Annotated in this window: 56 protein-coding genes and 1 pseudogene (2 of these 57 cut by a window edge); 22 read left to right on the forward strand and 35 right to left on the reverse strand. The window is 68.5% G+C overall.

Annotation, left to right across the window (positions count from 1 at the left end; genetic code table 11):
• Window positions 1–17: the final stretch of a PaaI family thioesterase gene (locus tag LZ009_RS05975; RefSeq protein WP_275696950.1), read on the forward strand. The gene continues 400 nt to the left of window position 1, outside the view; the window shows 17 of its 417 coding nt (coding positions 401–417); the start codon falls outside the window, past its left edge; its stop codon occupies window positions 15–17.
• A 7-nt stretch (window positions 18–24) separates the two neighbouring features.
• On the opposite strand, the gene LZ009_RS05980 is transcribed toward LZ009_RS05975, so the two are convergent.
• Window positions 25–831, reverse strand: coding sequence for a hypothetical protein (locus tag LZ009_RS05980; protein ID WP_275696951.1), 807 nt, complete (start codon window positions 829–831; stop codon window positions 25–27).
• Between the two features lie 148 nt (window positions 832–979).
• On the opposite strand from LZ009_RS05980, the gene LZ009_RS05985 reads away from it, so the two are divergent.
• The 3 genes from LZ009_RS05985 (at window position 980) to LZ009_RS05995 (ending at window position 4,458) form a co-directional block, all read left to right on the forward strand.
• Window positions 980–1,639 carry a response regulator gene (locus tag LZ009_RS05985; protein WP_275696952.1) on the forward strand — a complete coding sequence of 220 codons (660 nt, stop codon included), beginning with the start codon at window positions 980–982 and terminating at the stop codon, window positions 1,637–1,639.
• Complete coding sequence (locus LZ009_RS05990) at window positions 1,636–2,931, forward strand: ATP-binding protein (RefSeq protein WP_275696953.1); 1,296 nt, start codon at window positions 1,636–1,638, stop codon at window positions 2,929–2,931. The genes LZ009_RS05985 and LZ009_RS05990 overlap by 4 nt, the downstream gene beginning before the upstream one ends.
• A gap of 63 nt (window positions 2,932–2,994) precedes the next feature.
• A complete protein-coding gene (locus LZ009_RS05995) occupies window positions 2,995–4,458 on the forward strand; it encodes a DegQ family serine endoprotease (RefSeq protein WP_275696954.1) in 1,464 nt (487 codons plus the stop codon).
• A gap of 34 nt (window positions 4,459–4,492) precedes the next feature.
• Here the strand turns inward: LZ009_RS05995 and treF are convergent, their stop codons facing one another.
• A complete protein-coding gene (gene treF, locus LZ009_RS06000; protein ID WP_275696955.1) occupies window positions 4,493–6,103 on the reverse strand; it encodes an alpha,alpha-trehalase TreF in 1,611 nt (536 codons plus the stop codon).
• Window positions 6,104–6,145: 42 nt separating this feature from the next.
• Between treF and LZ009_RS06005 the strand changes: the two genes are divergently transcribed.
• From LZ009_RS06005 to LZ009_RS06015, 3 genes are read left to right on the forward strand one after another with little or no spacing between them, the layout of a single operon-like run.
• Window positions 6,146–6,631 carry a GNAT family N-acetyltransferase gene (locus LZ009_RS06005; protein WP_275696956.1) on the forward strand — a complete coding sequence of 162 codons (486 nt, stop codon included), beginning with the start codon at window positions 6,146–6,148 and terminating at the stop codon, window positions 6,629–6,631.
• Between the two features lie 55 nt (window positions 6,632–6,686).
• Window positions 6,687–7,202, forward strand: coding sequence for a DUF4142 domain-containing protein (locus LZ009_RS06010; RefSeq protein WP_275696957.1), 516 nt, complete (start codon window positions 6,687–6,689; stop codon window positions 7,200–7,202).
• Window positions 7,199–7,501: a cupredoxin domain-containing protein gene (locus tag LZ009_RS06015; RefSeq protein WP_275696958.1), complete on the forward strand. Its 303-nt coding sequence runs from the start codon at window positions 7,199–7,201 to the stop codon at window positions 7,499–7,501. The genes LZ009_RS06010 and LZ009_RS06015 overlap by 4 nt, the downstream gene beginning before the upstream one ends.
• A 68-nt stretch (window positions 7,502–7,569) precedes the next feature.
• Here the strand turns inward: LZ009_RS06015 and LZ009_RS06020 are convergent, their stop codons facing one another.
• Together LZ009_RS06020 and LZ009_RS06025 are read right to left on the reverse strand one after the other, a co-directional pair.
• Window positions 7,570–8,232, reverse strand: coding sequence for a response regulator (locus tag LZ009_RS06020; RefSeq protein WP_275696959.1), 663 nt, complete (start codon window positions 8,230–8,232; stop codon window positions 7,570–7,572).
• Entirely contained in the window at window positions 8,229–9,773 is a 1,545-nt protein-coding gene (locus LZ009_RS06025; protein ID WP_275696960.1) for an ATP-binding protein, read from the reverse strand. The genes LZ009_RS06020 and LZ009_RS06025 overlap by 4 nt, the downstream gene beginning before the upstream one ends.
• 98 nt (window positions 9,774–9,871) lie before the next feature.
• On the opposite strand from LZ009_RS06025, the gene LZ009_RS06030 reads away from it, so the two are divergent.
• Complete coding sequence (locus tag LZ009_RS06030) at window positions 9,872–10,921, forward strand: hypothetical protein (RefSeq protein ID WP_275696961.1); 1,050 nt, start codon at window positions 9,872–9,874, stop codon at window positions 10,919–10,921.
• Window position 10,922: 1 nt separating this feature from the next.
• Here the strand turns inward: LZ009_RS06030 and LZ009_RS06035 are convergent, their stop codons facing one another.
• The 4 genes from LZ009_RS06035 to LZ009_RS06050 form a co-directional block, all read right to left on the reverse strand.
• Window positions 10,923–12,035, reverse strand: a complete 1,113-nt coding sequence (locus tag LZ009_RS06035) for a phospholipase A (RefSeq protein ID WP_275696962.1) — start codon at window positions 12,033–12,035, stop codon at window positions 10,923–10,925.
• 68 nt (window positions 12,036–12,103) lie between these two features.
• Window positions 12,104–12,985 carry a DMT family transporter gene (locus LZ009_RS06040; RefSeq protein ID WP_275696963.1) on the reverse strand — a complete coding sequence of 294 codons (882 nt, stop codon included), beginning with the start codon at window positions 12,983–12,985 and terminating at the stop codon, window positions 12,104–12,106.
• Window positions 12,986–13,019: 34 nt separating this feature from the next.
• Entirely contained in the window at window positions 13,020–14,582 is a 1,563-nt protein-coding gene (locus tag LZ009_RS06045; protein WP_275696964.1) for a hybrid sensor histidine kinase/response regulator, read from the reverse strand.
• Window positions 14,579–16,072 carry an ATPase domain-containing protein gene (locus LZ009_RS06050; RefSeq protein ID WP_275696965.1) on the reverse strand — a complete coding sequence of 498 codons (1,494 nt, stop codon included), beginning with the start codon at window positions 16,070–16,072 and terminating at the stop codon, window positions 14,579–14,581. The genes LZ009_RS06045 and LZ009_RS06050 overlap by 4 nt, the downstream gene beginning before the upstream one ends.
• 173 nt (window positions 16,073–16,245) lie before the next feature.
• Here LZ009_RS06050 and LZ009_RS06055 point away from each other — a divergent pair, with 173 nt between their 5' ends.
• Window positions 16,246–17,022, forward strand: coding sequence for an enoyl-CoA hydratase/isomerase family protein (locus tag LZ009_RS06055; protein ID WP_275696966.1), 777 nt, complete (start codon window positions 16,246–16,248; stop codon window positions 17,020–17,022).
• Between the two features lie 3 nt (window positions 17,023–17,025).
• Here LZ009_RS06055 and LZ009_RS06060 read toward each other — a convergent pair whose 3' ends face one another.
• From LZ009_RS06060 to LZ009_RS06070, 3 genes are read right to left on the reverse strand one after another with little or no spacing between them, the layout of a single operon-like run.
• Window positions 17,026–17,814 (reverse strand): SDR family oxidoreductase, encoded by a 789-nt coding sequence (locus LZ009_RS06060; protein WP_275696967.1) that lies wholly within the window; start codon window positions 17,812–17,814, stop codon window positions 17,026–17,028.
• Window positions 17,815–17,824: 10 nt separating this feature from the next.
• Complete coding sequence (locus LZ009_RS06065; RefSeq protein ID WP_275696968.1) at window positions 17,825–19,057, reverse strand: MFS transporter; 1,233 nt, start codon at window positions 19,055–19,057, stop codon at window positions 17,825–17,827.
• Window positions 19,054–19,818, reverse strand: coding sequence for an alpha/beta fold hydrolase (locus tag LZ009_RS06070; RefSeq protein ID WP_275696969.1), 765 nt, complete (start codon window positions 19,816–19,818; stop codon window positions 19,054–19,056). Before LZ009_RS06070 ends, LZ009_RS06065 begins: the two co-directional genes overlap by 4 nt.
• Before the next feature lie 30 nt (window positions 19,819–19,848).
• On the opposite strand from LZ009_RS06070, the gene LZ009_RS06075 reads away from it, so the two are divergent.
• On the forward strand, window positions 19,849–20,946 hold the full coding sequence (locus LZ009_RS06075) for a 3-deoxy-7-phosphoheptulonate synthase (protein ID WP_275696970.1): 1,098 nt from the start codon (window positions 19,849–19,851) through the stop codon (window positions 20,944–20,946).
• A 92-nt stretch (window positions 20,947–21,038) separates the two neighbouring features.
• Here LZ009_RS06075 and LZ009_RS06080 read toward each other — a convergent pair whose 3' ends face one another.
• Together LZ009_RS06080 and LZ009_RS06085 are read right to left on the reverse strand one after the other, a co-directional pair.
• Complete coding sequence (locus LZ009_RS06080) at window positions 21,039–21,263, reverse strand: DUF2630 family protein (protein ID WP_275696971.1); 225 nt, start codon at window positions 21,261–21,263, stop codon at window positions 21,039–21,041.
• A gap of 181 nt (window positions 21,264–21,444) precedes the next feature.
• Window positions 21,445–22,002, reverse strand: a complete 558-nt coding sequence (locus LZ009_RS06085) for a cytochrome b (protein ID WP_275696972.1) — start codon at window positions 22,000–22,002, stop codon at window positions 21,445–21,447.
• A 47-nt stretch (window positions 22,003–22,049) separates the two neighbouring features.
• Between LZ009_RS06085 and LZ009_RS06090 the strand changes: the two genes are divergently transcribed.
• Together LZ009_RS06090 and LZ009_RS06095 are read left to right on the forward strand one after the other, a co-directional pair.
• Window positions 22,050–22,859: an aldo/keto reductase gene (locus LZ009_RS06090; protein ID WP_275696973.1), complete on the forward strand. Its 810-nt coding sequence runs from the start codon at window positions 22,050–22,052 to the stop codon at window positions 22,857–22,859.
• 168 nt (window positions 22,860–23,027) lie between these two features.
• Window positions 23,028–23,747 (forward strand): Tim44 domain-containing protein, encoded by a 720-nt coding sequence (locus tag LZ009_RS06095; RefSeq protein WP_275696974.1) that lies wholly within the window; start codon window positions 23,028–23,030, stop codon window positions 23,745–23,747.
• A 31-nt stretch (window positions 23,748–23,778) separates the two neighbouring features.
• Here the strand turns inward: LZ009_RS06095 and LZ009_RS06100 are convergent, their stop codons facing one another.
• From LZ009_RS06100 to LZ009_RS06110, 3 genes are all read right to left on the reverse strand, one after another.
• Window positions 23,779–24,492 (reverse strand): hypothetical protein, encoded by a 714-nt coding sequence (locus LZ009_RS06100; RefSeq protein WP_275696975.1) that lies wholly within the window; start codon window positions 24,490–24,492, stop codon window positions 23,779–23,781.
• Window positions 24,493–24,696: 204 nt separating this feature from the next.
• Window positions 24,697–25,254: a type 1 glutamine amidotransferase domain-containing protein gene (locus tag LZ009_RS06105; RefSeq protein ID WP_275696976.1), complete on the reverse strand. Its 558-nt coding sequence runs from the start codon at window positions 25,252–25,254 to the stop codon at window positions 24,697–24,699.
• A 52-nt stretch (window positions 25,255–25,306) separates the two neighbouring features.
• Window positions 25,307–26,212 carry a helix-turn-helix domain-containing protein gene (locus LZ009_RS06110; RefSeq protein ID WP_275696977.1) on the reverse strand — a complete coding sequence of 302 codons (906 nt, stop codon included), beginning with the start codon at window positions 26,210–26,212 and terminating at the stop codon, window positions 25,307–25,309.
• Between the two features lie 107 nt (window positions 26,213–26,319).
• On the opposite strand from LZ009_RS06110, the gene LZ009_RS06115 reads away from it, so the two are divergent.
• The 5 genes and pseudogenes from LZ009_RS06115 to LZ009_RS06135 all read left to right on the forward strand — a co-directional run bounded on the left by LZ009_RS06115 (window position 26,320) and on the right by LZ009_RS06135 (window position 32,875).
• Window positions 26,320–27,297 (forward strand): Bug family tripartite tricarboxylate transporter substrate binding protein, encoded by a 978-nt coding sequence (locus LZ009_RS06115; RefSeq protein WP_275696978.1) that lies wholly within the window; start codon window positions 26,320–26,322, stop codon window positions 27,295–27,297.
• A gap of 6 nt (window positions 27,298–27,303) precedes the next feature.
• Window positions 27,304–28,923: pseudogene (locus LZ009_RS06120) on the forward strand (thiamine pyrophosphate-binding protein); the annotation flags it as partial.
• A 114-nt stretch (window positions 28,924–29,037) separates the two neighbouring features.
• Window positions 29,038–30,489: an aldehyde dehydrogenase gene (locus LZ009_RS06125; protein WP_275697125.1), complete on the forward strand. Its 1,452-nt coding sequence runs from the start codon at window positions 29,038–29,040 to the stop codon at window positions 30,487–30,489.
• A 2-nt stretch (window positions 30,490–30,491) separates the two neighbouring features.
• Complete coding sequence (locus tag LZ009_RS06130) at window positions 30,492–30,914, forward strand: GlcG/HbpS family heme-binding protein (protein ID WP_275696979.1); 423 nt, start codon at window positions 30,492–30,494, stop codon at window positions 30,912–30,914.
• A 95-nt stretch (window positions 30,915–31,009) separates the two neighbouring features.
• The gene (locus LZ009_RS06135; protein WP_275696980.1) at window positions 31,010–32,875 is read left to right on the forward strand and encodes an AI-2E family transporter; all 1,866 of its coding nucleotides are present in this window, start codon (window positions 31,010–31,012) and stop codon (window positions 32,873–32,875) included.
• 10 nt (window positions 32,876–32,885) lie between these two features.
• Here the strand turns inward: LZ009_RS06135 and LZ009_RS06140 are convergent, their stop codons facing one another.
• Complete coding sequence (locus LZ009_RS06140; protein ID WP_275696981.1) at window positions 32,886–33,089, reverse strand: hypothetical protein; 204 nt, start codon at window positions 33,087–33,089, stop codon at window positions 32,886–32,888.
• A 90-nt stretch (window positions 33,090–33,179) separates the two neighbouring features.
• On the opposite strand from LZ009_RS06140, the gene LZ009_RS06145 reads away from it, so the two are divergent.
• Window positions 33,180–33,905: a haloacid dehalogenase type II gene (locus LZ009_RS06145; RefSeq protein ID WP_275696982.1), complete on the forward strand. Its 726-nt coding sequence runs from the start codon at window positions 33,180–33,182 to the stop codon at window positions 33,903–33,905.
• A gap of 25 nt (window positions 33,906–33,930) precedes the next feature.
• On the opposite strand, the gene LZ009_RS06150 is transcribed toward LZ009_RS06145, so the two are convergent.
• Window positions 33,931–34,773 carry a dienelactone hydrolase family protein gene (locus tag LZ009_RS06150; protein WP_275696983.1) on the reverse strand — a complete coding sequence of 281 codons (843 nt, stop codon included), beginning with the start codon at window positions 34,771–34,773 and terminating at the stop codon, window positions 33,931–33,933.
• A 502-nt stretch (window positions 34,774–35,275) separates the two neighbouring features.
• On the opposite strand from LZ009_RS06150, the gene LZ009_RS06155 reads away from it, so the two are divergent.
• Both LZ009_RS06155 and LZ009_RS06160 read left to right on the forward strand, forming a co-directional pair.
• Complete coding sequence (locus LZ009_RS06155) at window positions 35,276–35,758, forward strand: GreA/GreB family elongation factor (protein ID WP_275696984.1); 483 nt, start codon at window positions 35,276–35,278, stop codon at window positions 35,756–35,758.
• A gap of 331 nt (window positions 35,759–36,089) precedes the next feature.
• Window positions 36,090–36,635, forward strand: a complete 546-nt coding sequence (locus LZ009_RS06160) for a hypothetical protein (RefSeq protein ID WP_275696985.1) — start codon at window positions 36,090–36,092, stop codon at window positions 36,633–36,635.
• A 416-nt stretch (window positions 36,636–37,051) separates the two neighbouring features.
• Here the strand turns inward: LZ009_RS06160 and LZ009_RS06165 are convergent, their stop codons facing one another.
• The 4 genes from LZ009_RS06165 to LZ009_RS06180 form a co-directional block, all read right to left on the reverse strand.
• Window positions 37,052–37,312, reverse strand: coding sequence for a hypothetical protein (locus tag LZ009_RS06165; RefSeq protein ID WP_275696986.1), 261 nt, complete (start codon window positions 37,310–37,312; stop codon window positions 37,052–37,054).
• 5 nt (window positions 37,313–37,317) lie between these two features.
• Entirely contained in the window at window positions 37,318–38,211 is an 894-nt protein-coding gene (locus tag LZ009_RS06170) for an anti-phage nucleotidyltransferase (protein WP_275696987.1), read from the reverse strand.
• 10 nt (window positions 38,212–38,221) lie between these two features.
• Window positions 38,222–39,172 (reverse strand): anti-phage phospholipase, encoded by a 951-nt coding sequence (locus tag LZ009_RS06175; RefSeq protein ID WP_275696988.1) that lies wholly within the window; start codon window positions 39,170–39,172, stop codon window positions 38,222–38,224.
• Between the two features lie 229 nt (window positions 39,173–39,401).
• Window positions 39,402–41,132: an anti-phage protein gene (locus LZ009_RS06180; protein ID WP_275696989.1), complete on the reverse strand. Its 1,731-nt coding sequence runs from the start codon at window positions 41,130–41,132 to the stop codon at window positions 39,402–39,404.
• Between the two features lie 1,220 nt (window positions 41,133–42,352).
• Here LZ009_RS06180 and LZ009_RS06185 point away from each other — a divergent pair.
• Window positions 42,353–43,030, forward strand: a complete 678-nt coding sequence (locus LZ009_RS06185; protein WP_275696990.1) for a type 1 glutamine amidotransferase domain-containing protein — start codon at window positions 42,353–42,355, stop codon at window positions 43,028–43,030.
• A 38-nt stretch (window positions 43,031–43,068) separates the two neighbouring features.
• On the opposite strand, the gene LZ009_RS06190 is transcribed toward LZ009_RS06185, so the two are convergent.
• Window positions 43,069–43,755 carry an NAD(P)H-binding protein gene (locus tag LZ009_RS06190; protein ID WP_275696991.1) on the reverse strand — a complete coding sequence of 229 codons (687 nt, stop codon included), beginning with the start codon at window positions 43,753–43,755 and terminating at the stop codon, window positions 43,069–43,071.
• 56 nt (window positions 43,756–43,811) lie between these two features.
• On the opposite strand from LZ009_RS06190, the gene LZ009_RS06195 reads away from it, so the two are divergent.
• Entirely contained in the window at window positions 43,812–44,621 is an 810-nt protein-coding gene (locus tag LZ009_RS06195; protein WP_275696992.1) for a helix-turn-helix domain-containing protein, read from the forward strand.
• Here the strand turns inward: LZ009_RS06195 and LZ009_RS06200 are convergent.
• The 12 genes from LZ009_RS06200 to LZ009_RS06255 all read right to left on the reverse strand — a co-directional run.
• Window positions 44,609–45,112 (reverse strand): DUF2938 family protein, encoded by a 504-nt coding sequence (locus tag LZ009_RS06200; RefSeq protein ID WP_275697126.1) that lies wholly within the window; start codon window positions 45,110–45,112, stop codon window positions 44,609–44,611. The two genes, LZ009_RS06195 and LZ009_RS06200, sit on opposite strands and share 13 nt — an antisense overlap.
• A gap of 350 nt (window positions 45,113–45,462) precedes the next feature.
• On the reverse strand, window positions 45,463–47,451 hold the full coding sequence (locus LZ009_RS06205; protein ID WP_275696993.1) for an alpha/beta hydrolase family protein: 1,989 nt from the start codon (window positions 47,449–47,451) through the stop codon (window positions 45,463–45,465).
• A gap of 59 nt (window positions 47,452–47,510) precedes the next feature.
• Window positions 47,511–48,398: an amidohydrolase family protein gene (locus LZ009_RS06210; protein ID WP_275696994.1), complete on the reverse strand. Its 888-nt coding sequence runs from the start codon at window positions 48,396–48,398 to the stop codon at window positions 47,511–47,513.
• A gap of 7 nt (window positions 48,399–48,405) precedes the next feature.
• Entirely contained in the window at window positions 48,406–49,206 is an 801-nt protein-coding gene (locus LZ009_RS06215) for a transporter substrate-binding domain-containing protein (protein ID WP_275696995.1), read from the reverse strand.
• A gap of 29 nt (window positions 49,207–49,235) precedes the next feature.
• Window positions 49,236–49,961: an amino acid ABC transporter ATP-binding protein gene (locus LZ009_RS06220; RefSeq protein ID WP_275696996.1), complete on the reverse strand. Its 726-nt coding sequence runs from the start codon at window positions 49,959–49,961 to the stop codon at window positions 49,236–49,238.
• A complete protein-coding gene (locus LZ009_RS06225) occupies window positions 49,958–50,629 on the reverse strand; it encodes an amino acid ABC transporter permease (RefSeq protein ID WP_275696997.1) in 672 nt (223 codons plus the stop codon). Before LZ009_RS06225 ends, LZ009_RS06220 begins: the two co-directional genes overlap by 4 nt.
• On the reverse strand, window positions 50,626–51,309 hold the full coding sequence (locus LZ009_RS06230; protein WP_275696998.1) for an amino acid ABC transporter permease: 684 nt from the start codon (window positions 51,307–51,309) through the stop codon (window positions 50,626–50,628). Before LZ009_RS06230 ends, LZ009_RS06225 begins: the two co-directional genes overlap by 4 nt.
• A complete protein-coding gene (gene rbsK, locus LZ009_RS06235) occupies window positions 51,306–52,193 on the reverse strand; it encodes a ribokinase (RefSeq protein WP_275696999.1) in 888 nt (295 codons plus the stop codon). The genes LZ009_RS06230 and rbsK overlap by 4 nt, the downstream gene beginning before the upstream one ends.
• Window positions 52,190–52,960, reverse strand: a complete 771-nt coding sequence (locus LZ009_RS06240) for a FadR/GntR family transcriptional regulator (RefSeq protein ID WP_275697000.1) — start codon at window positions 52,958–52,960, stop codon at window positions 52,190–52,192. Before LZ009_RS06240 ends, rbsK begins: the two co-directional genes overlap by 4 nt.
• 13 nt (window positions 52,961–52,973) lie before the next feature.
• Window positions 52,974–53,504 (reverse strand): RpiB/LacA/LacB family sugar-phosphate isomerase, encoded by a 531-nt coding sequence (locus LZ009_RS06245; protein ID WP_275697001.1) that lies wholly within the window; start codon window positions 53,502–53,504, stop codon window positions 52,974–52,976.
• Window positions 53,505–53,634: 130 nt separating this feature from the next.
• Window positions 53,635–53,850, reverse strand: a complete 216-nt coding sequence (locus LZ009_RS06250; protein WP_275697002.1) for a hypothetical protein — start codon at window positions 53,848–53,850, stop codon at window positions 53,635–53,637.
• A 118-nt stretch (window positions 53,851–53,968) separates the two neighbouring features.
• A protein-coding gene (locus tag LZ009_RS06255) for a LysR family transcriptional regulator (protein WP_275697003.1) crosses the window boundary here: on the reverse strand, window positions 53,969–54,308 show its final stretch. Its footprint extends 587 nt past the window's final position; only the last 340 of its 927 coding nucleotides appear in the window; the start codon falls outside the window, past its right edge; the stop codon is at window positions 53,969–53,971.

Here is a 54,308-nt window from a genome sequence, read left to right on the forward strand (position 1 = left end):
TGCTCTACACGAAGTGAAGCTGCCTCAGCTGGAGAGGCCGCCTTCCGACGCCAGCTTCTCTTCGAGGTACTCGGCGCGCTGCGCGCCCCAGGCGGTGTTCTTGATGTGGCGCTGCGTGGCTTCCGGCAGGGCCGCAGTGTTGACGCCGTCCCAGACCTTGCGGCCCTTCCACGACAGGTTGTAGTACACCGACACGCCTTCGCGCAGCTTGGTCGCGTAGACCTGCGGCGGCAGCTTCAGCGCTTCCAGCTTGTCGGCGGACCACTCGGCGGCGTGCTTCATGTGCAGCGCGGCGGCGTACACGGCTTCCACCGGGTCGTTGGGGTTCTTCAGGCCCACGCCCTTGGCCGTGCCCGGCTCGAATTGCGCGAGGCCGTAGCTGCGCGTGCCGTTCTTGCCCATGCCGGTGCGCGGAACCCACGACGTTTCCGCCATGATCAGGCCGTACACGTCCTGGTAGTTCAGGCCGACTTCCTGCAGGCCGGCACGCTCGGCGGCAAACTTGGCCAGCAGCAGGCGCGAGGCCGCATCGGGCGTCATCACCTTCTCGCCGGCATGGTTCACCGGGACCCACTTGATCTTCTCGCGCACCGCGTCGGTGTTCGCGAAAGCGACGCGCACGGCGTCCTGGGTGCTCTCGCTGAGCTTGGTGAGCGGGTTGGCGGGAGCCACGGCGGCGGCCACGGCCATCGGCGCGGTTGCCACGGCCGCCGGAGCCGCCACGGTGCGCGACACGGCTTCGCTGACGGTCGTGGGGTTCAACCCCGCGAAGCCGACGACGGCAACAGTGGCAGCCAGGGCGAGCGGGAGGCGGGCGGGCAAGCTCTTCATGTGTCTTTCTCTGTAGGAATGTATTGACAGACCTGTAGGCCGCCACCGAGTTCGGCGTAGGCGCCAACCGGCTCATTCCCAACGGTGGTTCGTGCTTTTTTCCCGCGCTAAGCTCTGCTCCTGACAGTTTCCTGGCCCAGCGATATTCATGCGCATCCTCCTTGTCGAAGACGATGAAATGATCGGCCGCGCCGTTCTCGACCTCTTGCGTGGCGAGAACTACGCCACCGACTGGGTGCGCGATGGCTCTGCAGCAGACACCGCGCTGCAGGCCGGCCAGTACGACCTCGTGCTCCTGGACCTGGGCCTGCCGCGTACCGACGGACTGCAGGTCCTGCGCACGCTGCGGGCGCGCCGCAGCACCGTGCCCGTGCTGGTGGCGACCGCACGCGACGCCGTCGGCGACCGCGTGGCGGGCCTCGATGCCGGCGCGGACGACTACATCGTCAAGCCCTACGACACCGATGAACTGCTGGCCCGCGTGCGCGCGCTGTTGCGCCGCAGTGCGGGCCGCGCCGAGCCCCTGATCAGCCACAAGGGCGTAGACCTGAACCCCGCGACCAAGCAGGCCAACCTCAACGGCCAGCCGCTGGCGCTCTCGGCGCGCGAGTGGGCGCTGCTCGAGCCCATGCTGCAGCGTCCCGGCGTCGTCTTCTCGCGCGCGCAGCTCGAAGAGAAGCTGTACGGCTGGAAGGACGAAGTCAGCAGCAACGCGGTGGAGGTCTATGTGCACGGCCTGCGCAAGAAGCTGGGCTCCGATTTCATCAAGACCGTGCGCGGGCTCGGCTACGTGGTGCCACGCGATTGAATCCCTTCACGAACACCCATTCGCTGCGCGGGCGCCTGCTTGCGCTGGTGCTGGCCGCCATCGGCCTGGTGTCGCTGCTGCAGGCCAGCACGACCTATCGCACGGCCTTGCGCGAGGCCGACAAGATGTTCGACTTCCACCTGGAAGAAGTGGCGCGCTCGGTGCATGGCGGCGTGCCCCTCGTGCCGGGCAGCGAAGCATCCGAATATTCGGTCCAGGTGTGGGGGCCGGACGGCAGCGAGATCTACCGCAGCAATGGCGCGCAGCTGCCGGCGCAGGCGGTGCTGGGCTTTTCCGACACGCGCGTCAACGGCCTGCGGCTGCGCATCTACACCTTGCAGACGCCGGAGAACACGATCCAGATCGCGCAGGACCTCGATGCGCGTGAGGCACGAGCCCGCGTGCTGGCGGCCAATGCGGTGCTGCCGGTACTGCTGCTGACGCCGCTGCTGATGCTGGCCGTAGGCTGGGTCATCAATCGCTCGCTGGCACCGCTCACGCGCATGCGCAAGCAGGTGGCGGGCCGGGCCGCCACCGACCTGTCGCCGCTGCCCGCGCAGGGCGTGCCGCTGGAGGTGCAGCCGCTCGTGGCGGAGCTGAACCTGCTGTTCGGCCGCGTGCGCGAGACCTTGCAGACGCAGCAGAACTTCGTCGCCGATGCGGCGCATGAGCTTCGTTCGCCGCTGACCGCGCTGCGGCTTCAGGTGCAGGCCGCCGAACGGGCCCGGGACGAGACGGCGCGCGCGGGCGCGGTGGCCGACATGGCGGCCGGCATCGAACGCGCGATCGCGCTGGTGGAGCAGCTGCTGGTGCTGGCGCGTGCCGAGGGGGCCGAGGAAGGCGCGGCCGAGCCGGTGGACCTGGAGGCGCTGGCGCGCGAAACGGTGTCGGAACTGTTGCCGCGCGCGCAGGCCAAGGGCCAGGACCTCGGCCTGGCGGACGGCGCGCCGGTGATCGTGCAGGCCCCGCGCGAGGCGCTGCGGCTGGCGCTGCGCAACCTGGTCGACAACGCGATCAAGTACACGCCGGCGGGCGGCCGCATCGACATCGCCCTGGGACCGTCCTGGCTGGCGGTGGAAGACAGCGGGCCGGGGATTCCGGAGGCGGAGCGGCAGCGGGTGCTGGACCGGTTCTACCGCGTGCCGGGGAGCGGGGCGCAGGGGAGCGGGCTGGGCTTGGCGATCGTGAAGGCGGTTGCGGAGCGGATCGGCGCGGATCTCGTCCTGGCCGAATCGGCGCTCGGGGGGCTGCGCGTGGAGCTGCGCTTCGGGCGCCCCACCAGCCCGCCTTAAGCTTCATCTAAGCATCCGCCTGCACATTGGCAGGGTCCCTTTCCATTTCCAAGGACCCATGCCATGACCAGAACGAACCTCAAGGCCGCCCCGCTGGTGCTGGCCCTGCTCGGCGCCGGCGCCCTCGGCGGCGCGGCGGTCGAAGCTTTCCACCTGCAGGCGCCGGCCCGCGCCGCCGTGCTGCCGCCCATGCCCGCAGCGACGGTCACGTCGCCGGCGACCGGCACCGCCGTCGTCATGCCGGACTTCCCGCTGATCACGCAACGCTACGGCCCCGCCGTGGTGAACATCAGCGTGACCGGCAAGGCTTCGAGCGACGAGAACGGCGCCCAGTTCAACGGCGACCCGCTCGAATTCTTCCGCCAGTTCCAGCGCGGCATGCGGCCGCAGAAGCCGCAGCCCACGCACGGCATGGGCTCCGGCTTCATCGTCGGCGCCGACGGCGTGATCCTGACCAACGCGCACGTGGTCAAGGACGCCACCGACGTGATCGTGAAGCTCACCGACCGGCGCGAGTTCAAGGCCAAGGTGCTGGGTTCCGATCCCAAGACTGACGTCGCGGTGCTGAAGATCAACGCGGCCAACCTGCCGGTGGTGACGCTGGGCAGCACCGAGAACCTGCGCGTCGGCGAATGGGTGCTGGCCATCGGCGCGCCCTTCGGCTTCGAGAACACGGTGACGGCCGGCGTCGTCAGCGCCAAGGGCCGCGCGCTGCCGGACGACAGCGCCGTGCCCTTCATCCAGACCGACGTGGCGGTGAACCCCGGCAACTCCGGCGGCCCGCTGTTCAACGCGCGCGGCGAGGTGGTCGGCATCAACTCGCAGATCTACAGCCAGTCGGGCGGCTACCAGGGCGTGTCGTTCGCGATCCCGATCGACGTCGCCAGCCGCATCAAGGACCAGATCGTGGCCCACGGCAAGGTGGAGCACGCGCGGCTGGGCGTGGCGGTGCAGGAGGTGAACCAGAGCCTGGCCGATTCCTTCGGCCTGGATCGCCCCGAAGGCGCGCTGGTCTCCAGCGTGGAGAAGGGCAGCCCCGCCGATCGCGCCGGCCTGCAGGCCGGTGACGTGATCCGCGGCGTGAACGGCCGGCCCATCGTGGCCTCGGGCGACCTGCCGGCAGCCATCAGCCTGTCGACGCCGGGCGAACAGGTGGCGCTGGACGTGTGGCGCCAGGGCAAGAGGGTGGAGGTCACCGCGAAGCTGGCCGCGGCGAGCGACAAGGTCGCGGCGGTGTCGTCGTCGCCCGATGCGTCGGCGGGCGGGAAGCTGGGCCTGGCCCTGCGGCCGCTGCAGCCCGACGAGAAGGCACAGACCGGCATCCGCAACGGCCTGGTCGTGCAGGACGTGGCCGGCGCCGCCGAGCGCGCGGGCGTGGAAGAGGGCGACGTGGTGCTGGCCGTCAACGGCACGCCGGTGGCGACCGTGGAGCAGATGAAGGCCGCGCTCGCGAAGTCCGACAAGTCGGTGGCGCTGCTGATCCAGCGCGGGGACGACAAGATCTTCGTGCCGATCCGCATCGGTTGATGGGCGAACGGGAAGCCGGGGTTGCCACCCCGGCCTACGGTGTCCGGTAGGCTGGGGTGGCAACCCCGGCTCCCTCGTGCAACCACCGCCGCACGACGCCGTTGGTCCAGCCGAAGCCGTCCTGCAGCGGATACTCGCCCCCGGTGCCGCCGCGCGGCGCCGAATCGGGCCGCAGCGCATATTTCTCCACCAGGCGGTGCTCGCGCTCGAACAGGGCCTGCACGGTGCGCATCCAGCGCGTCCGGATCTCCGCCGCCAGCGACGTGTGGCCGTAGCGGCGCAGGCCCTCCACCGCCATCCACTGCAAGGGCGCCCAGCCGTTGGGTCGGTCCCACTGCTCGGTGGTTTCGTATTCGGTCGTGCCCAGGCCGCCGGGCGCGAGCAGGCGCGCCACGATTGCGGCGGCGACGGCTTCGGCCTGGGGCGCCGTGGCCACCCCGCAGAACAGCGGCACGACCGTCGCTGCGGTGAGCGCGCGCCGCTGCCGCCGCAGCTTCCAGTCGTAGTCGACGTAGATTCCTTCGCGCGCATTCCAGAACACCCGCGCGATCGCATGCGAGCGCGCGTCGGCGCGCTGCGCGAACTCGCGCGCCACGGTCTCGTCGCCGGCATGCCGCGCCAGCCGCGCGATGGTGCGCTCCAGTTCGTGCAGGAAGCAGTTCAGGTCCACCGGCAGCAGGTCGGTGGTGTGGATGTTGGCGAGCGAACCCGGAAGGTCTTCCCTGCACCAGCGCGAGCTGAAGTCCCAGCCGGTTTCGGCGGTGGCGCGCAGGTGCCGGTACACCTCGTGCGGGGGGCGCGCGCTCTGCGCCGCCGTCGCCACGTCTTCCGCCCAGGCTTCCTCGCGCGGCGTGTCGCGGTCGTCCCAATGACGATTGAGCACGCTGCCGTCCTCCAGCCGCACCACGCGGCGGTGCGGCGCGCCGGCCTGCACGTGGTGCTCGCCCTCCATCCAGAAGGCATGCTCGCGCCGCAGCTGCGGCAGGTAGCCGTGCGCGCTCGGCCCGCCGCGCTGCTCGCACAGCTGCGTCATCAGCGCGAACAGCGGCGGCTGCGAGCGGCTCAGGTAATAGGTGCGCGTGCCGTCCGGGACGTGGCCGTAGGTGTCGATCAGGTAGGCGAAGTTGTCGGTCATCGCGTGCAGCAGCTCCGCGCAGCCGCTCTCGGCCAGGCCCAGCATCGTGAAGTAGGAATCCCAGTAGTACTGCTCGATGAAGCGCCCGCCCGGCACGACGTAAGGGTGCGGCAGCTGCAGCAGCGAGCCGTGCACGGGATGCTGTTCGGGCTCGCGCGTGAGGCAGGGCCAAAGCGCATCGATGTGCTGGGCCAGCGTCCAGCCGTCCTGCGGCACGAACTGGCTGCGCGCGGGCGCCGGCGGATCGAAGTGCGTTTCGACGAAATGCTTCAAATCGAAGCCGGGTGCCGCGTGCTGCGCGCGGTAGGCGGTGAGGATAGTCTCCGGCGCCTGCCGCGGCGCGCAGTCGACGAAGGTCTTGCTGTCGGGGAACACGCGGCGCGATTGCACGGCGACGAAGAGTTCCCGGTAGCGGTCGGCCGGCGTCAGCGTGTCGGGCGCCGGCTGGCGTTCGGCCGCGGCGCGACGGGCATGGGGCAGGTGCGGCTCTTGGACGACAGGAGTCTTCATGTTGTTTGAAGGCAGGATAGCGCGCCGGGTTAGATTCAGGGGATGGACGCTTCATTCCCGCAGATCCGCCTGGCCCGGCCGGACGATGCCGACGTGCTGGCCGAATTCAACATCGCGATGGCGCACGAAACCGAGGGCAAGCGCCTGCTGCCGGCCGTGGTGGGCGCCGGCGTGCGCCGCATGCTGGCCGAGCCCGCGCTGGGCTTCTACCTGGTGGCCGAGGCGGACGGCGAGGTCGCGGGGTCGCTGATGGTCACCACCGAATGGAGCGATTGGCGCAACGGCCGCTTCTGGTGGATCCAGAGCGTCTACGTGCGGCCGCAGTGGCGCCGCCACGGCGTGTTCCGCGCGCTCTACCGGCACCTCACGGAAACCGCCGAGCGCACGCCGGATGTCTGCGGCTTCCGGCTCTATGTCGAGCACGAGAACACCGCGGCGCAAGCGACCTACCGTGCGCTGGGCATGGACGGTACGGATTACCTGCTGTTCGAGCAGATGAAGCAGGGCGTGGTGTACTTGGAGCCCTGACGGGAACGCGCGGGCCGGTCGGCGCATCCATGCAGCCACCACTCTGGAGAACGCCATGGTCCGCTTCCTGCCCGCCGCAGCGCTGCTGCTTCTTTCCGCCGCCCTGCCGGCGGCCCACGCCCAGGTCACCGATCCGCAGATCGCCGCCATCGTGGTGACCGCCAACGAGGTCGACATCGACGCCGGCAAGCTCGCGCACGGCAAGTCGAAGTCCGCCGAGGTGAAGAAATTTGCCGCGCAGATGGTCACCGACCACACCGGCGTCAACAAGGCGGCCACCGACCTGGTGAAGAAGCTCCAGGTCAAGCCCGAGGGCAATGCCACCGCCGACGGCCTGAAGCAGGGCGGCGACGAGAACATCGCCAGGCTCAAGAAACTCAAGGGCAAAGCCTTCGACAAGGCCTACGTGGACCACGAGGTCGACTACCACCAGGCCGTGCTGGATGCGATGGACAAGACGCTGATCCCGTCGGCACGGAACTCGGAGCTGAAGGCGCTGCTGGTCAAGGTGCGACCCGCGTTCGTCGCCCACCTGGAGCATGCGAAGCACCTGCAGGAGGGGCTGAAGTGAGCGCGCGATTCGCACTGCTGGCGGCGCTCCTGCTGCCGGGGTTCGCCTGCGCAGCCACGCACGAGGTGAAGATCGAGGGAATGCAGTTCTCGCCTGCGGCGCTGGTGGTGAAGAAGGGCGACAAGGTCGTGTGGCGCAACGCCGACCCGGTGCCGCACACCGCCACCGCCGCCGGCAGCTTCGATTCGAAGACGATCGCGGCGGGCAGGAGCTGGAGCCATACCGTGGGCAAGGCGGGCAAGTTCGCGTATGTGTGCAACTTGCATCCGACGATGAAGGGAACGTTGGTCGTCGAATGACGCCGGGCGGTGGTGGGGTCGGTTCGATCGTATAGCCGGCCCAGCATCGCAAGCCAGTTGGGGGGATGCTAGGAGGCCTCGAAGCTGAAGCCGACGCCGTACACCGAGCGGATCCACTCGTGGTCGTCCTGCGCGGCCGAGAGCTTGCGGCGCAGGTTCTTCACGTGGCTGTCCAGGACGCGTTCGCTGGTGTCCAGCGCGTCGGGATAGACCAGCTCCAGCAGCTGTGGCCGCGAGAAGATGCGGCCCGGCCGGCGCGCCAGAACGGCGAGCAGCTGGAACTCCTTGCGGGTCAGCGCCAGCTTCTGGCCGGCCAGCGTCGCCACGCCCTGCGTCTCGTCGAGATGCGGGCCCTTTCCCGGCGGCGCGGGCACCGCCCGCCGCAGCACGGCCTTCACCCGCGCCACTACTTCGCGCGGCGAGAAGGGCTTGCAGATGTAGTCGTCGGCGCCCAGCTCCAGTCCCAGCAGCCGGTCGACTTCCTCGACACGCGCGGTCAGCAGGATCACCGGCAGGCTGCCTTCCTTGCGCAACGCGCGCAGCACCTCCAGGCCGCTGCGCCCCGGCAGCATCACGTCCAGCAGCACCAGGTCCGGCGGGTCGGCCAGCGCGGCCTGCAGCGCCTGCTCGCCGTCGGCGAAGTGGCGTGGCGCCAGGCCGGCGGCGCGCAGGTAGTCCACCAGCACGGGGGCGATGTCCTGTTCGTCCTCGACGACGAAGATGCGGCTCATGCGAGGGGCAGCTCCAGCGTGATGCGCAGCCCGCCCAGGGGCGAAGGCTGGGCGGCGATGCGGCCGCCGTGCGCTTCGACGATGGCGCGGCAGATCGACAGGCCGAGGCCCGAGCCGCCCGTGGCGCGGTCGCGCGAAGCGTCGCCGCGGAAGAAGCGGTCGAACAGGCGCGGCAGGTCGGCGGCGGCGGGCGCGGGCGGCGTGTCGTCGAGCGTGATGACCAGGCGTTTGTCCTCGACGTCCGCATGCAGCACCAGGCGCCCGCCCGCTTGCGTGTAGCGGGCCGTGTTCTCCAGCAGGTTGGCGAAGACCTGCGCCAGCCGCGTCGGGTCGCCCCGGACCACGGGATCGCGCTGGTCGGCCAGCGCGCGCAAGCCCTCCAGGCCTTCGACCGCGATGCGGCCCTGCTGCAGCCGCGGCTCCATCTGGTCCACCGCCTCCAGCAGCGCGGCCAGCGGCCGCACCTCGGCCTGCGCCTGCTCGGCCCCGGCATGCGTCTCGTCCATCACCTGCCGCAGGTCCTCCACCAGCTTGCCCAGGCGCATCACCTGCGCATGCAGGCGGCTCGCGGTGTGCGCATCGAAGCTGCGCACGCCGTCCTGCAGCGCCTCGATCTCGGCACGCATGGCGGCGATGGGCGTGCGCAGTTCATGCGCGATGTCGGCCAGCCAGTGCTGGCGCGATTCCTCGACGGCGCCCAGCCGCGCGGCCATCGTGTTGAAGGTCTCGGTGAGCTGCGCCAGTTCGTCGTCGCCTTCGACCGGCACCCGCACGTTCAGCTTGCCATCGGCCACCGCACGCGCGGCACCGGCCAGCGATTGCAGCGAGGCCAGCCAGCGGCGCGCCAGCGCCAGCGAGATCAGCAGCGCCACCACCAGGCCGATCAGGCCGGTACCGAGCAGGTAGGTCGACTGGCGTGCGACGAAAGCCTCGTCGGCCCGCGTGCCCACGCCTTGCAGCGGCGCCAGGGCCAGGTAGCCGATGGTGCGGCCGTCGTGGGCAAGCGGCTTGCGCACGAGGTCTTCGAGGTCGACGTCGGCCTTGCCCGCCAGCACGGTGCGCCCGTCGGCGGCCAGCAGCGCCAGGCGGTGGTAGACGGTGATGGGGCCCGAGCGCGGGTCGTCGAGCGCGCCCGGCGGCGGGGGCGGCATGTAGCGCTGCGGCAGCACGTCCATCTGCGGCGCCAGCAGGGGCGGGCCGCGGCGCTCGTCGGGGCCGCGCCGCTGCGGCGGGCCGTCGCCGTGCGGGCCGCCGGCGAACTCGCGCCTAGGCCCGAAGCCGTTGCGCGGAAAACCGGGCAGCATCTGCGCGGCATGCCAGGCCTGCGGGTCGTCCTTCAGGAACTGCCAGCTGCCTTGCTTGGCGTAAGCCTGCTGCAGGTTGGCGGCCACCCAATCCAGGCGCGACAGCTCGATCTCCGCCACGTAAGGGCCGATGCCCCGCTGCAGTGCGAGCCGGGAGGTCGCGACGAACAGCGAGAGCAGCAACAGCAGCAGGAGCGTCAGCGCAAGGAAGACCTTGCGCTGCAAGGTGAGGCGCATGGCCGCACTCTACCCGGCGATTGGGGAGGAATCGTGGAGGCGCCTCCCAGATGCCTGCAAGATCGCCGCGCAAGCTGGGCGCGTCGCCAGGAGCCGCCATGCCGCATCGAACCCTCTCTCCCCTTGCCTTCCTGCGCCTGCTGCTGCCGGCCACCCTGGCACTCGCTTGCCTGGTGCGCGCACCCGGCGCGCGCGCCGAGGCCGCACCCGTCTGGTGGTCGGCCTTCAACGACGCGACGCTCAACCTGTTGCTGGCCGAAGCGGCGCCCCCCGCGGCTGCCGCGCCGCCGCTGCAGGCCTTGCTGGCGCTGCAACTGCAGGCCGATGCCACCGCGGCCTATGTGCTGGCGCGCGTGGCCAGCGTGCGCCTCATGAACGGCCGGTTGCTGGTCGACACCCTGCAGCGGCAGCTGGAACTCCTGCGCGCCGGCGGCGGGCCGGACGGCGATGCGGCGCGCAGTGCGCAGCAGGCGCTGGAGTCGGCGCAGGCGCGCCTGCCGCAGTTCGAGGCCCTACGCACTGCGAGCATCGACTTGCTGGCCCAGCGCACCGGCGGCACGCGCAGCGTGGCCATGTTGTCGCGCCAGCTTGCGCCCGCGCTGGGCGATGCGCGGCTGCCGGTGCCCGCCTTCGACGTGCCGCGCGAGCTGCCCGGCATCGTGCTGCGCCGCCGTCCCGACGTCGCGCAGGCGGAGGCGCAGCTCGCGCAAGCGGGCCGCGACACCGCCGCGGGGCAGCTGCGGCTGGCGCGCTACCTGCAGGCCTTGTCGGCGCCCATTGCGCCGGCCGAGGAGTCCATCGCGTCCGCCGTCGGTTCACAGCCCGAGGATGTCCTCGAGGCGGCGCGGCAGGACATCGCGCTGCGCCTGGCCCAGCTCGATGCGGCGGTGCAGGCCGCGAAGCAGCAGGAGGCGGCGCTGCTCGCGCTGCAGCCGCAGTACCTGGCGCTGCGCGAGCGCTTCCTGCGCGGCGAAGTGCCCGAGGCGCAGGCGCTGGGCGGGCTGGCGCGCATGCTGGTCGAAGAGGACCGGCTCGCGGCCAGCGGCGGTCAGCTGGCGATCGCCTGGATCGCGTTCCAGGCAAGCATCGGTGGCGCGGGGGATGCGAGTGCGAACGCCCTTTTGGGCGCGAAGCACGAGGCGGAATGAGCTACCAGTCGAACAGGCTCAGGCCCAGACTCAGTACCGTCCGCCGCCGGTTGTAATCCAGCAGGCTGTCGCCGTACCCGGTGAACAGCTGCGTGTGCCACTGCAGGCTGCCGAAGTGCGAGCCCGTGAAGGGCGACTTGACGGGGATCATCCACTGCAGGCGCGCCGAGCCGCGGTCCATCCGCTTCAAGGTGGTGCGCCAGGTGAAGGAGAGCAGCTGGCCGCCGCCGGTGGTCCAGGTCGCCAGCAGTTCGCCGCGGCCCACGTAGTCGCTGATCTCGGGGTTGTCGTCGGTTGCGGGATCCTCCGACATCCGTTTCCACAGGCGGCCTTGCAGGCTCAGCCCGCCGGCATGCTCCGCGCCCGCCATCAGGTAGACGCGGTTCCAGCTGCGCGACAGCGGCAGGCTCTGGCCGTTGGACTGGTGCACGATGCCGACCCCGCCGTAGCGCAACGCCCAGCCGCCGGCCAGCGGCTGCGCGAAGGGATAGACGTAGAACACTTCCGGCTCGTGGTCGGTCACGCGGAAGGGCCGCGAGAGGTCGCCGGTGAACAGCTGCCAGTACGACTGCTGGGTGTAGCCGAACCAGAGCGAATCCTGCAGCGGACCGGGCCCGCTCAACATGCCTTCGCCCAGCTTGCTGCGCACCGAGAGCTGGATGCGCGTCTCGGTCGTGCGATAAGGGGCGTCGGCCGTCGCGTTGTTGGCCGGGTTGCCCGAAGTCGGCTGGTGGTTCACGCTGTCCGAAGCGATGACCGACAGGCTGATCGGGCGGTAGCTGCGGATGCCGAAGGTGCCGCAACTGGTCGTGCGTTCCAGCTCCCAGAAGCGCGAGAGCTCCGAGGCCTGCGGATCGTGGCAGCCTTGTTCTTCGTCGCGGTTCCCCGGCGCGATGGCCACGGTGGCGGTCGTGGCGGCCGGTGTCGAAGCGGAGGCGGCGGCCGCCGGCGGCGGCGCCTGCCGGCCGGCCCAGGCGTCGAAGCAGGCGAGCCTTTCCTTGTCGCTGCCGATGGCGGCACAGGATTGCCAGCCGGCCGCTTGCTGCGCTTGCGCCGGCACGGTCGCGGCCAGCAGCGCCAGCAGCAGGCCGCCGGCGGTGAATTTCCATTGCATGGGGTCTCCCTCGAGACGTGCGAGCTTAGCGTGCCGGCAGGGCAGGCTTTCACGAACGGGTGTGGCCGTCACCCGCGTTTCGGGAGCAGCGCCAGCGCCACCGCGCCCGCGCTGCAGGCCATCGCCAGCAGTTCGATCGGCCCGAGCGGCTCGCCGCGCACGATCGCGCCGGTGAGCATGGCAACGACCGGCACCATCACCGAACCCAGGCCCGCGATGTGCGCCGGCAGCAGGCCGACGATGGCGAACCAGGTCACGTTGCCGAGGGCCATGGGCATGATGGTGATGTAGGCGACCACCAGGATCGACTGCCACGACGGCATAAACCAGGCGCCGCCGAACCACAGCGCACCCACGCCGATCGGCACCGCGGCGATCAGCAGCTGCCAGCCGGTCAGCACCAGCGGCGGCACCGGCGGCGGGTTGCGCTTCAGGAGGATGGTGCCGCCGGCCCAGCCGATGGCCGCCACGATGCCCGCGGCGAATCCGAGCGGCGCCTCGGCGTACGCATGCAAGCCGCGCCAGGCCAGCAGCGCCACCGCCATGAATCCGAGGAACAGCGCGAGGAGCGAGCGGCGCTCCAGCTTCTGCCGCAGGAACACCGCGCCCAGCAAGGCGGCCCACAACGGCATGGTGAAGCCCAGCACCGCGGCCTGGCCGGACGGAATCAGCACCGCCGAATAGGTGCTGGCGATGTTCCACACCACCAGGTAGGTGAGCGCCGCGGCGACGGTGGTCTTCCAGTAGGCGCGCGGAATGGCGAGGCTCTGCCCCTTGGCCCGGGCCACCGCCAGCAGCAGCGAGCCGGCGCCGACCAGCGACACGAAGCGGAAGGTCCACACCGACAGTTCGCGAACCGCCAGGGGGAAAAGGGTCCAGTTGGTGCCCCAGACGAGGGTGAGGACGGCAATCAGCGGCAGCGCCGCGCGCAGGGGGAGGGCTTGGGGCATGGACGCCCATCGTAGCCGCGCGCGGCGGCTGCACTCAGCCGGGCCGGCCCAATCGCTCCAGTTCGCGGAACACCAGCTCGGGATCCACCGGCTTGGCGAGGTGCAGGTCGAAGCCGGCTTCCAGCGCCGCCGCCTTGTCCTCCGCGGTGCCGTAGCCGGTCAGCGCCATGAACAAGGTGTCCGCCATCCCGGGGTCGGTGCGCAGTTCGCGCGCCACGTCGTAGCCGCTCATGCCGGGCAGGCCGATGTCGCACAGCAGCGCGTCGGGCCGGCGTTCGCGCGCCGCCGCGACGGCCTCCGGCCCCGAATGGGCCACGCGCACTTCGTAGCCCGAAAACTCCAGCAGCATGCGCAGCGTTTCGGCAGCGTCCTCGTTGTCCTCGGCCAGCAGCACGTGCAGCTTCTGGCCGCCGGGGTCGGGCGCGGATCCGTCGCTCGTCGCAGCCTCGTCGGCAGTTTCTTCCTGCGGCGGGTCGCAAGCCGGCAGCGTGACCACGAAGCGGCTGCCGCGGCCCTGGCCGTCGGAGAGCGCCTGCACCTCGCCGTCGTGCAGCTTCACCAGCTCGTTCACCATGGCGAGGCCGAGGCCCAGGCCGCCGCGCGCGCGGTCCAGCGTGCGGTCGGCCTGCACGAAGGGCTGGAAGACGTAGGCCAGGTCCGCAGGCTGGATGCCGTCGCCTTCGTCGGTGACCGCGAGACTGGCCTGGCCGCCGGCGCGCGCCACTTCCAGCAGCACGCGGGTGCCGGGCGGCGAGAACTTGATGGCGTTGTCCAACAGGTTCTCGACCACCTGGCCCAGGCGCGTGGCATCGCCGTCGACCCAGACCGGCTGGGGCGCGTCGACTTCCAGCCGCACTTCGCGCTGCACGGCGCTGCCCTGGTGCGCTTCGGCGCAGCGGCGCGCCAGGTCCGCCAGGTCCAGCGGCGCCCGGTCCAGCTCGATCTTGCCGCGCGTGAGGCGCGACACGTCGAGCAGCTGGGAAATCACGCTGCCCATGTGCGCGACCTGGCGCTCCACCACCTCGGTCAGGTGGCGTTGCCGCGGGGTCGCGGCTTCGGCACCCAGGGCGCGCGCCGCGTAACGCACCGGCGTGAGCGGGTTGCGCAATTCGTGCGCCAGCATGGCGAGGAATTCGTCCTTGCGCCGCGCTTCCTCGCGCTGCTGGTCCAGCAGGCGGCGCACCTGGAACTGGCGGTCGCGCGCGCGCAAGGCGCTGGCCACGGCCGTTGCGAGATCGCCCAGCGCCATGGGCCGCGTCAGCAGCGTGACGTTGCCCAGCGCGGCCAGCCGCGCAGGCGCCGGCGACACCTGCTCGCGCTGGGCGACCACGAGGATCGGCAGGTCGGACCAGGCGGGCTGGTGCTGCAGCCGGGCCTGCAACCAAGCGACCAGCGGCGCCGTCATGACTTCCTCGGCAATCAGCAGTGCGCCCGCCTCGTCGCACAGCTGGTCGCGCAGGTCGTCCGCGTCGCGGCAGCGCCGGCAGCGGTGGCCGTGGTCGTGGAGGACGCGGCAACTGAGTTCGCCGTCGCGGCCGGGCGCGAGCACGAGCACCTCCGCCTGCTCGTCCCGCGGGAGGCCGGCCCGGGCGTTCATCGGGTGGCCAGGTCTTCGTTGCGGCCGCGCCAGTCGGGCTGGCCCGACAGCACGCCGTGGAACTCGTGCAGCGCGTCGCCGATGTGCACGCCCGGCGGCGCGATCGACAGCTCGCGGATCAACACTTCGTGCGGGCCGCAGCGGCGCTTGACCACGGAGGCCGCACGCCGCACCGCGCCGCTGGCCTCGAAGTAGCGCAGCGCGATGGCCGCGTCGGCCAGGTAGCTCACGTCCACCGGCATGCTGGGGCTTTCGCCGATCATGCCCTGCTGGTTCATCGTCAGCAGCGTCACCACGTTGCGCAGCGCCAGGTACGTCAGCAGCTCGTGCATGTGCATGGCCAGGTGCGATTCGTCGGGCATGCCGGCCATGTAGCCGTTGAGCGAGTCGATCACCACCAGCCGCGCGTCCTGCTCCTCGACGTGGGCGCGGACCATGTGCGCGAATTCGCCGGGCGAGAACTCGGCCGGGTTGACCTGCACGATCTCCACCTGCCGCGCTTCGATCCGCTCGCGCAGCGGCATCTGCAGGCCGTCGGTCCGCGCCAGGTAGGCGCGCTTGGTCTCGTCGAACAGGTAGATGACGGCGCGTTCGCCGCGCCCGGCACTCGCCAGTGCGAACTGGCTGCACAAGGTGCTCTTGCCGGCGCCGGACGGGCCCATCACCAGCAGGCTGGAGCCGCGGTCGAGACCGCCGCCCAGCATCTGGTCCAGTGCGGGAATGCCGCTCGCGATTTCCGCGCGGTCCTCGGGCAAGGCGTGCTCGCTGGCGTTCAGGCGCGGATAGACCACGAGGCCGCCGGTCTTGAGTGCCACGTCGTGAAAGCCTTCGCGGTAATCCACCCCGCGCAGCTTGTGCACCCGCAGGCGGCGCCGCGGCTTGCCGTAGTCGGGAGCCGCCTGGTACAGGCCGATGATGCCGTGCACGACGCCTTCCCCGGCCGGGTCGCTCGGCTGCTCCAGGCCGTGCTCCTGGATCAGCAGCACGGTGGCGCCCATGCCGGCGAAGTGCTCGCGCAGCTGCAGCAGCTGGCGGCGGTAGCGCAGCGGGTCGCGAGCCAGCAGCTTGATGTCGGAAAAGGGATCGAACACCACGCGGCGGGGGCGCACCCGGGCGGCGACGTCCATGATGGCGCGCGTCACGTCGTGCAGCTCGATGTCGCCCGGCGCGAAGAAGGAGTACTCGGTGTCCTGCAGCGCGCCGCCTTCGGAGCCGGCTTGCGACACGTTGACGATGTTCACGCCGGCCAGGTCCCAGCCGTGCGCGCGGGCGGTGGAGCGCAGCTGCGACTCGGTTTCGGACAAGGTGCACCACAGCACTGTCTCGCCGCGCCGCACGCCCTCCAGCAGGAACTGCAGGCCCAGCGTGGTCTTGCCGGCGCCGGACGCGCCTTCCAACAGGTACAGCTGGCCGCTGGGCAGCCCACCCTTGAGGATGTCGTCGAGCCCGGCAATGCCGGTCGGGTCGATGGCGGGGCGGTCTGGCTGCATCCTGGGGCCTCTTGTTCGTATCGGGCGATGCTCGCGGAACCGGCCGTGTGCCGGACGGGAAGCAGCGAGCGAGCGGCGGACGGCCGGGAACAATGGCTGGGGTAGGCAGCCGCTGACGCGTGCAAGGGCCAGCCGACAGGCCGTGTGCGGCGATGCGGGAGAATTCAGGCGCCATGACGCACCCGCCTTACGAACCCCCGCGCTACGGCGCCGACGGCGGCATCGCCCGCATCACGCTGGCGCGTCCCGCCTACCGCAACCGCCTGCACAACGAGGACCTGGAACGCCTGCTGGCCCTGTTCGCGCAGGTGGATGCGGACGAGAGCATCCGCGTGGTGGTGCTGACGGCGGAGGTGCTGGCGCAGCGGCCGGTCTTCAGCGCGGGTTACCACACCGGCGAATTCGAAGCGGGCAAGCCGGCCGCGAACTTCGAGCAGGTGGCGCAGGCGCTGGAGCGGCTGCGGCCGCTGACGGTCTGCGCCCTGAACGGCAGCGTCTACGGCGGCGCCACCGACCTGGTGCTGGCGTGCGACTTCGCGCTCGGCGCCGAGGGCATCGAGATGCGCATGCCGGCGGCGGCGCTGGGGCTGCACTACTACGCGAGCGGCCTGGTGCGCTACGTGTCGCGGCTCGGGGTGACGGTGGCGAAGCGGGCCTTCCTGAGCGGCCAGGCGCTCGATGCGCAGACGTTGCTGCGGGTGGGCTACCTGCAGGAGCTGGTCCCGCCCGAGCGGCTGGAGGCGCGCGTGAACGAGTTCGCCGCGCACCTGGCGACACTGGCGCCGCTGGCCGCGCAGTCGATGAAGCAGTCGCTCAACGAAATCGCGCGCGGCGAGTACGACGTGGCGCGGCTGCGCGCGCGCGAGCAGGCGAGCGTCGACAGCGAGGATTTTGCCGAGGGACGCCGGGCGTTCGCGGAGCGGCGCAAGCCGGTGTGGAAAGGGCGCTGAGGCTCAGACCACCATGGGGGTCGATGCGCCATCCATCGACAGGATCGCCCCCGAGATGTAGCCGGCGCGCGGCGAGGCCAGGAACACCACCGCATTGGCGATGTCTTCCGGCTGCGCGAGTCGCCCGAGCGGCAGCTTGCTTTCGGCCTGCTTCAGCACGTCTTCGGCGCTGGTGTTGCGCAGGCGGGCATCCGCTGCGAGGCCCTCGGCCAGCCGGTCGGTGAGGGTCAGCGTCGGATTCACCGCATTCACCCGCACGCCCTTCGGTCCCCAGGCGGCGGCCAGTCCGGCGCTGGCCAGCATCAGCGCCGCGTTCGCCGCGCCGCCCGCGATGTGCGTCGTGGTCGCGATCTTGCCGCCCATGCCCACCACGTTCACGATCGCCCCGCCGCCGCGCGCGCCCATGCGCTTGACCAGCGGGTCCATCACGTGGACGTAGGTGAAGAACTTGGCCTGCATGGCGTCGTGCCAGGCTTGCGGCTCGAGCTCGTGGAAGGGCGTGCGGCGCGCGGCGCCCGCCGAATTGACGAGGATGTCGACCGGGCCGCGTTCCTTCTCGGCCTGGTCGATCATGGCCAGCGCCGCGGTTGCGTCCGTGAGGTCGGCGGCCAAGGCGCCCACCTCGGCCTTGCCGGAGCGCAGGCTGGCGCAGGCCCGGTCGGCGCGCGCCGCGTCGCGGCCGACGATGGTGACCTTGCAGCCTTCCCGCAGGAATTCCGCCGCGCAGGCATAGCCGATGCCGCGCGTGCCGCCGGTGATGAGCACGTGTTTGCCGGTGAGTTCGAGGTTCATGCCCGCATTGTCATCCCCGCGGAGGCGGGGAGCCAGGGTGCCCTGGATTCCCGCCTTCGCGGGAATGACGGAGCCGCAACGCGCGCGCGAACCACCAGCCCGCAATCGCCAGCCCCACCGCCGGCGCCAGCAGCATCGGTCCTGCCCCGAAGCGGTCGAACACCGTTCCGGCCCAGCTCACCCCCACCGCCTGCCCGGTGAACAGGCAGAAGGCGAACAGCGCCACCGAGGTTCCGCGCACGCTGGGCACCATCTGCGTGGCGTTGGTCTGCAAGGTGTTGTGGTACAGGTAGGTGCCGAAGCCGAGCACCAGCGAAACCGGGCCCGCGACCCAGCCCAGCGGCGACACGTAGAGCGCCACGAAGGACGCGCACATCGCGATGCCGCCCCACCACACCATGCGCCGCTCGCCGAAGCGCTGCACGATGCGCCGTGCCGAAACGGCGTACAACAGCCCGCCCACCGCATTGAGGGCCAGCAGCCCGGAAGCGGCCGACAGCGTGAGGCCATGGCGCTGCTGCAGGTAGGCCGGCAGGTAGGCCATGGGCCCGAGCAGCAGCAGGCCTTCCACCGCAACGGCGACCAGCACCTTTCGCGCCCAGGGTTCGCGCAGCACGGTGGTCAGCTGGGCGATGACGGCCACCCTCTTGCCGGAGTTCGAGATCGGTGCCGCGATGTTGCGCAGGTTGAGCGCCAGCAGCACGGCCACGACGACATAGCCCGCGCACAGCGTGAGGAAGGCGCCGCGCCAGCCCCAGCTCGAATCGGCGAACAACCCGCCCGCCAGCTGGCCGGCCATCATCCCGGACAAGGTGCCCAGCAGCATGCGCGCCAGCGTGGCCTGCCTCTGCTCGTACGGCACGGCGTCGCCGATGAAGGCCATCGACAGCGGAATCACGCCGGCCGCGGCGATGCCCCACAGCATGCGCAGGCCGACCAGCGCATCGAAGCCGGGCGCGAAGGCGCAGGCGAGCGAGCCGAGCGCGCAGCCGAAGAGCGCGATGCAGATGAGGCGCGCCTTGCCGTAGCGGTCGCCGAGCGGCCCGAAAGCCAGCTGCGACAGTCCGTAGGCGACGGCGAAGGTCAGCACCACGCGCCCCGCCGTGCCCGCGCTGATGCCGAAGTCGTGCGACAGGCGCGGGATCAGGCTGTCGCAGATGCGCAGCGCTGCGCCGCTGAAGAAGCCGGCCAGCGCCAGCAGCGTGATGGCCGTGCGCAGGCTGCGGTCGGGAGCGGCGTTCACGCGCGGCGCAGGAAAGCGGTCGCCGCGGCGATCACCGTGTCGGGCTGGTCCTTGTGCGGCGAGTGGCCGCAGGCGGGCAGTTCGAGCAGCTCGGCCTGGGGCACCCGGCGCGCGATGCCGCGCACCTGCTCCAGCGTGCCGTATTCGTCGTCCACGCCTTGCACCGCCAGCAGCGGGCAGCGGATGGCCGCGAGTTCTTCCTCGATGGACCAGTCGCGGAACGCGGGGGACAGCCAGATGTCGTTCCAGCCCCAGAAGGCCGAGTCGACGTCGTCGTGGTAGCGCGCGAGCCGCGCCCGCAAGTCCGTGTTGCGATAAGCCTCCCGGGCCTGCGCAATGCTGGTCACGGAGACTTCTTCCACCAGGATGTGCGGCGCCAGCACGATCGCTCCGCGCAAGGCCTGCGGAAACGCGGCGGCGTAGAGCAGGGCGATGGAGCCGCCGTCGCTGTGGCCGAACAGCCAGGGCCGCTCGACCTCCAGCGCGCGCAGCAAGGCGGGCAGAACTTCGCGCGCCTGGCGGTGCATGAAGTCGGGCTGCCACTGCTCGCCGGCGGCGCGCGGCGTCGACTTGCCGTAGCCCGGCCGCGAGTAGACCAGGCCGCGCACGCCGGCCGCGTCGCACAGCCGCGCCGGGAAGTCGCGCCACATCGCCACGGAGCCCAGGCCCTCGTGCAGGAACACGACGACGGGCGCCGCCCGCTCCCTGTTGCCGACCCACTGGTATTCGATGCGGACCCCGTCCAACGCCACGTTCTGCATGGCGGAAAGTGTATGCGGTACGCTTGCCGCATGAAGCCGACCGCCGCCATGCCCGAGGGCCAGGAAGAGATGCCGCAGGCCACGCGGCTGGACGACGTGCGCATCCGCGACGTGCGCCCGCTGATCTCGCCCGCGCTGCTGCAGTACGAGCTGCCCGCCGACGACGGCGTGCAGGCTTTCGTGGAGCGCAGCCGCACCGCGGTGGCGCAGGTGGTGCACGGCAACGATCCGCGGCTCCTGGTGGTGGTGGGGCCGTGCTCCATCCACGACCATGCGCAGGCCATGGAATATGCGCATCGCTTGCACGCGCTCGCCGGCGAGCTCGCGGACGACCTGCTGGTGGTGATGCGGGTCTATTTCGAGAAGCCGCGCACCACCGTGGGCTGGAAGGGTTTCATCAACGACCCGCGCCTGGACGGCAGCTTTCGCATCAACGAGGGGCTGCGCCGCGCGCGCGAGCTGCTGCTGGAGATCGCGCAGCTGGGCCTGCCGGCCGGCACTGAGTTCCTGGACCTGCTCAGCCCGCAGTACATCGCCGACCTGGTGAGCTGGGGCGCGATCGGCGCCCGCACCACGGAAAGCCCGAGCCACCGCCAGCTGGCGTCGGGCATGAGCTGCGCGATCGGCTTCAAGAACGGCACCGATGGCGGCGTGCAGATGGCGGCCGATGCGCTGATCGCGTGCCGCGCGCCGCATGCCTTCATGGGCATGACCAAGATGGGCCAGGTCGCGATCTTCGAGACCTCGGGCAACGACGACTGCCACATCATCCTGCGCGGCGGCAGCAAGGGCCCGAACTACGACGCGCCTTCGATCGAGGCGGCCTGCGGGCTGCTGCGCAAGTCGGGCGTGAGCGAACGCGTGATGGTCGATTGCTCGCATGCCAATTCGGCGAAGGACTGGAAGCGGCAGGTGGAAGTGGCCCACGAAGTGGCGCGCCAAGTGGAGAGCGGGGAGAAGCGCATCCTCGGCCTGATGATCGAAAGCCACCTGCAAGCCGGCAAGCAGGACCTGAAGCCCGGCGTGCCGCTGCAGCACGGCGTGTCGATCACCGATGGCTGCATCGGCTGGACGCAGACGGAAGAAGTGATGCGCGCGCTCGCCGCGGCTTCGCGCGCGCGGCGTTAGCCGCGGTTTCTTCGTCACCACGGCCTACGCGGGCCGTACATGTCGGGAATTCGTAGGCCGTTGGTGAGCGCAGCGAACCGCGGCTCCCCGCGTCAGCCTTCGTAGTTCTCCACCGTCCCCGGATCCCGCGGCGTGGCGTTGTCCGGGTTCTCGCCGAACTCGCGTTTGGCGCGGCGCTGGCGCAGCAGGTCCCAGCACTGGTCCAGCTCCACCTCCACCTGCTTCAGGCGCGCGTCGTTGCCGGCCGCGCCATCGCGCAGCTTGTGCTCTTCGTCGACGAGTTCGGTGATGTGCTGGAGGATGCTCTTGTCGTTCATCTTTCGGCCACTCCTGCGCCGGGGAGCGCGATGGTAACTCCATCTTGCGCGCTGCCGGCACTGCCGGTCGTCGGACGATTCCCACAGCGGCGGTGGAGAAGGCTGTGGACAACCGCGATGGAATCGCGTCCGAGCCGCGCCAATGCTTGCGCTCGACACGGTGCCCGGCAAAGAGGCAGCGTCAGGACCGCGCCCGCCACATGCGGGAGAACACTTCGTCCTTGTCCACCAGCAGGTGCTTCAGCCCGCCCAGCACGTGCAGGACGACCAGCGCCACCAGCACCCACACCAGGGTCTCGTGCAACTCGAAGAACTGTTTTGCGGTGGGACGGTCCGGCGCCGCCACCAGGTGCAGCGGCAGGCCGAAGAAGGCGAGCCCCAGGCGCGAGTAGGCCGAGCCGAGGGTGCCGGTGAAAGGCAGCACCACCATCACCCCATACATCAGCACCTGCGTGGCGTGCGACAGCAGCACCTGCCAGCGCGGCAGGCCAGCCGGCAGCGGCGCGGGCTTGTGGAAGAGGCGCCAGAGCAGCCGCAACAGCACCAGGGTGAACACGATGAGCCCGATGGACTTGTGCAGCGCGATCCACTGCTCGCCGCCGGGCTCGTGCTCCACGGTCATCATCCACCAGCCCAGTGCGGCCATGAAGACGATGAGCGCCGCCAGCACCCAGTGCAGCACGATGGCGGGCGTCGAATAGCGCCAGGCCACGGAAGGAGAGGTCGTCGTCGATTTCATGGCGTGCATGCTACGCGGCGGCGCGCGTCCTGGGTTAAGGTCGCGCGATGCAGACGCGCGCCATCCCCTCCACCGGAGAGCTGCTGCCCGTGATCGGCTGCGGCACCTACATCGGCTTCGACCGCGCGCCCGGCACGCCCGAGTTCGGGCGCCTGCCCGGCGTGCTGGAAGCCCTGTTCGCCGCGGGTGGCAGCGTCGTCGACAGCTCGCCCATGTACGGCAAGGCCGAGGCGGCGGTGGGCGAGTTGCTCGCCGCATCGGGCCAGCGCAGCCGCGCCTTCCTGGCCACCAAGGTCTGGACCACGGGCCGCGCCGCCGGCATCCGGCAGATGGAAGACTCGCTGCGCCTGATGCGGGCCGGCACGCTCGACCTGCTGCAGGTGCACAACCTGGTCGACTGGAAGAACCAGCTGGCGACGCTGCGGCAGTGGAAGGCGGCGGGCCGGGTGCGCTACATCGGCATCAGCCATTACACGGCCGCGCACTATGCGGAAGTGGAGGCCGTGCTGCGGGCGGAGCCGCTCGACTTCCTGCAGATCAACTACTCGATGGAAGACCGCCAGGCCGCCGAGCGCCTGCTGCCGCTGGCCTCCGAGCGCGGCGTGGCCGTGCTGGTCAACATGCCTTTCGGCGGTGGGCGCTTGCTGCGCAGCTTGCGGGGCCAGCCCTTGCCGTCCTGGGCTGGCGGCATCGGTTGCACGACTTGGCCGCAAGTTCTGCTGAAGTTTGCCCTGGCTCACCCGGCCGTGACCTGCGTGATTCCGGGCAGCGGGAATGCGGAGCACATGGCGCAGAACGTGCAGGCGGGGATGGGCAACATCCCGGGCTTGGAGTTTTGGCGGGACAAGGACTGGTGAGGCCGTTCCGCCTTCGCGCGGAAGGTCCATAATCGGGAGCTGGACCAGAGCGGCTCCATTCTCGTGCCAGGAGACCGCGATCGCGGTCTTCCCGTCTGTCATCGCACCAACCCGAGGTGCTGCAATGCAGGCCATCCATCCCCCCCTCGCCAGGCTTCCTGGAACACCATGCAGTCGCCGGTGACGGCAGGCGGCGACGTCGCGACGACGCCATCTTCGCGCCTGGGCGGCGCCGAAGGCACGGGCCTGCAGCTGGCGGCCCCTGCCTTGGCGGCAATGCAAGCGCGTGGCGGAGCGGCAAGGGCGAGAAGCAAGTGGGTCGAGCCGCTCGCGGGGCTCGCAGCCGGCCTGGCCCTGGCCTCCCTCGCCGTGTCTCTCGGTTTCGACGACGCGCTCGCCGCCATGGCGGCTGCCGCGGCGACCGCCCTGGCGCTGCTCGCCGGCATCCGGTTCATCGTGCGCCGCGTGGCGTTTGGTGCTGCCGCCATGGCCGAGGGTCCCGGTGCGGCCGACAGCAGTCGCCTCTCGGGAGGCACGCGCAGCGCCAAGGAGCAGTTCGAGGCCCTGCAGCTGGCCAACGACGAAGGCGACTTGCAGCGGCTTCGCGAATGCCTGATCCCTGCGATGTTCGACGCGGCGCAGGCAGGGTGGCGCACGCGGCGTGGCGCCGTGCAACAGACCCAGGTGTTCGGCCTGGAGGCGCAGGTGGTCGATGCCGCCGATCTGGCGGGCGAGCATGTGGTCAGCGTCCGCTTCACCGGCCGGGTGCGCGGGCAGGCCAGCGAGGTGCCGCAGGACCTGGATGAAACCTGGCACTTCACCAAGCCGCGCGCCAGCCGCAGCGGCTGGATGCTGGCCGGCATCCAGCCGGCGCCGCCGATCTCCTGAGCTGCGTTGCGAAGGGGACGCAGCTACCGGATCAGCGGTTGTAGCCGCGCGCGTCCACGTGCGCCATCACGCGCTGCTCGCCGGCGCGAAGGACCGCCGTCGCATCGCCGAAAGCATCGGGGTTGTCGCGCTGGCGAACGGTGTAGCTGCCGACGTAGGTGCCTGGGCTTTCCTCCCGCAGCTGCAGCCAGTCGACGACGCCCGGCACGCGCACGGCGGCACGCGCGTTGGGCGTGCCTTCGACGCGAAAGTGCACTTCGCGGCCCGGTTCCAGGCGCTCTGCGCGCGGCCACATGGCGAACCTGTTCACCATCGCGCTCGCGGGGGCGGCGCCCATGGCCTGGGCCTGCAGGGCAGCCGGATAGTTGTAGGCAACGACCACCGGGCCCTCACCCCAGCCTGCGCGCAGTTTCATCTGGCGGGTCGGGTCGATGCGGTCGCTGCGACGGATCACATACGAACCCACGTACTCGCCCGGCGAACGCTCGCGCAGGGGGACCTTGATGGCGTCCGACAGTGACAGGGCCGCAAAGCGGGCGCCCGGCGTAGCGCGAACCGAGATGCGCAGCGTGGACCCCGGCCGCAGGCCGGCGTCCGAGTCGACGGTCATTCCATTGATGGTGCCCTGGCGGCTCTGCACCACCCGGTACTGCTGTGCGGCAGCCGGTTGGGCCACCATGGCGACGCCCAGCGGCGCCAGCAGGAACACTGCGGCGGCGACCTTGCCGTGTAGAGTCGATTTCATGAACTGTCTCCTTTGGATGCGATGGAGACAGGCTAAGCGCGGGCGGATGAACGCACGCTGAACGCTGCGTGGCAGGCCGTGTAGGCCGGCGGCCGGAGTCGGTGTCGGTGCAAGTCGACGCTGCCGGTTCACTGCTACTCGTCGTCTGGCGGCACGCCTGTCAGCCGTGCAATTGCGTCAGGCTTGAGCGGCCGCGGGAACGGCTTATTTCCTGGCGGCGATCAATTCGATCGCCGCCTTGCTGAACGCCGGAATGTCCGCCGGCTTCCTGCTCGTCACCCAGTTCCCATCCTTCACCACTTCCTCGTCCACCCACTGCGCGCCCGCGTTGCGCAGGTCGTCCTGCAGCGAGGGCCAGCTGGTCATCTTGCGGCCTTTCACCAGGCCGGCAGAGATCAGCAGCCAGGGTGCATGGCAGATCGCCGCGATCGGCTTGCCGGCCTTCTGCATGGCCTGCACGAACTCCTGCGCATGCTGGCTGTTGCGCAGCTTGTCGGCGTTCATCACGCCGCCGGGCAGCAACACCGCGTCGAAGTCGTCCGGCTTGGCCTGCGCGAGAGTCAGGCCGACATCGAACTTGTCGGCCGGCTTGTCGTGGTGGAAGCCCTGCACCTGGCCGGGGTTCATCGCGACGATGGTGGTGGTGGCGCCGGCGGCCTGCAGCGCATCGCGCGGGCCGGTCAGCTCGACCTGCTCGAAGCCGTCGGTGGTGAGGATGGCGACCTTGCGGCCGGAAAGGGTTTGCTGCTGCTGCTGGGCCATGAACCGTTACTCCTTGGCGTAACGGTAGCACCGGCACGCGCCGCTGTGTTGACTAGGTGCTCGCCGCGTCGCGAACGCCGGCGGCCACTGCCTGCCGGTATCCGCTCGGCGTATCGCCCACATGCCGCGTGAAGAAGCGCGTGAAGTACGCCGGGTCCTCGTAGCCCAGCTCGCGCGCCACCTCGGCCACCGGCATCGGCGTGTAGGCCAGCAGGCGCCGCGCCTCCAGCATACGCCGGCCGTTCAGCAAGTCGAGCGCGGACTCGCCCGTGACCTTGCGGCAGATGCGGCTGAGGTGATCGGCGGTGACGTCCAGCGCCTGCGCATAGAAGGCCAGTGCCTGCGGACTGCGGTAATGCGCTTCCAGCAACGCGCGATAGCGCCGCACCAGCGTGTCGGGCAGCGCTTGCGCACGGCCACTTGCCTCCTGCTCGCCGCGGCAGCGCAGGAACGCGACCGCCAGCAGCGTGGCGTGGGCCAGCAAGGCCTGCACGCGGCCGGGTGCATGCGACTGGAACTCGCGGCCGAGCGTGGCGAAGGTGCGCGCGCATTCGCGGTCGGCGCCGGCCAGCTCGGCGCCGCTGCGCACGAAGGACGTGCCAAGCGCCGACTGCGCCAGGCTGTTGGCGCCCAGCAGCTGGCGCAGCGTGGCCGTCGGCAGGGTGACCTGGTGGCCGACCACGTCGCGTGTGTAGGTGAAGCCATGCACCGAGCCGGGCGCCAGCATCAGCAAGGCCGGCGCTTCCGCCTCGAAGGACTGGCCGTCGATGGCACCGCGCACCGCGCCGCGCTCGAGCAGCTGGAACTGGTGCAGCGCTTCGTGGCGGTGGGCCGGAATCGTCCAGTCCATCTCCTCGCCGCGCACGGCCACCTGTTCGTAGTGCAGGCAGTCGTCGGGCTGGTCGTGCCGGACTTCCGTGAAGGGAACCAGCAGCAGGGGCGAAGCGGCCTGTTTCATGGACCGCATTGTCACCCGATGCCGGAAAAGTGCAGCACCCGGCACGTTTCCTCCATTTCCCGCCGGCAGCGGGCGGGCCATGATCCAGCCATTACAGGAGACAAGCGATGGACAGGAGACAACTGCTGCAGGCCGGCGCCGGCCTGGCCGCCCTCGGCGCCTTAGGCGGCGCGCGCGCCCAATTGCCGGGCAACGCCTTCTTCATTTCCGGCTTCCCGGCCGGCGGCATGGGCGACTACGTCGCGCGTCCGCTCACGGAGAAGCTGCGCGGCAAGTACGCGAGCAACGTGCTGGTGGAAGCCAAGCCGGGCGCCGGCGGCCGCATCGCGGTGGAGTACGTCAAGCGCGCCAATCCCGACGGCCTGACCATCCTGCAGATCCCCAGCTCGCCGATGGTGCTGTACCCCAGCATCTACAAGAAGCTGAACTACGACCCCTTCGCCGATTTCATCCCGGTGACCACGATGGTGAGCTACGCCTTCGTCTTCACCGCGGGCCCCGGCCTGCCGGCGGAGATCAAGACCGTGGCCGACTACGTGAAGTGGGCCAAGGCCAATCCCAAGCTGGCCAACTACGGCATTCCCGCCGCCGGTTCGGCGCTGCACTTCGCCGGGATGATGCTCAAGCAGTCCGCCGGCATCGACCTCAACGCGGTCGCCTACCGCGGCGGCGCGCCGCTGCTGCAGGACGTGCTGGGCGGCCAGGTGCCCGTGAGCTTCAACGTGCTGGGCGAAGTGCTGCCGCACGTGCGCTCGGGCAAGCTGCGCGCGCTGGCCGTCACCACGCCGCAGCGCTCGGGCTTCCTGCCCGAGGTGCCGACGATGGTGGAGCAGGGCTACAAGGACATCGCGATGATGGAGTACCTGAGCCTGTTCCTGCCGGCGAAGACGCCGCAGGACACGGTGCGCAGCCTCAACCGGTTCGTGCGCGAAGGCCTGTCGCAGCAGGACCTGATCGACAGCCTTGCCACCAACGGACTGCAGCCGGTGCACCAGTCGCCCGAGGAGTTCGCCAGGATGCTGCGCGAGGACGCGACCCGCTGGGCGGCCATCGCCAAGGCGACCGGCTTCACCGCGGAGGAGTAGCCCTTGATGTATTTGACCGGCGCGCAGGCTTTGGTGCGCGTCCTGGCGGGGGAGTCCGTCCAATTCGCTTTCGGCATCGTCGGCGGCAAGCTGTCGCCGCTGCTGCATGCGATCGCGCAGGAGCCGCGCATGCGCTTCGTGGGCGTGCGGCACGAAGCCGCCGGTCCCATGATGGCCGCCGCGGTGAATGCGGGCTCCGGCCGCATGGCGGTGGCGCTGGGCGAGATGGGGCCGGGCGGTCTCAACATGGCGTCCGGCCTGGGCGTGGCCTTCAACAACAACCTGCCGCTGCTGGCGATTACTTCCAACCAGCATCGCGCCGCGGCCTATCCGCACAGCGGCATGTTCATGGACCTGGACACCTGCGCGGTGACCAAGCCGATCACCAAATGGAATTGCACGGTCCATGACGGGCGTCGCATGCCGGAGCTGGTGCGGCGCGCCTTCCGCGAAGCGTTGAGCGGGCGGCCGGGCCCGGTGCACCTGGACATCCCGCAGGACGTGCTCTCCGGCACCTGCACATTCGCCGACGACGAATTCGACTTGCTGCCGCAGCACTATCGCGCCGTGTCCGGTTCGCGGCCTGCCGCAGACGCAGTGGCTGCGGCGCTCGAACTGCTGCGTGCGGCGAAGCGTCCCCTGGTGGTGGCCGGCGGCGGCGTGGTGGCGGCCGGCGCCGCGCCGCTGGTGCGCGAACTCGCGCAGCGTTTGAACGCACCGGCCTTGCCGACGCAGATGGCGCTGGGCGTGATCCCGACCGCCAGCCCGCACTTCATCGGCCACGGCGGCCTGATCGCGGGCGAGGCGGTGAAGCAGGCCTTCGAGCAGGCCGACGTCATCGTCAGCATCGGCTGCCGCCATTCGTCGTGGATGTGGGACGAGCGCGGCCCGTACGCGCGGCGCAAGCACCGCGTGATCAGCATCAACACCGATCCGGCAGCGCTCGGCGCGCCCGTGGCGCACGAAGTGGCGATGCTGGCCGATGCGAAGCTGGCGCTGGCCGACCTGCTGGCCGCATTGGGCGCGTCGCCGGAACTGTCTGTCGAAGACGGCTGGCTGGACCGCATCCGCGCCGTGCGCGCGCGCTACGACGCCAAGCTGGCGATCATGGCCGGCGACCGCGAAGAGACCATGCACCCGGCAGCGCTGGCGCAGGCGATCGCATCTGCCTTGCCGAAGGACGCGCTGGCGGTCTACGACGGCGGCCACACCACCTTTTGGAGCAACGACCTCACGCCGGCGCACGAGGTGCGCACGCGCTTCCACGAGCCCGGCATGAGCCACCTGGGCTTCGGCCTGCCGTACGCATTGGCATTGCAACTGCAGCAGCCCGGCAAGGCGGTGGTCAACATCACCGGCGACGGCTCCTTCGGCTTCACGCTGAACGAGCTCGACACGGCACGGCGGCACAAGCTGCCGGTGGTCAACATCATCCACAACAACGCGGCCTGGGGCATCATCCGCGCCGGCCAGCGCATGGCGCTCGATTTCGAGATGGGCACCGCGCTGGAAGACACCGACTACGCCGCCATCGCGCGCGGCTTCGGCTGCCACGGCGAAGTGGTCACGCGCGCCGACGACGTGGCCCCCGCGCTCGAGCGTGCGCTCGCCTCGGGACTGCCCGCGGTGCTGGACTGCCGCACCAAGTTCCTGCCCCATCCCGCCATGCCGCTCTTCGGCAGCATGAACCGCTACGGCTTCGACGCGCTCACGCGTCCCACCCCTCGCAAGGAGAACACCATGAACGACATCCGCATGCTGATCGGCGGCGAACAGACCGCTTCCGCCAGCGGCAAGACCTTCGAGCGGCGCAACCCGCTCGATGGCAGCGTGGCGACGCGCGCGCCGGCCGCCACCGCGCAGGATGCGCTGACGGCGGTGGAGGCCGCGGCCAAGGCCTTCCCCGCCTGGTCCGCGATGGGCCCGGGCGAGCGCCGCGGCCTGCTGCTGAAGGCGTCCGCCGCGCTGGAAGCGCTGACGCCCAGGTTCGTCGCCGCGATGGCTGCCGAGACCGGTGCCGCCGCGCCCTGGGCCGGCTTCAACGCGCACCTGGCCGCGGGCATGCTGCAGGAAGCCGCGTCGCTCACCACGCAGATCGGCGGCGAAGTGATCCCGTCCGACGTGCCGGGTTCGCTGGCGATGGGCCTGCGCGTTCCGGCCGGCGTGGTGCTGGGCATCGCGCCCTGGAACGCCCCGGTGATCCTGGGCGTGCGCGCCATCGCCACACCGCTCGCCTGCGGCAACACCGTGGTGCTCAAGGGCTCCGAGCTGTGCCCCGCCACGCACGGCCTGATCGTGCAGGCGCTGCAGGACGCGGGCCTGCCGGCCGGCGTGGTCAACTTCGTCACCAACGCCCCGGCCGATGCGGCCGAAGTGGTGGAGGCGATGGTGGCGCATCCGGCCGTCAAGCGCGTCAACTTCACCGGCTCCACCAAGGTCGGCAAGATCATCGCGCAGACCTGCGCCAAGTACCTGAAGCCGGTGGTGCTGGAACTCGGTGGCAAGGCGCCCATGGTGGTGCTGGACGACGCCGACCTCGATGCCGCCGTCAACGGCGCGATCTTCGGCGCCTTCGCCAACTCCGGCCAGATCTGCATGTCGACCGAACGCATCGTGGTCGACGAGAAAGTGGCCGACACCTTCGTTGCCAAGCTCGCCGCGCGCGCCGTCGGCCTGCCGCTGGGCGATCCGCGCAAGGGGCCGGTGGTGCTCGGCTCGGTGGTCGACATGGGAACGGTGGAACGCTGCAACGCGCTGATCGACGACGCTCTCGCCAAGGGCGCCAAGCTGGTGTGCGGCGGCAAGTCGGAGAACACCTTGATGCCGGCCACCGTGCTGGACCACGTGACTTCCGCGATGCGCATCTACCACGAGGAAAGCTTTGGTCCCGTCAAGCCCGTGGTGCGGGTGCAAGGCGTCGAGGCGGCGGTGGAATGCGCCAACGACAACCCTTATGGCCTCTCGGCGGCCGTGTTCGGCCGCGACATCGCGCGGGCGATGGGCGTCGCGCGCCGCATCGAGTCCGGCATCTGCCACGTCAACGGGCCCACGGTGCACGACGAGGCGCAGATGCCTTTCGGCGGCGTCAAGGACTCCGGCTACGGCCGCTTCGGCGGCAAGGCCGGCATCGAGGCCTTCACCGAATTGCGCTGGATTACGATCCAGACGACCCCGCGTCACTATCCCTTCTGAACATGTCCATCACTCTTTCCCAAGCCAACCGGATCATCTCCGCCGCCCTCGCCAAGTCCAAGGAGTCCGGCTACCAGCCCATGGGGATCGCGGTGCTCGATGCCGCCGGCAACCTGAAGGCCTTTGCCAGCGAGGACGGCGCGAGCATGTTCCGCTTCGACATCGCGCGTGCCAAGGCCTGGGGGGCGGTGGGCATGGGCGTGTCGAGCCGCGTGCTGGGCGAGCGCGCGAAGGGCAACCCGAACTTCTTCGTGTCGCTCGCCGCCACGGCGGAAGGCAAGTTCCTGCCCCAGACCGGTGCGGTGGTGATCAAGGACGCCGCCGGCAACCTGATCGGGGCGGTCGGTGCCAGCGGCGGCACCGGCGATGAGGATGAGGCCATCTGCATGGCCGGCGTGCAGGCCGCGGGGCTGGTTTCGGGCTGAACCGAAATTCGCGGTGGCGGGGCCCAGCGAAGGGGCTCCAGCAGGTATCCTCGACCCAGATACCCCAGACCCGGCCCTGGAGCAGCCGATACGCCATGCGCCCCATCCCTTCCGCTCCGTCTTCCGGTGCCGCGCGCATCATCGCCGCCACGTGCGTCGTGGCCCTGCTGTACGTCGGACGCGAAGTGCTGGCGCCGCTGGCGCTGGCCGGCGTCCTCAGCCTCGTGCTGGCCCCGCTCAAGCGCCGGCTGGCCCGCAAGGGGCTCGGGCATGCCGCGGGCGCGGCGATTTCCGTCCTGCTGGCCACCGCGGGCATCGTCCTGGCGGGCCTCTTCCTCACCTCGCAGTTCGTCGACGTGGCGAGCGACATGCCGCAGTACAGGCAGGCGGTCCGCAGCAAGCTGCAACGGGCGCGCGACGTGATCATCCGGCCGCTGGAAAGGATCCGCTCGGACATCGGCGAGGTGGTTCCGGAAGCGCAGGCGCCGCGCCTGCCGAACGCCCGCGCCGGCGCCGCAGTTATCGCGCCGGGAACGGAAGCCTCGTTGTCGCGCAGCGACGCCACCGCCGCGTTCCTGTCGTCCCTGTGGAGCCCGCTGTCCAAGGCCGGGATGGTGCTGGTGCTGCTGGTCTTCATCCTGCTGGGCCACGAAACCATCCGGGAGCGCGTGATCCGGCTTGCCGGGGAAGCCGAGGTCGGCGGAACCATCCAGGCCATCGAGGACGCCGCCCAGGGCGTCTCGCGCTACCTGTTCTCGCAGTTCGTCGTGAACACCACCTTCGGCGTGGTGCTGGGGCTGGCCTTGTGGATCGTCGGCATCCCCAATCCCGCGCTGTGGGGCGCGTTGGGTGCGCTGTCGAGGTTCGTGCCGTACGTGGGCGCGCTCGGCGCCGGGGTCGCGATCGCCGGCTTCGCCGCAGCGGTCGATCCCGGCTGGTCGCTGATGTTCTGGAGCATCGGCTGCTTCCTCGTCCTGTCGGGCGTGGTGGCGCACTTCGTGGAACCGCAGGTGTACGGGCACACGGCGGGGCTCGCGCCGCTGGGCGTGGTGCTCTCCGCGATCTTCTGGGGCTCGGTGTGGGGACCGCTGGGCCTGCTGCTGTCCACGCCGATGACGCTGTGCCTCGTGGTGGCGGGGCGCTACATCCGCGCCCTGGAGCCGATCACCGTCGTCTTCGGCGAGACTCCGGGCCTGTCGGAGGGCTTGCGCCTGTACCAGCAGGCCTTGTCGGGCGACCCGCAGAACATCGTGACGGCAGGGCGCCCGTACCTGCGGCGCAGCAACTTCGCGCGCTATTGCGACCAGGTCGTGCTGCCGGCGCTCGCGCTGGCCTCGGCGGACGCGCGGCAGGCGCGCATCGGCAAGGAGCAGCAGGAGCGCGTGCGCACCAGCATCCGCCAGGCGGCCGAGGCGCTGGCCCGCACCTCGAACGCGGTCGACGCGAGCCGCAGGCGCCGCTCCTCCTCGCTGCTGGATGCCGACATCGGCGCCCACCTGCGGCAGATGCGCGAGACACGCCTGAGCGTCTGGCCGGGCTCGCGCGCAGAGCTGGACTCGTCGCTGGTGCTCTGCGCCGGGCTCGGCAACGACCGCGACGAGCTGATGGGCGAACTGCTCGCCCAGGCGCTGCGTGACGAGGGCATCGAGTCCAAGAGCATCTCGGTGGACGCCGGCTGGGACTATGGCGGCAGCCCGCCCGGCCTGACCGCGGGCAGCGGCTCCGCGCTCGTTTCCACGGTGGTGCTCGCCTATCCGCTGAAGGAGGACCACGCCGCGTGGCAGTCGGCCTCGCTCAAGGTGCGCGACGCCTACCCTTACGCGATGGTGTTGACGGTGAAGCCGCCGTACCAGGAAGGCCTGACCGACGAGATGCTGGTGCGCGGCCCGGTCGATCTGGTCGTGCGTTCGTATTCCGAGGTGGTGGCGTTCGTGCTGGCCCTGCGCGAGCCGGCGTCCTAGGGCCCGCGTCTCAGGAGGAGCGCGACAGGTTGGTCTTGCGTCCCGAGCCGCCCACCGGGCCGAACGGGACCTTGCGTGCCTTGCCGAAATTCCCGCTGCCACTGTGCAGCTTGTGGGCCGCGGCCCGAGCCCGGGCTTCGGCCTCCGGGCGCACCGTAGGTGTGCGCGGGTCCTTTGGCTGGTCGGCGGGTGCCGATTTTTTTCCGTGCGGCATGGGTCGGGCTCCTGGCTATCGTCCCATGATCGGCTTCCATCCACCGTACGACGTCGGAAGGGAGCGCATCATCCCGATAGACTGGTGCCCATGATCCTGCCCTCCGATCTCGCCGCCGGCGTGCGCGTCCTGGCCTTCGACATCTTCGGCACCGTCGTCGACTGGCACGGCAGCATCGTGCGCGAGATGGCCGCGCTCCACCCTGGCGTGGACGGCAGCGCTTTCGCGCTGGCCTGGCGTGAAGGTTACAAGCCGGCGATGGCGCGCGTGATGCGGGGGGAGCTGGGATGGACGCGCATCGACGAGCTGCACCGGATGATCCTGGACGACATCCTCCCGCGTTTCGGCCTCGCAGCGCTCGACGAGGCGCAGCGCGTGCACCTCAACCGCGTGTGGCACCGGCTGGATGCGTGGCCCGACAGCGTCGAGGGACTGGCGCGCCTGAAGCGCCGCTTCACCATCTGCTCGCTGTCCAACGGCAACATCGGGCTGCTGACCGACATGGCCAAGCGTGCCGGCCTGCCCTGGGACTGCATTCTCTCCGCCGAAGTGTTCCGTGCCTACAAGCCGGACCCGGCGGCCTACCTGGGCGTCGCGCGCGTCTTCGACCTGCGGCCCGAAGAGGTGATGCTCGTGGCCGCGCACCATGACGACCTGGAAGGTGCCCGGGCCTGCGGCCTGCGCACCGCGTACATCGAGCGCCCGCTCGAATTCGGCGCGGCGCATCCGAAGGACGTGTCACCGCGGCCGGGCAACGATCTCCATTGCACGAACCTGCTGGCGCTGGCGGACCTGTTGGCGCCTGGGCCGGCGTGAACGGCCGGCCAGGGCGCGCGACCCGTCAGGCCAGCGCTTGCTGGAACGTGGCCAGCATCCTCGCCCAGGCCCGTTCCGACTGCGCGGCGTCGTAGACCTGCGAGTCCGGCGGGCACCAGCCGTGGGCGGCCGGGTAGACCTCGACCTCCGACGGCAGCTTGGCGGTGGCCAGCGCTTCGCGCAGCATGACCTTGGCCTGAGGATCCTTCTGATCGTCGTTCTCCGCCACGGCGATGAGGTAGCTCGCCTTCGTCTGGGCGACCAGCCGGTGCGGGCTGTCGGGCGCCGGGGTCACCATGGCGGCGCCGTGGAAGGTGCCGACGGCGCCGACGCGACCCGGCGCGGCGACGGCGGTGCGCACGGCGATCGGCCCGCCCATGCAGTAGCCGGTGGTGCCGATCTTGCGTGCCTTGTCCACTTCGGGCTGGGCATCGAGCCAGGCGACGAAGGCCTTGCCGTCGCTCAGGTGCATGGCGGGCGTGAGCGCCTGCATCAGCGGCATCACTTCGGCGATGGGCGTCTTGCCGCCCTGCGGCGCGGTCGGCGCCTTCTTCTGCCGGTAGAACGGGTTCACCACCAGCACGCTGTAGCCCGACTCGGCGAGGCGGCGCCCCATCTGCCGGAAGGCGGGGCGCAGGCCGAAGATGTCGGGCCACACCAGCACGGCGGGCGCCGCACCGGCAGTCGGCGCGACGAAGTAGGCGTCACAAGTTCCGTCGGGGGTAGTGATCGTTACTTCACGCTCGGCCACGGCCACCGCGTTGGCCACGCTGGGGAGAGCCGTCAGCAAGGCTGCGGATGCTGTCCACGCGGCGAAATCGCGGCGGGTGTACTTCTTGAGTTCTTCCTGGTCGTTCACGTCGCACATGTCGGGGGGCTCCTTGAAGATCGGGTGCGTAGTATGTCTGCTTCGGGGCAGGGATCACGTAATTACATCCAGATCGATCAGCCGGCTGCGGTCACCCAGGCGATCCTTGACGTACTTGACCTGCTGCGCTGGCGCTAAGTTCGCAAGCGTGCCTGCAGAAGATCGTGGCCCGCCCGTGTGAGTTGCACCCACTCGGTTCCGTACGCGTCACGGTGGCGGGCCAACAGCCCTCGCGCGTTTGCTTCCTCCCAAATGGGAAGGCGCGGGCACGACGTCTTCCACGCGTCCATCACTTCCGTGTACCTGCGCCCCCGTCCGATCCACTCGACGAGGTCGGCGACCAGGGGTTCGATGGTGTCTGCCATGGTGCGCTCCTTCGGCGCACACCTTACGCCTTCTGGAAGCACCTGTTTGCAGGGTCTGCTTCCGGCCAGGTCCACGGCTGGTGAGCCCTTCATAATCAAGGCCTGCCCCCGCCTGTTCGAGATGCCTACCTTTCGTCATGGATAAATTCTTCCTGCAACAGCAGGTGGTGCAACGGCTCGCCGAAGACCTGCTGCAAGCCGAACAGGCAGTGCGGGCGGCCCATGAAACGGCGACTCATGAAGAGAACATCGCCGAAAACAAGTACGACACGTTGGGACTCGAAGCCGCCTACCTGGTCACCGGCCAGGTTCGGCGCGCCGAAGCGATCCGCCAGGCATTGGCCCATTGGCGGCAATTCCGCCCGCGTCCCTACGACGCCAGAAAAGGGATACAGCTCGGCGCGCTGGTCTGCCTGGTCGATGCCGACGACAAGCAGCAACACGTCTTTCTCGGCCCGGATGGGGGCAGCATGAAGTTGGTCAGCGGCACCCAGCTCGTTCAGGTCATCAGCAGCGTAGCCCCTTTGGGCATCGCCCTGTTGGGCAAATGCGAGGGTGATGAGGTATCGCTACAGGGCGCTCCAAACCGACAGCAGTTTGAGGTGTTGCGGGTTCTATAGGCCGTCAACGACTCCTGAGGGTCGGGTGCGGACGCGGCAGATGCCCCATATTGCCGTGCTCACTGCGCAAGCGAGACACGCGATCCGTCTGCAGGGATCAAAGGCAGCAGGGCATGCCGCTCGCACGATCTGCGAACGACGTGCCGGCTTGAACAGGCGGTAGACCTCAATTGCTGGCGTGGGGATTGAAGTCAATTGGAGAGCCGGAGGAGCGTGCGCTCACCCTTGACTTCCGGACACAGCTGTGCGCGACCGCCGGTGCTGGCGCGCTGACCAACGCCTGTGCTACTGCGCGAGCGAGCTGCTCTACTTCACGGCGAGGGGAGTGGCAATGGCAATCTTCTGGCCGTACCGCAGAGTGGTCCTGGTCGCGGCCCTGTCTGCCGCCGCCTGGGCGGCGCAGGCGCAGGACGCGAGGGCGCAGGCTCGAACCGGAGCCGTCGCGGACGGCGTGTCGGCGGCCGTCGGCATAGCCGTCGGTGTCCCGATCAACCCGCTGCTGCCCCTCCTTGGCCTGGGATTCAAGGCAGTGACCTTGCAGCATGCCGAGAGCCTGCCGGAGACCGAGCGCCCGCTAGCGTATGCGATGGCCGCCGCCGGCTGGCAAGGCAGCGCCGCCGGCACCTCCTGCGCCGCTGCGTCGGTCCTCTCGGGAGGCTCGTTCCTGCCGGCCTGCCTCGTGGTCGGGGCGGCTTGGGGGTGGAAGACCTGGGACGAGAGCGAGCGCGAGCGGCTCGATGCCGACCGCTGCGCCGTGCTGCGTGAATTCACCGGCAAGCCGAAGCTGCCCTGCGCCCGCTTCAAGGGGCGGATCGAGCGGACGGCGGCCCCACCCGCGCGGAGCATGATTACTGCGCAGGGGCTGGTCGCGCCGTGAGGCGTTTGGCTACTTTGGGTGGCAGGCAGCCATCACGCTGCTACTGCGCCGGTGGCTCCGTTCAGGCCAATGCGCTGTCGGTGGATGGATCATCGGCGTGGCGAAGACGGGCGGCAGCAGCGGGTGCTTGAAGCGGCCACAGCGACCGTCATACGGCACTCCCCGGGTTTTGGCGCGCGACGGCCTCTCTGGCCGTAAACAATTTTTAACTGCCAGCCGCGGCGCTGCGTGAAGTTGTTGATGTCTTGGGCAAGTGGCGTGAAGGTGTCTATCAGCCGTCCGCACTCTGCGCCGTCGTACTTCTTGCGGGTGCGCACAAGTTCCTCTGGCACGAAGGCAGCGGGGCCAGCAACAGATTAACATCCGTGCTCTCAACATCCCTCGCAACGGCAGTGAAATGCGCAAGCACGTTCCTGTCAGCAGATGCCTCCTGCATGCGTTTGACGAGCCTCTTCCACTCCGCCATCTGCTTGGGATTTAGAACCACCTTTGCAGTGGCCTCGACCACGCGAAGCTTCGCGCCGAAGGGAATCCTGCGCGTAGTAGATCGCCCCCACTCGCTTCAGGTCCGCGCCCTTTTCGAAGAGACCAAAGAAGAACGTGAACAGGGCCGCCTCCACGTGCTGCCATACGAGGAGTGCCATCGCATAGGAACGGAAGAACTCGTTCGGCTCCATTCAGCCTACCAGTCGTTCCAGAGATCAATGATGGCGTTCTTAAAAGCGGCATAGTTCGCGGTCGACCAACTGGTCGGATACCCGTCGCGCAGCAGGTAATACTGTTCGTTGGCTGTTATCCAGTTCGCGTTGTCCGCAGTGCCATGCATCCACTGCAGAACCTTCAGATACGACGCGCTGTAACTCGTACCGAAACAATCAAGAGGTGCGTTGTACAACAGGCCCTCAATAAAGTACGAGGGCGCGACACCGTCTTGGATGACCCCGTCGTTCACCAGCTTGGCGCGGGCATTCTTGAACACTCGCACCATCGGCTTCAGCCATTCTCCGGACGCTTGATGTCGCGCGGTCATGTTGTCGCCATGCTGCTTAGGGTAGTTTGCGATGCGCGTGCCCGCTTTGTCGTAAAAGCAGATGCCTTCGACGTAGTTCTGGTCATTGACGCCGTTGAACCTGAAGTAGCGGCGGAATTGGATTGCGGCGATCACATCCGCAGGTCGCCTTGCCGTTGACGGAGGCACGTAGATGGCCTTGTTTCCGGCGTTCACCTGGTCGCCGTACTCGTTCCTCAGGACTGTTAGTACATCTCTCTTGAAGTTCACGTGCGTGTACGTGGCGTCATTGTGAGCCGCGCGCCACGCGTTCTTTTCGGCCTCACTAAGCTCGGTCAGATCACTTTGAAAGCAGTCGCTGAGCGCAATGACGATGTCAACGTCGCTTTCGCCAATGATGTTGGTGTGATTGCCGTAGGAGCCTTGCAGGAACACGGAATAATTCTTGCCGAGATAGGGCGCTACAGAATCTTTCAGAGTCTCCTTGACCAGATTGTACGTTTGGCTAGAGCCAGCGATGCTGCCGATCTTCGACCATGTCTTCAGTTGATCTTCTGGGATCGCCATTGCCCCTCCTTCAGCTCAGCATCTGTGAAAGCACCGTCTCGCGGGACGCGAAGGAGTCCCTGCCTCGCTGACGAATCAAGTCCAGCTTGGCCAAGTCACTTTCGAGAAAGTCAGTTGCAAGTGCGGGCTCATCGAACATGTCACTGATCCGAACAGTCTGCACGTCGCTGAACAATAGCGAGCGCAATTGCTCCATCGACTTTGTGTTGACCTCGAGAATTTTTGGAGTGAGCTCGATGGTGGGGATGACCAGCCCGATGGCCCAGACGTGCGGCTTGGCTCGTTTCGCCGGGAACTCTCCGACACCCACGTTGACGACCCGGAGGTTTCGCCTGTCGCTGCCTATCGCGTGAGCGGCGTCCGCGATCGCATAAAGCGTGGGGTTGTTCGCGCAGAACCCCCCGTCGAACAGTTCTATCTCCTCGCCCTGGTCCGTGACGACCGTTGTGCGATTGAAAAACGGGTACGCGGAGCAGGACGCCTGCACGGCCTTGGCTAACGAAACTCCGAAGCCAGGGCGGAAGGAGCCTTTTCGTCCGAAAGCCTGCGCAGGGTCGCCTTTAAAGATCATTGGCAGTTCGGTCATCCACTTAGTGGCGACTATGCCAACGCGCGTCTTCATGTCAGCGAACGTGTACTTTCCGAATACTTCATCGGCAAGCGCCGCGAGGGCTGCCGACTTCTTGTCTCGGGTCCACGCGCCCATGATTGCCGGGACGTGCTGTTTGTACAGAGTGTGTATCTGGTCAACTGACTGGCCCAGTGCGAGCAAAGTACCAATGATGGACCCTGTACTGGTGCCGTAAATCAGGTCGAATCGATCGCACAATCTACATCCGACCATGGCTTCCAGTTCATGGAGGACGCCCAGGGTGTAGAAGCCTTTGGAGCCACCACCATCTAACGTAAGGACCCGAAGACCTCCATCCGAATTGGGCACATTTTCTCCAGATTTCGCCATCGTGTGGCATAGGCTAAAGCAAAAACGCGCGTATGCCTAACGTCGCAAACTGCGCGCTTGACTAGCGATTGGCGGCTCCGCTTGAGAATTACCGCGGTGGTGCGGTGCTGTGCCGTGCGATACCCGGCGAACTATAGGCCACGCATCATCGAAGAGGTCTGAGCGCCGCAATCTCCACAGAATTCTCAAAGCTCAATTGAGAAGGTGGCCTGCAGGCTCCATGGAAAACTCAAGGCAGCAAATAACTTGGGTCCATGTTCTCGTCCGGGACAAAGGGATCGAACTCTATGTATACCTGGCCTTGCTGCTGCACTTGTGACTCAATTCGCGCGAGCGCCGCATTGGCGCGATCACACTGTGCCAAGTCCAGGTAGAAGCGACGTTCGTCCAACCAATTCCTACTCTCGTGATAATCGTCGATTGTCGCGCGTTCCAGTGTCTGAAGTTGCCTCTCCACCGCACTTCGGCTGATCCGAAGGCGCAACGGGGGAATGATGTCCATTGACCCATCGTCCGACACAACAATAGCAAGTCTTTTGGGAGTTGGTGAGCTTATGTACCGGACGCCAGAGTTGTACCTCGACCCACGGGAAGGGGTACACAGTGAGTTGGCGTTGCCGTCCAAAATGACGCCAACCGCAAAGCAATTCCCCCATGGATCAATCAGAATCGATCCGTCGATGCCGCTGACGCAATGAAACAAAGCTGTCGTAAGGGGCACGGTCTCTATGGCGGTACCTTGTCCTAGAAGCCGCTCGGCCTCAAAGGCTGCGTCTTCGGCAATGACGATCATGCTGCCCCGGCCGATTCGCGCCGCTTCAAGTAGGAGCTTCCACAGGTGCGAATGGGCTTCAACTGCAGCGGGAAACATTCGCTGAAGGTTGTCGAAGAACAATGCCTTGTCAACCAAGTCTTTCGGAACCCTTGGGTTGCCGAAGTCGCTTCTTATCAGACCCCGTCCTGCAAACCGCAACTCCCAATGAAACTGATCCAGGAAGTGCACCGCAAACGTTACCTGGACGCCCGGCAAGCCACCCGCCTTCGGTGTCCCTAAACCATAAATCTTCTCTGCATCGGCAACCAGGAATAGATCCGAAGTTGTCATCTGCAGCAGCTTTCTCGCCCATCGAAGCTCTCGTAGGTCAACTGGAGACCGTAGTCGGACAGCGTAATCAACACTGTCTTGAGTCGGATCGACAAGAAGTAGTACTCCGCTGCTCGCCTTCCGTTCATATGACAATGCAGAAAGCGTGTTGATGCTCTCGAATAAGGTACCGAAGAACGGCGTACTGCAGACCGCATTTGCAATTGTCTGCATGAAATCATGCGCAGCCAATCTCGCCGCCTCTGGCCCGCTACGTTGGTACCTGAAGGAAGAAGCCGGCTCCTCTTTTGCGAGTTCCTCGCTGGCGTCATCGAGCGCCTGTTGCATGGCGGCTTCGATCAGACTACGCGGGCCACGACGGAACCAGCGATCGTGTCCGTCGAATTGCTTGAACGGAGGAAAGTCCAAGAAAATGACTTGTGGCAGCTCGACCACCGGGACTACGTAAAAGGCGCCCACTGAGCGTGCGGGACCCGCAAACGAGCGAACTTGGTTTGTCCCGTCATGAGCGGTTAAGGCACTTTGAATGGTATGTTGAACCAACTGACAGGCTAGCAGCTCACTCCCTCGCCCGTTGTCGTCGTCTACTTTAGAGTTCTTATTGAGCGCTTGGGTAGCCGCAACAGCTTCTAACGTCAAGCGAGCGTCAGTGAACATTTCATTCGGCCGACCACTCATTTCCGGCTCGACGAGTATCGACCGCCGAGCCCCGGGGCCTCTACTTATCCCCACCAAAAATGCCTCAACGCGGTGCTCAATTCCCAGCGCAAAAAGCACGTCCTCTGCCCGTCTTTCCAAGGCGTTCCGGAACACCTCCTGTGCGGCCCAAATAGATGGCTTCACGAGATCGGGCATATGGAAAGCTCAGCTAGCTGCCGCCGAAGGTCCTCTACGGCGGAGAGCAAGTCTACTTCGCAAAGTCCTTTTCAAGCAAATTTGTTAGGCGCCGGCCGGCTTAACGCAAGTCTGATGTGATTGCTTAATAAAACTGAAATTCGCGACCATCGGAGGCGACTTAAATGGACCTTGGGAGCCTTACCCGAAGGAGCACTCTAATGCAGCACGTACAGCGCTCTCTGATCCTCCGGTGTCCATGACGACAAGAGCCAGTCGTCGCTAAGCGCAGGCGCGAATTGTCTGGCACCGGGTGCTCTCACGCCTCACGCAGCGAGGGCACCTTCACCTTAGACCTCTCAAGTAAGCAGAACTTTGTCCGCGATCCGAGGGATTGCGCTCGTGGTCTGACTACGCCGACCACAGAAGACTTCGCAGCTAAGGATAGACTCGAATCATCCTCGGTCGGCGCCCGGCGATGTGCAGACGGAGCCACAAGAAGTGCCCGACGCCCCAGTCGAAGTGGTCTTCCTCGGCGAAAGTAAGGCGATGTGTGGAGTGCGAGTCCAGTTTCACGTCTTCTGAGTCGAAGTCGGCACTATGTATTTCGTTCCGCCTCATGAATGGCCAGCGACTGGTCCCATCTAGGAGCTCCCAGTGAGCGAGGATGAAAGGCCGCGTACCGAGGTTCCTGATCTGGATCTGGTTCCCGATCTCTTTACTGCCACTGAACTTGTAGCTTATGTCTACCTGGAATCGGTCTCGCCACAGCTCCCAAAGCTTTACGGCTGCCAAGAGCGTTGAGAGACCTGCGCCCCACATGGCAAGGAAGGAGGAATCGATGGGTATCACGACCCGAGAGCATACCGGGCTAGATGATCAGCACTAGCACCCGGACCGCGGGCCCCCCGAGGTGGACGAGGAAGGCCTTGGCACCTCGAACGCATTGACCGTTGGACGTCTGCCTTCGATCCCTCGCTCGCGTCGTGCTATTGACGTCGGGGTGCTCAATGACTGCACTAGAGCCTAGTCTTTGAACTCGGCGCCCATCGACGACCGACCGCCATCGCTGCAAAGCAGTCGTTCTTGCCGCCCGCCGGGACCAGTAGCCAAAGGACGTTCCCCCCCACTCACGACCGAGCAAAAGTCCGCTCCCGGCCCGGCGCACAGAGTCAACTTCCTACAAGCTCATCCTGGTTTCGATTCTTAGAATCTTTGTTTGCAATCAGAAAGGAATGCGCATGAAGATTCTCATGGTGCTGACTTCCCACGACCGGCTGGGCGACACCGGCAAGAAAACGGGCTTCTGGCTCGAAGAGCTGGCCGCGCCGTATTACGTCTTCAAGGACGCGGGCGCCGACATCACGCTCGCATCCCCCAAGGGCGGCCAGGCTCCGATCGATCCGAAGAGCGACGAGCCCGGAGCCCAGACCGACGCTACCCGCCGGTTTCGCGCCGACAAGGAAGCCATGCAAGCCCTGGCCACGACGAAGCAGCTGGCGTCCGTGCGTGGCGAGGAGTTCGACGCGGTGTTCTATCCCGGCGGGCACGGCCCGCTGTGGGACCTCGCGCAGAGCGTCGACTCCCAGGCCTTGATCGAATCGACGATCGCTTCGGGCAAGCCCGTCGCGGCGGTCTGTCATGCACCGGGCGTGCTGCGCGATGTGAAGGCATCCGATGGAACGCCGTTGGTGAAGGGCAAGGAGGTGACGGGCTTCACCAACACCGAGGAGGATGCGGCTGGCTTGACCCAGGTGGTTCCGTTCCTGGTCGAGGACATGCTGAAATCCGCGGGCGGCAACTACAGCAAGGGTGCCGATTGGCAGTCGCATGTGGTGACGGATGGGTTGCTCGTCACGGGGCAGAATCCGGCGTCGTCGGCGGCCGCGGCCAAGGCGTTGCTGCAGCTGCTGGCATAGCGCCGCGCTCGGGACCCGCACCTGCCCGGAGCGCGCCGTCACCTACCCCACGAAACAAGCGGCGCCTCCCCCACGAACCGGTTCCCAGCGGCCTCCTCCAGCATCCACCGTCCCAGCGACTCGTACGCCACCGGCCACCAGGAGTTGAGCGAGCCGCCCCAGTCGACGCACGCCACGGGCGGTTCCTGCCTGCCGCGCGCGCCGGTCGCGGCGCGCACGAGCGTCCAGCGCAGGGACGAGAAGGTTCCTTGTCTCAGCGCGTCGACGACGGCCTGCTGTTCGCGCGCGCCGCGCCCCATCGTCCCGGGGAAGGATCCGAAGAAGCGCATGGCGCGGCTTGCGGCCTGACCCGGGCGGGCGGCCAGCAAGGTGTTCACGAGCACGATGCGGTCCACGCCGGAGAGCAGCATGGCGTCTTCCACGGCGTCCATGTTCGCCGAGAGCAGGGCCGAGCGGTCCTGCGAGGTCGCCGTCACGCCGGTGGCCGTCAGCACCGCATCCACGCCGAACAGCGCGTCGGCCAGCGCGTCCGCATCGGCGAGCGACGGGACCACGGCGACGCGCGAGCCGGCCGGCACCGCAGTCACGCGTTCCGGCCGGGAACGCACGATGGCGGTGAAGCGCACGCCCAGCGCGCGGCACACGCCGAGGATGCCCTGGCCGAGGCCGCCCGCGGCCCCGACGACGGCCACGTGCCTTGGAAGGTGCGCAGAGTGCGGCTTCACCGGCACTTTTCCTCCGCCGCGCGCGGGCATACACTCGCTCGCGGAGACACGCGCGCATGGACCAGCCGACCGCAAGCCACTACCGGGGCGACTTCGTCGCCTGGCAGGGCGTGTGCGGCTTCCTCGGCGCCGGCCGCGGTCCGGCGCCCGCTCCGCATTCGCACTACGCGATCCAGCTGGTGATCGGCATCCCCTCCGGCTTGCGCGTGCAGTTCGGGCGGCATGGCGAATGGCAGTCCTGCGCCGCGGCGCTCGTCCCCTCGAAGGCGACGCACACCATCGACGTCAACGCCTGCGAGATGAGCGCGGTGCTCTTCGTCGAGCCCGAGACACCGCAAGGCCGCGCGCTGGCCGCACGGCTGCAGGGGCGGCTGGAGTTGCTGGATGCCGATGCGGTGGCGCCGGCGGGCCGTCGCCTGCACGAGGCCTGGCGCGAGCAGGCGAACTACGACGCGGTGCGCGCCGTCTGCCAGCAGCTGGTCCGCGACCTCTCCGGCACGGTGCACCGCGAACCCACGGATGCCCGCGTGCTCGCCGCCATCGAGTACATCCGCCAGCGGGTGGACCAGCCCGTTTCGCTGCCGGAAGTGGCGAGCGCTGCGCACCTGTCGCCGGAGCGCTTCCGCCATCTCTTCGTCGAGGAAACGGGGATGCCCTTGCGCACCTACCTCGTCTGGCGCCGGCTGCTGCACGTCTGGACGCTCCTCATGGCGGGCGAGACGCTCTCCGGCGCAGCGCATGGGGCGGGCTTCGCCGACTCCGCGCACCTGTCGCGGACGGCGCGCACCATGTTCGGCCTGCCGCCTTCGGTGCTGCGCATGAGCGGCCCCTTGAGCGAAAGCGTGCGCGCCCATCAGGTGGCCTGAACGGCGGTGGCGGCGAGGGCCGCTGCACCCAGGTACAGGCCGAGCCCGAACACGCCGTGGTTCGCCAGCGCGCGCATGCGGTTGCGCCAGGGCGTGGCCGTCTTCGCGGCGGCGAAGCCGGCGCCCATCGCGGGCTGCATGACGAACAGCGGCATCACGACGGTCGCGAGCCCGAAGGCCAGGGCCGGCAGCACCGCCGGCTGCGCGAGCCAGCGCGCTCCCGCGAACGCGACGAGCAGCACGGCGTAGGCGATGCCGACCGCGTAATGGGTCAGCCAGCCCAGTGCGTGCTCGAAGCGGACGGCCGGCGCCTGCGCGACCGACGCGTGGGCGAAACGCCCGTGCCGCATGGCGGCGACCCAGCGGCCGACCAGCCGCCAGTCGGTGGTGGGGACGCCAAGGCGCGCAAGGGCCAGCAGCCACAGGTCCATCACCGCGGTGGCGGCGATGCCGATGGCAACGGCGGCGACCAGGACTTGGATGGCATCCATGGCGAGTTCGCCGGACGGCATCAGGCGCAGTTGCAGGCAGCGCACGCGCAAGGCGCAGCGCACGTGCAGCCGGCTTGCGTCTCGGGGCGGGCCGCCGCGCATTGCGGGCCGCAGTCCACGCACGTGCAGGAAGCGCAGCCGCAAGCACAGGCGGCGCATTGCGCCCAGTCGTCGTTGGTGGCCAGGGCGGCGGGGGTCGGGAAGGAAGTCATTGCGAATCTCCAGGGTGGGTTGGGAAGATTCGAATTCTTCGCTCTCCACGCCTGGCGGACTTGAAGGAAGCGGCTGGAGTCGCGGCCGTTTCGTTCAAGCCGCGGCGCCCGGCGCGGGCAGCTGCAGTTCTCAGCCTCTCACTCGATCTTCGACTTCGCCTCGGGCGGTTCCGCCAATTTCGATTTGGCATCGTCTGCGGCTTGCTTGCCGTCCCCGATGTGGCGATCCAGGAAATTCAGAACCGCAGTGAGGTAGCGGGCCTCGTCGCGGACCCAGAAGAAGCCGTGGCCCACTTTCTCCATCGGCATCCATTCGACCGACTTGCCCTGGGCCTTCAGCGCCTTGACCATGTTTTTGCTCTGCGACGAGAAGACGCGCGTGTCCTCCTCACCGTGCGCGATCAGCAAGGGGACTTGAACCTGCGCGGCATGCCTGACCGGCGACACCTCATCGAGTTCGCGGCGTGCTTGCGCGGCATCCCCGATGTGCGCGCGCATCAACTCGCGCGACGCGGCCGTCGAGTCGTCGAAGATGCTGTGGCCGAGCATCTCGCCCAGGTCACTCACGCCGGCAAAGCTGATGCCGCATTTGTACAGCCCCGGGGTCTTGATCACGCCCCACAAGGCCGCGTATCCGCCATAGCTTGCGCCCGAGATGCAGATGCGCTGGGGGTCGCTCACCTTCCCTGTGACCAGGTAATCGACGCCGTCCGTGATGTCGTCCTGCATGGCCCGGCCCCATTGCCGATAGCCCGCTTCCTCGAAGCGGCGCCCGAACCCCGCCGAGCCGCGGAACTGCGGCTGGAAGACCGCGTAGCCGCGGCTTGCAAGCAATTGCACCTCGTCGTTCCACATCCAGCGATCTCGCAGCTGCGGCCCGCCGTGGATCAGCACCACGGTGGGCGCCGGTTTGTCGCCGGCTTGCGCGGGCCGCGTGAGGTAACCCTGGACGATCATTCCGTCGCGCGCCTTGTAGCTCACGGTCTCCATCGGACGCATTCGCTTCGGATCGATGTTCGGCCGCGCCGCTCCGAGCTCGCGCATTTTTGAGGTCTTGGTATCGAGCAAATACCAGTGACCCGGGTCGACGTCCCCGTAGGACATGATCAGGACGAGTCCGTTCTTGTCGCCTTCCAGCACATTGATGCGGCCGGGAAGCGCCGCGTCCACGGAGGCTTGAAGCGCAGCCCATCGTTGTTCGAACCACGTGATTTGCGGCTTGATGCCCGCGGTCACCACCTTGTCGAAGTTCGGCTGGTCGAGCCCCGTCACGCCGACGATGTCTTCGGTCGGGTGGCCGGCCATCACCTCGACATGCTGGCGCTTGGCGGCGTCATAGCGAAACACGGCGTAGGTATCGCGTCCGTGACGCGAGTAGACCGCCAACGTGTCAGGCTCGGGAAGGACCCGCATCGGGACCCAGTAGTCGCCGGTGACCGGGGTTTCCTCGAGCAATTGCCACGGCGCGTCTTCGCTGGTCCGATACCAGTTGCTGACCTCCGTCTTCTCGGCCCAGAAGGCCGTGTCCATCGTCGTCACTGCGCGCAACGCGCCCGACGCGTCGAATGCCCACGACAGCAACTTGCCAGGCAGCGAGAGGCGGTACTTGCGGCGCTCGCCGGTGCGCGCGTTCACGGCGTCGATGTCACCGTCCTCGACGTCGCGGTAGGCCAGCACCCAGTCGGACGACGCCCCTTTCTCAAGCATGCGCCGGATGAACCGTTCGCCGAGGGCGGCCACGCGCTTGCCGGTGAGATCGACGGAGACCGACTCGTTGTTGGAATAGTCGACGGCAAGCAGATCGTTGCCGATCCAATGCACGGCCACCGGCCAAACGCCGTAGAGGTAGCTCGAATCGCGTTGCCATCGCGCCAGCGCGACTGGGCGCGACGTGCTCAGTTCCAGCAGGAACGCCGCCGTCTGCGCACCTGCCTGTCCGATCCCGGCCACCCATTTGCCGTCCGGCGAGAGCGTCATCGAGGAAATCCGCGGCGGCACGAGAAAATCGTTGAGCGGGATCGGGGTGGTTTGCGACCAGGTCGGCTGGGACCAGGCAAGGAACACCGTGATGAAGGCAAGGTGCGCCCAGCGGGCGAGCGCCTTCCCTGATGCGTGAACTGCGGGCATCGTCGTCCTCTCCGTCTTCTCCGTTTTCCCGGATTATCGCGGGGCTGACATCCTTGCCGCTACGCCGCGATCCGATAGACCCGCCGCGCGTTCTCCACGAACAGTTGCGCCCGCTCCCGTTCACTGAAATCAGCGACGTAGCCAGCGAACGCTTCGAAGATGTCCGTGTACGACGCGCACAGGCTGTCCACCGGGTAGTTGCTGCCGAACATGCAGCGGCCCACGCCGAACAGTTCGATCACCTCCAGCACCACGCGCCGGTTGGCGTCGCGCCGCCACTGGTAACCCGCCTCGCCGATCCCGCTGATCTTGATCGCGACGTTCGGCTGCGCCGCCATCTGCGCCAGCGCGCTTCGCCAGGCCCGCAAGCCTTCCTCGCTGCGGTCCGACGGTACACCCGCGTGGTTGATGACGATGGGCGTGTCGGGGAAGTCGGCGGCCACGCGCGCGGCTTCGTGCAAATGCCACCAGGGCGTCTGCAGTTCGTAGTGCAGGCCCAGGGGCTGCAGCCGCGCATAGCCTTGCAGCCAGGCCGCATCCGTCATGCCGCCCGGCGGGCCGCCGGGTGCCGCATTGGCGCGTGGCTTCTGCCGCACGCCGCGCACGAAATCGAAAGCGGCCAGCTGTTCCAGCGTGCCGGCTGCGTCGGGCTGGTGCAGCCAGGCCTGGCCCACCGCCACCGAAGGAAGGCCGCAGTGCTCGCGCAGCGTGGCGATGAAGCGCATCTCGCCCACCGGATCCTTCGGGTCCCACTCCGCCTCGACGTGCACGCTTCCCAGCAGGTGGATGCCCGCCGTGTCGCGCCGGTAGTCGGCCGGCAGGTAGGGCCGCTTCAGCGCCGAATGGTCACCGTAGCGATGCGGGGGCTGCCCCGCATCGTTCAGCCACGGGTAGTAGTGCGCCTGCGGATCGTAGAAGTGATGGTGGGTGTCGATCAGCGACAGCATGCTGCCTTTACTTGACCCACTTCTCCACGACGTCCTTCGGGATCTCGGAGCCGTGGTACTTCTTGAAGATCTCGTTGAGCTTGCCGTTCGCGTGGTTGGCCTTCACCCAGCCGTTGATCCACGCCAGCAGCTGCGGGTCGTCCTTGCGGACGCCGATGCCCAGGTCGTTGACACGCAGCACGAACTTCTGCTCCAGCTGGCGCTGCGGCGCCTTTTCCTGCATGGTCTTGAACAGCGCGCTCGACGTGCCCACCAGGTCGGCCTGGCCCGTCACCACGGCGGTGATCACGCCGGCGTCGTCGTCATAGCGCACCACGGTCGCGCCCTTGGCGTTGTCCGTCAAGTCCTTGTCCTGCGTGGTGCTGCGGTTGACGGCAACGCTCTTGCCGGCCAGGTCGGCGTAGCCCTTCACGTTGATGCCCTTCACGCCGCCCACCAGCGAGATCTGCGGTGCGTACGGAATCGAGTAGTCGACCACCTTGGCGCGCTCGGGCGTCCACGCCAGCGTGGAGATGATGATGTCCGCCTTTCCGGTCTGCAGGTTCGGGATGCGGGTGGCGCCGACGGTGGGCACCACTTCGAGGGCGACGCCGAGGTCCTTGGCCAGCAGCACGGCCACGTCGTAGTCCGAGCCCGTCGGCTTCATGTTCGCGTCGGTCATGCCCGAAGGCGGCACCGCCAGGTCGATCGACACGCGGATCTTCTTGGCCGCGCGGATGGTGTCGAGCGTGTCGGCCTGTGCGCCGAAGAAGGCCGCCGACAGGGCAGTGAGCAGCAGGACGCGGCGGAACAGGTTCGTGGGGCTCATGGTGTCTCCAGTGGTTGTGGTGAGGGAACTCAAAGGCCGGTGCCCAGGAACTGCTGGAGCTCCTGCGTCTGCGGCCGGTCGAACATGCCGGGCCCGCCCTGTTCCCAGATGCGGCCCTTGTGCATGAAAAGCGTGGTGTCGGCGACGTTGCGCGCGAAGGCCATTTCGTGGGTGACCAGCACCATCGTCATGCCGCCGGCAGCCAGGTCGGCCATCACCTTGAGGACTTCGCCCGTCAGCTGCGGGTCGAGCGCCGAGGTGACCTCGTCGAACAGCATCACCTGCGGCTCCATCGCGAGCGAACGCGCAATGGCCACGCGCTGCTGCTGGCCGCCCGAGAGCTGCTCCGGATAGCTGCCGGCCTTGTCGGCCAGGCCGACCTGCGCCAGCACCCGCTCGGTCAGTTCCTTCGCCTCGGCGCGGGTCTTGCCCTTGCTGTGCCGCGGCGCGAGCGCGATGTTCTCGGCGGCGGTGAGGTGCGGGAAGAGGTTGTAGCTCTGGAAGACGATGCCGACGTCGCGCCGCAGCTGGCGCAGATCCAGCTTGGGATCGCTCACCTCGTGGCCGCACACCTGGATGCGGCCCTGGTCGATGCGCTCCAGCCGGTCGATGCAGCGCAGCGCCGTGCTCTTGCCGGAGCCGCTGCGGCCGATGATGGCGAACACCTCGCCCTTGTTCACGCTGAAGCTCACGCCATCGAGCACCTTCAGCGCGCCGAAGCTCTTGTGCACGTTCTCGAGCTGGATGACGCTCATGCTGCGGCCACCTCCACGCGGTGCGCCACGAGCAGGCGGCGTTCGAGCCGCCGGCTCCACCACGACAAGGGGAAGCAAAGCAGGAAATAGAGGCCGGCAACGAGCATGTAGACCAGGAACGGTTGGAAGATGGAGTTGTTCACCACCTGGCCGGCGCGGGCCAGTTCGACGAAGCCGACCACCGAGGCCAGCGAGGTGTTCTTGACGATCTGCACCATGAAGCCCACGGTGGGTGGCGTGGCGATGCGCAGGGCCTGCGGCAGCACCACGAGGCCCATGCGCTGCACCCGGGACAGCGCCAGGCACTCGGCGGCTTCCCACTGCGTGCGCGGCACGGCCTGGATGCAGCCGCGCCAGATCTCGCCGATGTAGGCGCTGACGTAGATCGTCATGGAGAGGCCGGCCGCCACCAGGGCGGGCAGGCTCAGGCCGACGATGCTGAGGCCGAAGTACGCCAGGAACATCAGGATCAGCAAGGGCGTGCCCTGGACCAGCTGCACGTAGCCGGTCGACAGCCAGCGCAGCCCCCGGATCGGCGAGATGCGGCACAGGGCCACGATGAAGCCGAGCAGTCCGCCGCCGACGAATGCCAGCAGCGAAAGCACGAGCGTCCAGCCCGCGCCCTGCAGCAGGAACTGGAAGTGGTTCGCGTTGAAGGCGTTGTTCACAGCGGCGTCCCCAGCTTGCGGCGGCGCGTGAACAGCGCCTGCCCGGCGGCCCAGAAGGCGCCGCGCATCAGGAGGGACAGCAGGAGGTAGAAGACGGCCACCACCGCATAGGTCTCGAAGGAGCGGAAGGTGTCCGACTGCACGCGGTTGGCGATGGCCGTCAGCTCCTCGGCCGAGATCTGCGAGGTGATGGAGGTGGCCAGCATGAGCAGCACGAACTGGCTGGTCAGCGCCGGATACACCCGTTCCATCGCGGGGCGCAGGATCACGTGCCAGTAGATCTGCGCGCGCGAGAGCGCCAGGCACTCGGCGGCCTCGATCTGGCTGCGGTGGATCGACTCGATGCCGGCGCGCATGATCTCGGTGGTGTACGCGCCCACGTTGATCACCATTGCCAGCACGGCGGCGACGAATGCGGGCACCTTCAGGCCGATGCTCGCGAGCCCGAAGTACACCAGGAAGATCTGCACCAGCAGGGGTGTGTTGCGGATGGCCTCGACGTAGATCGCGCACGTGCGCGCCACGAAACGGTTGTGGCTGCCGCGGCCGATGGCGCACAGCGTTCCGATCAGCAAGCCGAGCAGGGTCGCGGCAATCGACAGCTTGAGCGTGAGCCAGGCGCCGTGCATGAACAGCGGCCACTGCGCCAGGACGCTGGTGAAGTCGAACTTGTAGGTCACGCTGCGCCCAGTTCGTCCAGGTAGGGAATCGAGGACTGGGCGCCGGCCCGCGTGACGCAGACCGAGGCGGCCTGGATGCCCCGCAGGACGGCGTCGTCCATGGATTCGCCGGCCACCCGCGCCGCGCAGAGCGCGCCGATGAAGGTGTCGCCCGCGGCCGTCGTATCCACGACCTGCACGGCCAGCGCCGGGAAGTGGCGGCAGCCGGCTTCGTCGGCAACCAGAACGCCCTGGCTGCCCAGGGTGACGATCGAAGTCGACGGTCCGCGCTTGCGGATCGAGATGGCTGCCGCGGCCGCGGTTGCGGGGTCGCTGACGGGCAGACCGGCCAACTCCGAGGCTTCGATCTCGTTCAGCACGATGATGTCGACCAGGGACCAGAGTTCGTCCGGAAGCTGGCAGACCGGCGCCGGATTCAGCACCACGGTCGCACCTTGCGCGCGCATGAACTGCGCGGCGCGCACCACCTCGGGCATCGGCACTTCGCATTGCAGCAGCAGGTACTTGCCCGCGAGCGCCTCGGGCTCGGCCTTCAGCAGGTCGTTGGCGCCGGGGATGATGGTGATGCGGTTCTCGCCCGCTTCGTCGACCATGACGACCGCCACGCCGGTGGTGCCTTCGACGGTCCGCACGTTGCCTGTGGCGATGCCGTCCGCGGCCAGCGCATTGCGCAAGGTCCGGCCGAAATCGTCGTCGCCCACGCAGCCCACCATGGCGACGCGGGCGCCCTGGCGGGCGCAGGCCACGGCCTGGTTCGCGCCCTTGCCGCCGGGATTGGTGAAGAAGGATTGGCCGTGCAGCGTCTCGCCGCTGCGCGGAGCGCGCGCGACGCGGACCACGAGGTCCATGTTCATGCTGCCGAAGACGACGATGTCGGGGGTCATGCGCGTTGGGGGCTGCGCCGCGCGGCGGGCCGCTGGGCCTGCGCCTGCGCGGCGTCCAGGCGCAGGTTCGCGCCGATTTCGAAGTGCGCCGTCAGCAGCGCATCCGCTTCCACCGGGTCCTTGCGCTGGATCGCCTGCAGCAAGGCCTCGTGGTGGTCGATCAGGTAGGCGTCCACCTGGGGGACGCTGGCGATCACCCGCCGGCGTTCCTGGTGGGATTCCTGCAGCAGCTTGGCGACGGCGGCGTACACGCTGGACAGCGCGGGCGAATGGGCCGCCTGCACGATCATCGTGTGGAAGTGGAAGTCGGCCGCACCGCCTTGCGCCGGGTCGTCGATGGTGGCCTTGATTGCCTGCAGCGCCTGCGCCAGGCGGTCCAGGTCCGGCGCCAGGGCGCGCGTGCAGGCCAGGCGGATGGCTTGCCTTTCGATCGCGATGCGCGCCTGCAGCACGTCGTCCACCGCGCCGGCCTGCTGGGCCAGCACCAGGCTGAAATAGTCGGCCAGCGCCGTGAAGTCCGGCTCGCGCACGACCGTGCCGTAGCCGCGCCGGATCTCGACCGCGCCCAGCGTGGAGAGGGCCGTCAGTGCCTCCCGGATCACCGGGCGGCTGACGCCGAGGGCGCTGGCCAGGTCGCGCTCCGGCAGGAGCCGGTCGCCGGTCTTGAGGCGGCCCGACATCAGTTCGTCCCGCAGGAAGGACATGACGCGCTCGTAGCCGTCCTCGCTGGCGTCGGCTTGCTGGGTGATCCGGATCGGCTTGGTCATCGCGGCAACGGGCTCAGCCTTGCTTCGTGCCCTGCAGCAGGGACCGCGCGGCTTCGCGCTCCAGCTCGCCGAGCTTCTCGACGCGCCGGCGGAAGTGTTCCTCCGTGCTGAATTCGGCGGCGAGGAAGGTCTCGATGACGTCGCGTGCCACCTGCGGGCCGATGATCCAGGCGCCGATGCACATCACGTTGACGTCGTCGTGCTCCACGGCCTGGCGCGCCACGAAGGTGTCGTGGCAGACCGCGGCGCGGATGCCCGGGATCTTGTTGGCGGCGATGCAGGCGCCGGCGCCGGTTCCGCAGACGAGGATGACGCGGCGGACCTTGCCCTGCTGGATGAGGGCGATCGCCTGGCGCGTGACGTCCGGGAAGTCCACGGGGGCATCCGAGTTCGCCCCGACGTCGATGATCTGGTCGCAGTGCTGGGAGAGGACTTCCTTGACGAACCCCTTCAGCAGGAAGCCTGCGTGGTCGTTCGCGAGGCCGATCGCCGGCCAGCGGGGCACCGCGATCGCGTGCTTGGAGCGTGATTCGTCTCTGGACATTCCGGGGATCCCTTGCGACATGCTGCAGCCGATGGCTGCCTTACCGTGGTCTTACCAAGGGTAGGCCACCGGCCGGGGCATGTCATCAGGGATTGCCCGGATGATGGGCGCGGACCGCGTCCGCCTTGCCTCAATGCATCAGCGGCTGGTCGCCCAGTTGCTCGCGCAGGCGGCGCGCGCTCTCCTGCAGGCGACGGATCTCTGCGAGGGCGGCTTCGACCCGCTCCGAGGCGGCGCCCGCCTGCTGGAGGTCGAAGGCGCGGTCGAACGCGAGTTCGGCATTCCTGTCGATCGCCGTGAGCTGCGAGCGCAGGCGGCCGACATTGGCAATCGATGGCGTGGTCATGGAAGTCTCCAGTCGGAAAGTCCGATGCCCGCAGTGTGGGCGCGCCCGGATCGGCGGCGCTGTAGTCAGGCGTGGATCCTTGGCGTGGGCCGCCGCCGGGCTCCCGTGTCGCCGGAAGTCACGGCGGGAGTGGCTCGCCGGCCCCCCGCCGGTTCACTTCGTGGAACACCCCCCGCAGCCATTTGTTGGCCGCGTCGTGCTGCATCCGCCGGTGCCAGAACTGTTGCACGTCCACCTTCGGCGGCTTGAAAGGCAGCTCCACCCGCTGGATCGCGATGTGCCGCTCCAGCACCGTGGCGATGTCGTCCGGCACCGTGGCGATGAGGTCCGAGCCGGGCAGGATCGCCAGCAGGCTCATGAAGTGCGACAACTCCAGCGCCACTTCGCGCTGCATTCCCTTCTCGGCCAGGAAGGCGTCGAGCATGTGCTCGCGCCCGTCGGGCAGCACCACCACGTGC

This window comes from Ramlibacter paludis (assembly GCF_022012305.1).
GTDB classification, from domain to species: domain Bacteria; phylum Pseudomonadota; class Gammaproteobacteria; order Burkholderiales; family Burkholderiaceae_C; genus Ramlibacter; species Ramlibacter paludis.

Bases quoted from the DNA above. Each gene is read 5' to 3' on its own strand.
- LZ009_RS05980 (WP_275696951.1), bottom strand. From the start codon at position 831: ATGAAGAGCTTGCCCGCCCGCCTCCCGCTCGCCCTGGCTGCCACTGTT.
- LZ009_RS05985 (WP_275696952.1), top strand. From the start codon at position 980: ATGCGCATCCTCCTTGTCGAAGACGATGAAATGATCGGCCGCGCCGTT.
- LZ009_RS05995 (WP_275696954.1), top strand. From the start codon at position 2,995: ATGACCAGAACGAACCTCAAGGCCGCCCCGCTGGTGCTGGCCCTGCTC.
- treF (WP_275696955.1), bottom strand. From the start codon at position 6,103: ATGAAGACTCCTGTCGTCCAAGAGCCGCACCTGCCCCATGCCCGTCGC.
- LZ009_RS06005 (WP_275696956.1), top strand. From the start codon at position 6,146: ATGGACGCTTCATTCCCGCAGATCCGCCTGGCCCGGCCGGACGATGCC.
- LZ009_RS06010 (WP_275696957.1), top strand. From the start codon at position 6,687: ATGGTCCGCTTCCTGCCCGCCGCAGCGCTGCTGCTTCTTTCCGCCGCC.
- LZ009_RS06020 (WP_275696959.1), bottom strand. From the start codon at position 8,232: ATGAGCCGCATCTTCGTCGTCGAGGACGAACAGGACATCGCCCCCGTG.
- LZ009_RS06025 (WP_275696960.1), bottom strand. From the start codon at position 9,773: ATGCGCCTCACCTTGCAGCGCAAGGTCTTCCTTGCGCTGACGCTCCTG.
- LZ009_RS06030 (WP_275696961.1), top strand. From the start codon at position 9,872: ATGCCGCATCGAACCCTCTCTCCCCTTGCCTTCCTGCGCCTGCTGCTG.
- LZ009_RS06035 (WP_275696962.1), bottom strand. From the start codon at position 12,035: ATGCAATGGAAATTCACCGCCGGCGGCCTGCTGCTGGCGCTGCTGGCC.
- LZ009_RS06040 (WP_275696963.1), bottom strand. From the start codon at position 12,985: ATGCCCCAAGCCCTCCCCCTGCGCGCGGCGCTGCCGCTGATTGCCGTC.
- LZ009_RS06045 (WP_275696964.1), bottom strand. From the start codon at position 14,582: ATGAACGCCCGGGCCGGCCTCCCGCGGGACGAGCAGGCGGAGGTGCTC.
- LZ009_RS06050 (WP_275696965.1), bottom strand. From the start codon at position 16,072: ATGCAGCCAGACCGCCCCGCCATCGACCCGACCGGCATTGCCGGGCTC.
- LZ009_RS06055 (WP_275696966.1), top strand. From the start codon at position 16,246: ATGACGCACCCGCCTTACGAACCCCCGCGCTACGGCGCCGACGGCGGC.
- LZ009_RS06060 (WP_275696967.1), bottom strand. From the start codon at position 17,814: ATGAACCTCGAACTCACCGGCAAACACGTGCTCATCACCGGCGGCACG.
- LZ009_RS06070 (WP_275696969.1), bottom strand. From the start codon at position 19,818: ATGCAGAACGTGGCGTTGGACGGGGTCCGCATCGAATACCAGTGGGTC.
- LZ009_RS06075 (WP_275696970.1), top strand. From the start codon at position 19,849: ATGAAGCCGACCGCCGCCATGCCCGAGGGCCAGGAAGAGATGCCGCAG.
- LZ009_RS06080 (WP_275696971.1), bottom strand. From the start codon at position 21,263: ATGAACGACAAGAGCATCCTCCAGCACATCACCGAACTCGTCGACGAA.
- LZ009_RS06085 (WP_275696972.1), bottom strand. From the start codon at position 22,002: ATGAAATCGACGACGACCTCTCCTTCCGTGGCCTGGCGCTATTCGACG.
- LZ009_RS06090 (WP_275696973.1), top strand. From the start codon at position 22,050: ATGCAGACGCGCGCCATCCCCTCCACCGGAGAGCTGCTGCCCGTGATC.
- LZ009_RS06095 (WP_275696974.1), top strand. From the start codon at position 23,028: ATGCAGTCGCCGGTGACGGCAGGCGGCGACGTCGCGACGACGCCATCT.
- LZ009_RS06100 (WP_275696975.1), bottom strand. From the start codon at position 24,492: ATGAAATCGACTCTACACGGCAAGGTCGCCGCCGCAGTGTTCCTGCTG.
- LZ009_RS06105 (WP_275696976.1), bottom strand. From the start codon at position 25,254: ATGGCCCAGCAGCAGCAGCAAACCCTTTCCGGCCGCAAGGTCGCCATC.
- LZ009_RS06110 (WP_275696977.1), bottom strand. From the start codon at position 26,212: ATGAAACAGGCCGCTTCGCCCCTGCTGCTGGTTCCCTTCACGGAAGTC.
- LZ009_RS06115 (WP_275696978.1), top strand. From the start codon at position 26,320: ATGGACAGGAGACAACTGCTGCAGGCCGGCGCCGGCCTGGCCGCCCTC.
- LZ009_RS06125 (WP_275697125.1), top strand. From the start codon at position 29,038: ATGAACGACATCCGCATGCTGATCGGCGGCGAACAGACCGCTTCCGCC.
- LZ009_RS06130 (WP_275696979.1), top strand. From the start codon at position 30,492: ATGTCCATCACTCTTTCCCAAGCCAACCGGATCATCTCCGCCGCCCTC.
- LZ009_RS06135 (WP_275696980.1), top strand. From the start codon at position 31,010: ATGCGCCCCATCCCTTCCGCTCCGTCTTCCGGTGCCGCGCGCATCATC.
- LZ009_RS06140 (WP_275696981.1), bottom strand. From the start codon at position 33,089: ATGCCGCACGGAAAAAAATCGGCACCCGCCGACCAGCCAAAGGACCCG.
- LZ009_RS06145 (WP_275696982.1), top strand. From the start codon at position 33,180: ATGATCCTGCCCTCCGATCTCGCCGCCGGCGTGCGCGTCCTGGCCTTC.
- LZ009_RS06150 (WP_275696983.1), bottom strand. From the start codon at position 34,773: ATGTGCGACGTGAACGACCAGGAAGAACTCAAGAAGTACACCCGCCGC.
- LZ009_RS06155 (WP_275696984.1), top strand. From the start codon at position 35,276: ATGGATAAATTCTTCCTGCAACAGCAGGTGGTGCAACGGCTCGCCGAA.
- LZ009_RS06160 (WP_275696985.1), top strand. From the start codon at position 36,090: ATGGCAATCTTCTGGCCGTACCGCAGAGTGGTCCTGGTCGCGGCCCTG.
- LZ009_RS06165 (WP_275696986.1), bottom strand. From the start codon at position 37,312: ATGGAGCCGAACGAGTTCTTCCGTTCCTATGCGATGGCACTCCTCGTA.
- LZ009_RS06170 (WP_275696987.1), bottom strand. From the start codon at position 38,211: ATGGCGATCCCAGAAGATCAACTGAAGACATGGTCGAAGATCGGCAGC.
- LZ009_RS06175 (WP_275696988.1), bottom strand. From the start codon at position 39,172: ATGGCGAAATCTGGAGAAAATGTGCCCAATTCGGATGGAGGTCTTCGG.
- LZ009_RS06180 (WP_275696989.1), bottom strand. From the start codon at position 41,132: ATGCCCGATCTCGTGAAGCCATCTATTTGGGCCGCACAGGAGGTGTTC.
- LZ009_RS06185 (WP_275696990.1), top strand. From the start codon at position 42,353: ATGAAGATTCTCATGGTGCTGACTTCCCACGACCGGCTGGGCGACACC.
- LZ009_RS06195 (WP_275696992.1), top strand. From the start codon at position 43,812: ATGGACCAGCCGACCGCAAGCCACTACCGGGGCGACTTCGTCGCCTGG.
- LZ009_RS06200 (WP_275697126.1), bottom strand. From the start codon at position 45,112: ATGGATGCCATCCAAGTCCTGGTCGCCGCCGTTGCCATCGGCATCGCC.
- LZ009_RS06205 (WP_275696993.1), bottom strand. From the start codon at position 47,451: ATGCCCGCAGTTCACGCATCAGGGAAGGCGCTCGCCCGCTGGGCGCAC.
- LZ009_RS06210 (WP_275696994.1), bottom strand. From the start codon at position 48,398: ATGCTGTCGCTGATCGACACCCACCATCACTTCTACGATCCGCAGGCG.
- LZ009_RS06215 (WP_275696995.1), bottom strand. From the start codon at position 49,206: ATGAGCCCCACGAACCTGTTCCGCCGCGTCCTGCTGCTCACTGCCCTG.
- LZ009_RS06220 (WP_275696996.1), bottom strand. From the start codon at position 49,961: ATGAGCGTCATCCAGCTCGAGAACGTGCACAAGAGCTTCGGCGCGCTG.
- rbsK (WP_275696999.1), bottom strand. From the start codon at position 52,193: ATGACCCCCGACATCGTCGTCTTCGGCAGCATGAACATGGACCTCGTG.
- LZ009_RS06240 (WP_275697000.1), bottom strand. From the start codon at position 52,960: ATGACCAAGCCGATCCGGATCACCCAGCAAGCCGACGCCAGCGAGGAC.
- LZ009_RS06245 (WP_275697001.1), bottom strand. From the start codon at position 53,504: ATGTCCAGAGACGAATCACGCTCCAAGCACGCGATCGCGGTGCCCCGC.
- LZ009_RS06250 (WP_275697002.1), bottom strand. From the start codon at position 53,850: ATGACCACGCCATCGATTGCCAATGTCGGCCGCCTGCGCTCGCAGCTC.